We start from the raw sequence: 56,210 nt of genomic DNA on the forward strand, positions 1-56,210 counted from the left end.
GCGGATCGGCGCGTTCGGGCTGCTGATCCTCTACCATCTGGGCCTCTATTTCGGGCCGTGGGGCTGGCATATCGGCAGCCCGCATCCGGTGTCGTGGCTGATATTCCCCCTGCTCGCGCTCAATCCGTGGCGGATGACGTTGCTGTTCCTGGTGTCAGGCTATGCCGCGCGGGCCCTGCTGTCGCGCACCTCGCCCGCCGCATTCCTGCGGTCGCGCGCGACGCGCCTGCTGCTGCCGCTGATGTTCGGCGTGCTGGTGGTGATGGCGCCGCAGCCGTGGGTGGAGCGGTCGCTGGACGGCTCCTACCCGCATGGGCTGCTCCGCTATTGGCTCACCGACTATCTCAGCATGGGCGATCCCACCACGCCCGCGCTCAACAACCTATGGTTCGTGCTGTATATCTGGGCCTATTCGGTGGTTGTCGGCCTCGGCGCCTGGCTGTTGCCCGCATCTGTCCGGCAAAAGCTGCGCGCCGGGCCCGCGCGCCTGCTGGACGGCCCGCAACTCCTCGCCTTGCCGATCCTGTGGCTGCTGCTGATCCGGCTGGTCTGGTTTCCGACCATGCAGCCGACCAACCATGTGCTGCACGACCTCAACGGCCACTTGACCTACTTGCCGGCCTTTCTGTCGGGCATGATGCTAGCGGGCGCGCCGCATCTCCACGCGACCATGCACCGCTTTCGCTGGCCTGCCGCGATGCTGGCGCTGGCCGGCTTCGGGCTGATCCTGTCGCAGATCCTGCTGCTCGGCCACGAACCGCCGCTTGGCACGCCAGCCGCCGCGATCGGGCGGTGCGGCGCTGCGGTGATGAACTGGGGCATGATCGTGCTGCTGGTCGGCGCAGTCGAGCCGATCAGGAGCGGCACCTCCAGCCTGCGCGCGACCCTGAACGAGGCGGTGTTCCCCAGCTACATCGTCCATCAGACCGCGATAGTCCTGATCGCCTGGTGGATCCGCCCGCTGAACCTGTCCAACTTCGCGCAGTTCGGGCCGATGTTGGTCGGCACCTGCCTCGCTTGCTGGTTCTTCTACCGCCTCGGTCTGGCAAGCGGCCCCTTCCGGCCCCTGTTCGGCCTGGCACCAGCGCGACCAAAGCAAGCCGAACCCCGCTTGTCCCGGCTCTCGCGCTCGGGCTAAGCGGCCGGCACCTCACCACGGGAAAGAGCATCACGTGACCAGTTGGACACTCGTCATCCACGGCGGCTCGGGCAGCATGACTCGCGACATCCTTTCGTCTCAGGACGATGCGGCGGGCCGCGCCGGGCTGGCGGCGGCACTGGCGGCGGGCGCGGCAATCCTGCGCGAAGGCGGCAGCGCCACCGATGCGGTGCAGGCGGCGGTGGAGGTCCTGGAGGACGATCCCGCCTTCAACGCCGGCCGCGGCTCGGTCTTCACCGCCGAGGGGCATATCGAATGCGACGCCGCGATCATGGACGGCAAGACGATGGACGCGGGCGCCGTCGCGGGCCTGCGCACCACCCGCCACCCGGTCGCCCTCGCCCGTGCGGTGATGGCAGACAGCCCGCACGTCTTCCTCACCGGCGCGGGTGCGGAAGGTTTTGCCCGCGAACGGGGAATCGAGGCGGTGGCCCCCTCCTGGTTCGAGACCGCCGAGCGCCGCCGCCAGCTGGACGAAATCCTCGCCCGCCCCGACGCGCCGTTCGACAGCGGCATGAAATATGGCACGGTCGGCGCGGTGGCGGTCGACAATGACGGCCATGTCGCCGCGGCCACCTCCACCGGAGGGCTGACCGGCAAGAAGTGGGGTCGCGTGGGCGACTCGCCCCTGATCGGCGCCGGCACCTATGCCGACGATCGCGCCGCCGCCGTATCCTGTACCGGCGCGGGCGAATATTTCATTCGCCTGGGCGTGGCGCATGAAATCTGCGCGCGCGCACGGCTGGGCGAATGGAGCATCGAGGATGCGGCCGACACGCTGATCGACGAACTGGGCGACATGGGCGGCAAAGGCGGCGTGATCGTGGTCTCGCCCGACGGCTCGGGCGGCTGGGCCTTCAACACGCCCGGCATGTACCGCGCCATGCAAACGCATGATTCCGATCCGGAAATCGCCATCTACGGCGACGAGTGACCTTGCGCCGTCATGCGCTTGCGCTAACCGCCACCGTCATGCGCCTCCCCCGCTTCCTCCTTGCCGCGTCGGCCATACTGCTGATGCCCTCGCCCGCCTTCGCCTGGTGGGAATATGGGCATGAGACGGTGGCGGAAATCGCCATGTCTCAGGTCCAGCCGCGCACCCGCGCCTCGATCGCCTGGCTGCTGAAGCATCAGGCCGCATTGGAAACCCCGACCTGTCCCGCGCGCACGATCGAGGAGGCGTCGGTCTGGCCGGATTGCGTCAAGACGTTGGGCGATCGCTTCAGCTATCAATATAGCTGGCACTATCAGGATCCTGAGATCTGCCGCCCGTTCGACCTCACGCCGTTCTGCAAGGACGGCAATTGCGTCTCCAAGCAGATCGAACGTAATCAAAGGCTTGTGGCCGATCGTTCGCTCCCGGTGCGTGATCGCGTGATGGCGCTGGCCTACCTCGTCCATTTTGTCGGAGACCTCCACCAGCCGCTCCACGGCGGGGAGCATGACGGCGATCAGGGCGGCAACAAGCCCAAAGTCCGCTACGGCAATCTTCCGCCCCGTCCGCTCCACAGCATCTGGGACGGCCTGCTGGCGGAACGTGCCATCTCCACGCCGCAAGGGGGTGCCGCCGGCATCCTGTCCGAAGTCCCCGTCGCTGAGCGGCCCGTCCTCGCACGCGGCAGCGTCGAGGATTGGAGCCGCGAAAGCTGGCAGGCGGCCCGGGACCTCGTCTACGCGACCGCGCAGGCCGACCCGTGCGCGCCCGCCGATCCCAACGCCCACCTCGACGAGGCGACGATCGAGCGGCTGGTGCCGCAGGTCAGGCGTCAGGTGGCGAAGGGCGGCCTCCGCCTCGCCCGCTTGCTGGACGAGGCGCTCGACGGCAACCATCCCGAAGTGGCGCATCCGCCGAGGATACGCGGCTGATGCGCTACTTTCTCGACACCGAATTCAACGGCTTCGGCGGCTGCCTGATCAGCCTGGGCCTCGCGCCCGAAAGCGGCGACCAGGATTATTATGTGGTGATCCCGATGACGGAAGCGCCCACGCCGTGGGTCGAACGCCACGTCATGCCCTATCTCGAAAGCGTGCCGCGTACGCTCTACAACCGGCTGGACGCGGTCGCGGCGGCGCACGACATCGCCGCATATCTCAGCACCGATCCGGAGCCGGAGATCGTGGCCGACTGGCCGGAGGATATTGCCCTGTTCGCGCGCCTGATAGTAACGGGCAATGCGGAGATCGCCGACGTCAGCAACCTGCGCTTCCACTTCGTCCGCACACCGGGCTTCTCCACCTCGGCCAACAGCCAGGTGCCCCACAACGCCCTGCACGATGCCCGCGCACTCAGGGACTTCATCCTCTCGACCGAAGGCTAGCGTCCGCAGAGGGTAGCCGCTCCGAAGAGCCGAAGCGCGTGTCAGCTGCTCCCGCGAAGGCGGGAGCCCAGGCGGTGGACCGTGAACGTGTAGTGCTGTCCCGCACAAAACAATCCCGTCGTCCGGAATTTGCGGAAACCCGCGGGTCAAACTCGTGTCGCTTGCCTGCTGGGCTCCTGCCTTCGCAGGAGCACAGCAATGGCCCTGGGACGCGGCAAACACAGGAAGACCGGGCACGATGGCCCACGCCACCGCCCCCGGCTCCCATTGTCGCAGCTTATTCCGGCACGACCGTCACGGCGCGACGGTTCTGCGCCCAAGCGCTCTCGTCCGAACCCTGCGCGGCGGGGCGCTCCTTGCCATAGCTGATCACGCTGATGCGGCTCGCCGGCACGCCCGCATTGACCAGGAAGTTCTTGGCGGAGTTGGCGCGACGATCGCCCAGCGCCAGATTATACTCGCGGGTGCCGCGCTCGTCGCAATGACCTTCCACGGTGACGCGCACCTGCGGATACTTGCGCAGCCAGGCGGCCTGACGCGTCAGGATCGCCTGCGCCTCGGCATCGACGTCCGAGCTGTCGGTCACGAACAGGACCGTGTCGGTGCCGGCCTGCGCCAGCAGGTCCGCGCGCGAGCCCGGGACGACGGTGTTGCCGACATCGCCGGTCGACGACGACGGCGGCGCGGGCTGGCTCACATCGCTCGGCGGCGCGGGCGGCAGCTGTGCTGGCGGCTTCTTGGAACAGCCCGCAACCGCGATCAGCGCGGCGGTCGCCATCAATGTGGCGGTGGTCTTCTTCATCCCTTCGGCTCCTTTTCCATTACTCTAATTACGGCAGCAACGGCCCCCAGGCGGGATCCGAACCATCAAGCGGCGTAGGAATGCGACGTGCATTCACGCCCGTCAAATCCACCGACCACAGATCGGCCTTGCCCGATCCCCGCGCCGTGCGGAAGAACATCAGCACGCGGCCGTTGGGGGACCAGGTGGGGCCTTCGTCCTGCCAGCCATCGGTCAGGTCGCGCGCGCCCGATCCGTCCGGCCCCATGACCCCGATCGAGAAACCCCCGCCGGTATGCGTGTACGCGATCAGGTCGCCGCGCGGGCTCCACACCGGGGTGGCATAGCGCCCGCCGCCGAAACTGACCCGCTTCTGATTCGATCCGTCCGCGTTCATTACGTACAGCTGCTGGCCGCCCGAACGATCGCTTTCGAACACGATCCGCGACCCGTCGGGCGAATAGCTGCCGCCGGTGTCGATGCCGGGCGAGGTCGTCAGCCGCACCGGCTCGCCGCCGCTGGCCGGCACGCGATAGACGTCGCAATTGCCGTTCACGATCATCGAGAAGAGTATGTAACGCCCGTCCGGCGAGAAACGCGGTGCAAAGGTGGTATAAGGCTGGTTGACCACCAGCCGTTTCCGCCCCGACCCCACATCATACACATAGACGCGCGGCTGCCTGTTCTCGAACGACATGAACACCACCGTCTGGCGACTGGGCGCGAAGCGCGGCGTCAGCACCAGGCTCTGGCCGTTGGTGATGAAGCGGTGGCTGGCGCCGTCCTGGTCCATGATCGCCAGCCGCTTGGTGCGGTTCTTCTTGGGCCCGGTTTCGGACACGTAGATCACCTGGCTGTCGAAATAGGGCCCCTCGCCCGTCAGGCGCGAGTAAACGGTGTCGGCGCATTTGTGCGCGGCCCGGCGCCATTCGGCCGGGCGCACCACGAAGCCCTGCCGTGCCAGCTCCGTCTTGGCGAACACGTCGTAGAGGTAGCAGCCGACCGTCAGCGTGCCGTCGCCATTCGCCTGGACGAAGCCCTGCACCAGGGCCTGCGCCCCGGTCGACAGCCACGCCCCATAATCGGGCGCATTGGCCTGCGGAAAGCTGACCGGGCGTAACTGCCCCGCCGGGAGGGGCGAGAACAGGCCGCTGTTCCTGAGGTCGGCGGTGATCACGTCGGACACCTGCCGCCCCAGCGCATCTGTCGATCCCGCCGGGGTCGATGCGGCATTGGGGGTCGGCATCACCGGCACGGCGATCGGCATCGGCTGGGAGATGCCGCCGCTGATGTCCACCGTCAGCCGCTGACCCGGCTGCGGCCCCGCGCCGGGCGCCGGACCGGGCCCCTGCGCCGATCCTTGCGGCGCGGCATCCTGCGCGATCGTGGCGCCGGGCAGCAGTGCCAGCATCATCGCGCCCGCAAACCGGATCCGTCGCATCGTTCGTTCCATCGTCATTGCATCTGCCCCGGAGTGAAGCGGAAATTGAGGTCGTCCCAGCCGCCTTCATACAGTTCGGTGGGCAATTTGACAGGCGCGCAGCGGAGCACGGCCCGGCGCGCCACGTCCACGATCTGCTTGGCATAGGCGCTGTTGCCGGCATTGACGCCGGTCTGCTCCACCAGCTCCGGCGTACCGGTCACCGATCCGTCACGATTGTAGCGCAGGCGAAGCGTGGTCACGATCTGCATCGCCGGCGTGCCGCCCAGCCCGCCCAGTTCGTAGCAGGGCTGCACCTGACGCTTCAGCGCCGCGGCCAATCCGTTCATCGCCGCGCCGGACACCGCCGCACGCGCATTCGTACCCTTGCCGGTGGACTTGCCGATCACGCCCTTCAACAGGTCTCCGACGCGGGCAGCGGCCGCGCGGTCCGCCTTGGCCTGCGCATCGCTGCCGCCCCGCTCGCTCTTGGCGGTGGAGCGCACATCCTTGAGGATGTCGGACAATGCGCGCGACGGCTTGGCCGGGGCAGGCGCAGGCTTCGCCGCCGGGGCGGGTTTCGCCTTGGGCGGCGTGGGCGCGGGCTTGGGAGGAGCAGGCTCCGGCTTTGGCGGGGCGGGCCTGGGCTTCGGCGGCGCAGGCGCGGGTTTCGGCGGCGCCGGGGCCGGCGTCGGCTTTGGCGGAGCCGGGGTCGGGTTGGGGGGCGCGGGTGTGGGCGGAGCCGGGGTCGGCTTGGGGGGTGCCGGCGTCGGCGGAGGCGGCGTGGCCGGCGCGGACGGCGGCGCTTCCTGCGGCGTGCCGGCGTCCGGCGCCTGCATCTCCTGCGGCGCTTCGGTCGCGGGTTGAGGCGCGGCCGAGCGCAGGCCGACCGTATCGACCAGCTGCACGTCCAGCGCCTCGGGGGGCGGCGGGACCACGGCTGGCTTGCGCTTGGCGATGCTCAGCGACAAGGCCGCGAACAGAAGCAGGTGGCCGGCAACGGCAAAGCCCAGCCCCTTGCGGTCGGCGCGCTCCATCACGCCGCCCCGCCCGCATCGTCCGGTCGGGCCGCTGGGATCACTGGGCCTGCTGCTCGGCATTGGTGACCAGCGCCACCTTGGTCAGGCCGGCGCGGCTCAATTCGCCCATCACCTGCATCACCCGGCCATAATCCAGCGCCCGGTCGGCGCGCAGGAAGATCTGCGGCGCCTTGTCGCCCTTGGGGACGGCGGCCAGCCGGTCCGGCAGCGACGCGGGCGACACCTCGTCCTTGTCGACGAAGATCTTGCCGCTTTCATCCAGGCTGATCTCCACCGGCTGCTCCTGCTGGTCCAGCGGCGCGGCGCGGCTGTCGGGCAGGTTCACCGGCACGCCCGCCGTCATCAGCGGCGCGGTGACCATGAAGATGATCAGCAGCACCAGCATGACGTCGACCAGCGGCGTGACGTTGATTTCCGCCATCGGCGCACGGCGGCGTCCGTGATTCCGGCGCGGTGCTCCGCCCATTGCCATCGGATCAGCCCTCCGCGTCCAGTTCGCGGCTCAGGCTCATGTGAAAGCCATCGGCAAAGCGATTGAGCCGCGCCTCCACCCGGTCCAGCGAATGGCTCATCCGGTTGTAGCCGATCACGGCCGGAATGGCGGTGAACAGGCCCAAAGCGGTCGCGAACAAGGCCTCGGCAATGCCGGGGGCCACCGCGCCGAAGCTGGTATTCTGCGACGCGGCAATGTCGGCAAAGCTGCGCATGATGCCCCACACGGTGCCGAACAGGCCCACGAACGGCGTTACGCTGCCGATCGTGGCGAGCACGTTGAGTCCATTAGACAGGCGGTCGATCTCGCCCGCCGAAGCCGACGACATCGCCTGCGCCAGGCGATCGCGCGCCGCGTCGCGGTCCAGCTTGCGCCCGGAGGTGGATCGCCGCCACTCGCCGATCCCGGCCGCGAACACGCGCGCGGCCGGCAGGTCGGCCTTGCCGCGCTCGTCAAAGAAACGGTCGATATCCGGGGCCTTGGCAAAGTCGCGCTCGAACGCCTCATTCTCCCGCGATACGCGCCGCAGCAGCTGGCCGCGCCCGATGATGATCGTCCAGGTCAGCACGCTGGCCAGGATCAGCCCGATCATCACCAGTTTGACGATCAGGTCGGCATGCAGAAACAGCGCGATCGGCGACAGCGCGGCTTGAGTGTTGGTCGTAATGCTCGCGCCGTTCATGCGTCAGTCCTGCTCCCTTGAACGCCCTGGAAGGCGTGGATCCATTGTTTGGGCTGGCGGCGGGGGCGGCCATCGGGGCCCACCCACGCGACCGTCAAACGCCCTTCGGCAATAAGCTGGTCATCGCGCATGACTGTTTGCTGAATGACGCAGGCGGCGGTGCGCACCCGCTCCAGCCGGCTGACCACCATCAGCGCATCGCCCAGCCGTGCCGGCGCGCGATAGGCCATCTCCGCCGCCGCCACCACATAGCCGCCCTCGTCCGCGGTCAGCGCCGCCGCGATGTCCGCGCCGGCCAGCGCCAGCATGTCGCTGCGCGCGCGCTCGAAGAAGCGCAGGTAATTGGCGTGATAGACCACGCCGCCCGCATCCGTGTCCTCATAATAGACCCGCACGGCGAAGCGGTGCGCGCCGTCAACGAAGCGGCCGACATAAGGCCGGTCGAGAAGGTCCGCAGGCATGAACAGCCGGTTAGGGAAGCCCTTCCGATCAGGCAACCCTTGTCGACATCGGACAGGAGGAAGCCGGACCCGCGACGCGGAACCGGCTCCCCTGCTTCATCCGCGATCAGGCGACGTGCAGCGCCAGCTTGCCGTCGGCATCGTCCACCGTCACGCGCGATCCATCCGGCACCTCGCCGCGCAGGATCGCCTCCGCCAGCGGGTCCTGCAGATATTTCTGCACCGCACGCTTCAAAGGCCTTGCGCCATAAACCGGATCATAGCCGACACGGCCGAGCCATTCCCGCGCCGCGTCAGACAGTTGCAGCACGACCTTGCGATCGTTCAGCAACCGCTGGACGCGTCCGACCTGGATGTCGACGATCGGCCCCATGTGGCTCTGGCCTAGCCGGTGGAACAGGATGATCTCATCCAACCGGTTCAGGAGTTCGGGCCGGAAATGACCGCGCACCACCTCCATCACCGCCGGCTCCACGCTGTCGGTCGAGGTGTCGTCGGGCAGGTTGGCCAAGAATTGCGATCCCAGGTTGGACGTCAGGATGATCAGCGTGTTGGTGAAATCGACCGTCCGCCCCTGCCCGTCCGTCAGCCGCCCGTCGTCCAGCACCTGGAGCAGGATGTTGAACACATCGGAATGGGCCTTCTCAACCTCGTCGAACAGCACCACCTGATAGGGCCGGCGCCGCACCGCCTCGGTCAGCGTGCCGCCTTCCTCATAGCCGACATAGCCCGGGGGGGCACCGATCAGCCGCGCCACCGAATGCTTCTCCATGAACTCGCTCATGTCGAGGCGGACCATCGCGCTGTCGTCGTCGAACAGGAACCCGGCCAGCGCCTTGGTCAGCTCGGTCTTGCCCACACCGGTCGGGCCCAGGAACAGGAAGGAGCCGAGCGGCCGGTTGGGATCCTGCAACCCCGCCCGCGCGCGCCGCACCGCGCGGCTGACGGCGGCAACCGCCTGCTCCTGCCCGATCACGCGCGCACCGATCACCTGCTCCATCCGGATCAGCTTGTCGCGCTCGCCTTCCAGCATCCGCTCCACCGGCACACCCGTCCAGCGGCTGACGACGGAGGCGATATCCTCGCTCGTCACCTCCTCCCGCACCATCGCGGTGGCGGTGGCGCCCTGCGCCTCGGCCAGTTGCTTCTCCAGCGCAGGGATGATGCCGTAGCTCAGCTCGCCCGCTTTGGTGAAGTCGCCCCCGCGCTGCGCCTGGTCCAGCTGGACGCGGGCCTGGTCGAGCTGCTCCTTGACCTTGGTTTCGGCGTTCAGTTTCTCCTTCTCGGACTGCCAGCGCGCGGTCAGTTCCGCCGACTGCTGCTCCAATTCGCCCAAGTCGCGTTCCAGCGTCTCCAGTCGATCCTTGGAGGCCTGATCGGTTTCCTTGGCCAGAGCCTCGCGCTCGATCTTGAGGCGGACGATGCGGCGATCCAGCCCTTCAATCTCCTCGGGCTTGCTTTCCACCTCCATGCGCAGGCGGCTGGCGGCCTCGTCCATCAGGTCGATCGCCTTGTCGGGCAGGAAGCGGTCGGTGATGTAGCGGTTGGACAAGGTCGCCGCCGCCACGATCGCCCCGTCGGCGATGCGCACGCCATGGTGCAGTTCGTACTTCTCCTTCAGCCCGCGCAGGATCGAGATCGTGTCCTCGACCGTCGGCTCGCCCACGAACACCGGCTGGAACCGCCGCTGGAGCGCGGGATCCTTCTCCACATATTTGCGATATTCATCCAAAGTGGTCGCGCCGATGCAATGCAGCTCGCCCCGCGCCAGCGCAGGCTTCAGCAGGTTGCCGGCATCCATCGCGCCTTCGGATTTGCCCGCGCCGACCAGGGTGTGCATCTCGTCGATGAACAGGACGACGTCGCCCTCAGCAGCCTTGACCTCGTCGAGCACGCCCTTCAGCCGCTCCTCGAACTCGCCGCGATATTTCGCGCCCGCGATCAGGCTGCCCATGTCCAGCGCCATCAGGGTGCGCCCCTTCAAGCCGTCCGGCACGTCGCCATTGGCGATGCGCAGCGCCAGCCCCTCGGCAATGGCGGTCTTGCCCGTGCCCGGCTCACCGATCAGCACCGGATTGTTCTTGGTACGGCGCGCCAGGATCTGGATGGTGCGGCGTATCTCCTCGTCGCGGCCGATCACGGGGTCGAGCTTGCCCGCGCGCGCCGCCTCCGTCAGGTCGCGCGCGAACTTCTTCAGCGCGTCATAGCGGTCCTCGGCGGTGGCGGTGTCGGCGGTGCGGCCACCGCGCAATTCGTTGATCGCGCCGTTCAGCGCCTCGGCCCGCACGCCCGCCGTCTGCAACGCCTTGCCCGCCGCCGTGTTGGGCGACAAGGCCAGCGCCAGCAGCATGCGTTCCACCGTGACGAAGCTGTCGCCGGCCTTTTGCGCGACCTGCTCGGCTTGGTCGAGCACGCGCACCAGATCATTGTCGAGGCCGGGCGTCGCCTGCGCGCCCGAGCCCGAGACGGCGGGGATCTTGCCCAGCGCCAGATCGGTTTCGCCCTGCGCCCGGCGCGCATCGCCACCGGCGCGCGCGATCAGGCCGGACGCCATCCCCTGTTCGTCCTCCAGCAACGCCTTCAACAGATGCTCCGGCGCGATCCGCTGATGGCTGTTGCGGATGGCGACCGTCTGCGCCGCTTGCAGAAAGCCCTTGGCGCGTTCGGTGAATTTCTCCAGGTTCAAGTCCGTCTCCCTTCCCCACCCGATATGATGTTGCATTTCGGCCACACAAGAGGTCGCTTGATCTTTGCCAAGGCAGGCGCAAAGGCCTCTGCGAACAGGAGATTGTCATGGCCGACATTGACGGCAAGTGGAATTGCACGGTGGAAAGCCCGATGGGTCCGCAAAGCTTCGCGCTGACCGTGCGCGGCTATGGCGACACGTTCGCTGCCACCGCGGACGGCTCGTTCGGCAGCAAGACCATCCCGGAAGGGCGGATCGAGGGCGACCAACTGCTCTGGACGATGCACATTTCCAAGCCGATGCCGATGACCCTGGCCTGCCGGGCAACGGTCAACGGCGACGTAATGGAGGGCTCGGTCAAGGCCGGCTTCCTCGGTAGCTATCCAATCAAGGGCACGCGCGCCTGAGGCGCCTTCAGATAAGCTTCGCGGCGATTGCGTGGTCCTGCGCAAGCAGGAACCCAGGCCAGAAGCATGCGTCGGCGCGCAAGCATCGAATGCATCGACACCGCCCCACCGGAACGCGGCGGAGGCGGACAGCATGACAGCGAAAGCCTCTAGCGTTCAGAAGATGCGGGTGACGTGCCCCATCTTGCGACCCGGCTTCACACCGGTCTTTCCGTAAAGGTGCAGGTGCGCGGTGGGATCGGCCAATATGGTCGGCCATTCCTCCATCTCGCGCCCGATCAGGTTGCGCATCTCCGCGCCCGTGCCGACCAAAGCGGTCGAGCCGAGCGGCAGGCCGCATACCGCGCGAATGTGGTTCTCGAATTGCGAGGTCACCGCACCCTCGATCGTCCAATGACCTGAGTTATGAACGCGCGGCGCCATCTCGTTGAAAACAGGGCCATCCTTGCTGGCGAAGAACTCGCAGGCGAGCACCCCGACATAGCCAAGCGCCCCCGCAATTCGTTCGGCCAGCGCGCCCGCTTCCTCCGCCTGCTCCGCCACGATGCCCGAGGGCGGCACGGTCGACAGATCGAGGATGCCGTCCTTGTGCCGGTTGGTCGCCGCGTCATAGCGAACGATCCGCCCGTCCAGCCCGCGCGCCAGGATGATGGAGAATTCCGCCTCGAACGCGACCATCTTCTCCAGCACGGCCGGCTGCTCACCGATCGCAGCCCAGGCATCCCCGGCCTGTGCGGCGTCACGCACCCGCGCCTGCCCCTTGCCGTCATAACCGAAGCGACGCGTCTTCAGGATGGCGGGCATGCCGACCATCTCCAACGCCTGGGTCAGGTCCGTCAGGCTGTCGACCGGGCAGTAAGGCGCGGGTCTGCCGCCCACCGTTTCGGCGAACGCCTTTTCCGCCACCCGATCCTGCGCCACCTCCAGCGCACGCAGAGAGGGCCTCACGCCGTCCAGCCCCTTCAAGGGCGCAACGTCGACATTCTCGAACTCGTAGGTGACGACATCCACCTGCGACACCCAGGCGGCGATGGCGGCGGCATCGTCATAGTCGCCGCGCGTCCACCGTGCCGCGACCTCGCTCGCAGGCCCGCTCAGGCCCGGCGCGTAGATATGGGTGCGATAGCCGAGGTTAGCCGCCGCGATGGCCAGCATCCGGCCAAGCTGCCCTCCACCCAGGATGCCGATGGTGGAGCCGGGCCGCACGGTCACTCCGGCGCTTCGTCGACGGCGGCGGTCTGCGCTGTCCGCCAGTCTGTCACGCGCCGCGCCAGGTCCGCATCGCCCAAGCCCAGGATCTGCGCGGCGAGCAGCCCGGCATTGATCGCGCCCGCCTTGCCGATCGCCAGCGTGCCGACCGGCACCCCGCCCGGCATCTGCACGATCGACAGCAGGCTATCCAGCCCGGACAGCGCGGCCGACTGCACCGGCACGCCCAGCACCGGCAGCGCCGTCATCGACGCCGCCATGCCCGGCAGGTGCGCCGCGCCGCCCGCGCCGGCGATCAGCACCTTCAGCCCGCGATCCGCGGCGCCCTGCGCATAATCATACAGCCGCTGCGGGGTGCGATGCGCCGACACCACCTTGGCCTCATGCGCGACGCCCAATTTCTCCAGCGTCTCGGCGGCATGGCGCATCGTCTCCCAATCGGAGCGCGAGCCCATGATGATCCCGACCAGCGCCACGCCTCAACGCTCGCTCAGATAGTAACGCTCCAATGCGTTCAGATCGTCATCCAGCTGGTAGACGATCGGCTGCCCGGTCGGGATCTCCAGCCCGGTAATCTCGTCGTCCGAAATGCCCGACAGATGCTTCACCAGCGCGCGCAGCGAATTGCCGTGGGCGGAGATCAGCACCCGCTTGCCGGCCTTCAGTTCGGGCACGATCCGCTCCTCCCAATAGGGCAGCACGCGCGCGATCGTGTCCTTCAGGCTTTCCGTCTGCGGGATCGGAACGCCCTGGTAGCGTTCGTCCTTGGCCAGGTCCCACGGGCTGCCGTCTTCCGGCAACGGCGGCGGAATGTCAAAGCTGCGGCGCCAGATCTTGACCTGATCCTCGCCATGCTTGTCCGCCGTCTCTGCCTTGTTGAGGCCGGTGAGCCCGCCATAATGGCGCTCGTTCAGCTTCCAGCTCTTCTCGGTCGGCAGCCACAGCCGGCCCATCGCCTCCAGCGCGAGGTTCAGCGTCTTGATTGCGCGGCTCTGGAAGCTGGTGAAGGTCAGGTCGAAGTCGAGCCCCTTCTCCTTCATCAGTTCGCCCGCGGCCCAGGCTTCCTTCACGCCCAGTTCGGTGAGGTCCACGTCCCACCATCCGGTGAAGCGATTCTCCAGGTTCCAGGCGGATTGGCCATGGCGGATCAGGACGAGCGTCGGCATGCGGTCGGCGGCTTCCTTTATGTGTCTGGCTACCGGCCTTAGCCGCGCGAAAGCGGCGCGTCACCCCCAAGCAGCCACCCCGGCGATCCAAGCGGCTTGACCGGACGCGCCGAGTGGTGGAGGGGCATGGCCCATGAAGACGCGCATCTACGTCACGCTCAAGAACGGCGTGCTCGATCCCCAGGGCAAGGCGATCCACCATGCGCTGGAGGGCCTCGGCTTCTCCGGCGTGGAGGGGGTGCGGCAGGGCAAGCTGATCGAGCTCGACCATGCCCACGGCGTCAGCGACGCGGACCTCGACGCCATGTGCCGCAAGCTGCTCGCCAACACCGTGATCGAGAATTATCGGATCGAGCGGGGTTGAGCGCCATGAAGTCGGCAGTGATCGTCTTTCCCGGCTCCAATTGCGACCGCGACCTTGCCGTAGCGATCGAGGAGGTGACCGGCTCCGCGCCGGAGATGCTGTGGCACGGCGAGACGGCGCTGCCGGTGGGCATCGACCTGGTCGCGGTGCCCGGCGGCTTCTCCTATGGCGATTATCTCCGCTCCGGCGCCATGGCGGCGCGGTCGCCGGTGATGAAGGCGGTGGTCGAGGCGGCCGAGCGCGGCGTGCCGGTGCTGGGCGTGTGCAACGGGTTCCAGATCCTGACGGAGGCCGGGCTGCTGCCGGGCGCGCTGATGCGCAATGCCGGCCTGTCCTTCGTCTGCCGCCCGGTGGCTTTGACGGTGGAGAACAGCCGGTCGCTGTTCACCAGCCGCTATGACGCGGGCGAGCGGATCACCATCCCCGTCGCGCACCATGACGGCAATTACACCGCCGACGCCGACACGCTGGACCGGCTGGAAGGCGAAGGCCGCGTCGCCTTCCGCTATGCGGAGCGGGTCAACGGCTCGGCCCGCGATATCGCCGGGATCGTCAATGCCCAGGGCAACGTGCTCGGCATGATGCCGCACCCCGAACGGATGATCGGTCCGGAACATGGCGGGGCCGATGGTCGCCGCCTGTTCGAAGGCCTGGTGCAGGCGGTCGCCGCCTGACTTCTGACCGGATGCGTACGGCGGCCTGCCGGCAGGCCGCCTGACGTTCTTCACACGCCCGAGTGAAACGGTGAGAAGTCGGTGCGTTCGTCGAATACGTCCACCCCCTCGCGCCGCTTGAGGAAACCGACCACAAGGTAGGTCAGCGGCGTCAGGATCGTTTCCCATATTACCTTCAGCGCCCATTGGGTCAGCAACACCGTCAGTACCTGCCCGCCGGTCCAGCCAGCCGCGCCCCAGAAAGCCAGCGGGTAGAAGATCAGGCTATCGACCCCCTGCCCTGCCAGTGTCGAGCCGATCGTCCGGCTCCACAGCCAGCGCCCGCGCGTCAGCACCTTCATCCGCGCCAGCACGAAAGTGTTGGAGAGTTCGCCCGCCCAGAAGGCCAGCAGCGAAGCGCCCGCAATGCGCGGCGCCTGCCCGAACGCCTGATAGGCCGCCTGCCCCTCCCACCCGGCCTCGGGCGGCAGGGCCACGACTACCACGCTCATCACCACCATGAACAGCAAGGCCGCAAAGCCCGCCCACACGCAGCGCCGCGCGCGGGAATAGCCGTACACCTCGGTCAGCACGTCGCCGATGACATAGGACAGCGGAAAGAACAGGATGCCCGCTCCGAACGGCCACGCCCCCAGCACCGGCAGGTCGATCACCGACCTCTTGCCCGCGCCGATCAGGTTGGACAGCAGCAGGATGGTGACGAACGCCGCCATGACGAAGTCAAAATAGCGCAGCGGCCTGCCCGCCAGCGCCCCTGCCTCCACCGCAATCGGCCGCCCCTGTTCCATCCCGTCCATCACGGTGAGACTATCGCGGTTCCTCTCCGACGCAATCCGCGCTAACGCGGCGGCGGGCGCCCGTAGCTCAGTTGGATAGAGCACGTGCCTTCTAAGCTCGTGGTCGCTGGTTCGAATCCAGCCGGGCGCGCCATTGAAAACAATTGATTTTCTCCGTGGGAGAGTTGCGTCGTTTGGACACGCATTTGGGCGTTCATGGCCTCTTATGCGGCGTGTCCGAAGGGCGGTGACCAGTGCTCAAGCGAGCGGCCGACGCGTAATCACTCCGTTTCAAGCCACCGTCTTTGCGGGCGCGCCCGCAAGTTCGTACCCGGGACGCGGCTAGTTTTTCTTCTTTGGTGTCCCCTCACCAATTCCCTACTGATTAGGTAGGGAAAGGGGAAAAATGAACACTCTCAGCTTATCGCTGCTGGCGGCGCTTGCCGCCGGCGTATCAACGCCCGCACTGGCCCAAAGCGCGGCCCTCGCACCAACCATCTCTGCCGACCTGGGCGCGGAGCAGCCCGTTGCTGACGATATCGTCGTGACCGGATCGAACATTCGGCGGGCCGCATCGGAAAGCTTCAATCCCGTGCAGGTGATCGGGCGCGAGGAATTGGCCACGTCCGGACGGATCACCGTCGCCGATGCGCTGCGATCGATCTCGGCCAACACCGGCAATGCCGCAAACGAGACGAGCAACAGTGGCTGGGCGTCCGGATCCGCGGGAATCGGGCTCCGCGGCCTGTCGGCGAAGAACACGCTGGTGCTTCTTAATGGGCGGCGGCTGGCTAATTACGGCTTCCCGGCCAACGGCCTTTCGGACACGTTCGTCAATCTGAACGCGCTGCCGCTGGTGGCGGTGCAACGGATGGAGGTGCTGAAGGACGGCGCGTCGGCCGTTTACGGGTCGGATGCGGTGGCTGGAGTGGTCAACGTCATTACGCGCCAGAACTTCGACGGGCTCGAACTTGGCGGTAGTTTCGGTACCTCGGATCAGGGTGGTCTCGACACGTGGCGCGGGCAATTGGTCGGCGGCTATGGCGACATCGATAAGGACGGCTACAACCTGCTGTTCAGCTTAGAGGCCTACCTGCGTGATCGGCTAGACCAGGACCAGCGCAAGCTGACCCGATCCGGCATCTATGACGACCGGCCCGGCGGCCGCTGGAACGGGTGGACAGCTAAGGGTGCACGCTTCCTGATCGACGGTGCCTCGGTGCCGTTGCTTGACGCTCAGGGCAGTTGCCCGGATGGCATGGCGCTGGTCGCGAGCGGCCCCATCGACGGGCTGCGCGGCAATACCTGCGCGATCAACCTGGCGCCCTATACGACGCTGATCCCGGCAACCGACCGCTATCAGGGCTTCGCACGCGGCACCGTGCAACTGGGCGAGGATACCGAAGCGTTTGTCGAGGGGCTGTACAGCCACATCATGGGCACCTCGATCTTCGGGTCCAGTCCCTATTTTACGCTGGAAGCAGGCCGCTTCGCGCTCAATGCGCAGACCGGGCTGGCGGAACCGGTGTCCAATCTGCTGCCCACCAACAGCCCGTACAATCCGTACGGACGTCCGGTGCAGGTGGAATATACCTTTTTCGATCTCGGCCAGTCACTGAAGACCAATTACTCGGATGCGTTCCGGGTTTTGGCCGGCGCGCGCGGGAAGGTCGTCGGGCTGGATTGGGAGGTGGGCGCTTTCGCGTCCGGCAGTACGGAGCGGGAGGAAGTGGCGGGAGGCTTCGCCGACCGTTTCGGCCTGTTACCTGCGCTCGCCAACGGCGCGCTGAACCTGCGGGATCCCGCCTCCACCCCACAGCCGACCCTGGACTCAATCCGGCTCAGCACCACGCGGCGCGCCCGCTCGCGCCTCTACGGCACCGATGCCAAACTGTCGGGCGAGGTGGTGATGCTGCCGGCCGGCCCGCTCGAGTTCGCCGCCGGGGTGGAATGGCGGCGGGAGTCGTTGGTTTCGCGTAACCCGCGCGAGATCGATGACGGGCGGCAGATCCGCCCTGCCATTGCGGCGGTGGATGGCAAGCGCAACGTGATCGCCGGTTATGCCGAGCTCAACGTCCCGGTCATCAGGGGTCTGGACCTCCAGCTGGCGGCGCGCGGTGATCATTACAGCGACTTCGGCAATGCCTTTTCGCCCAAGGGCGGCTTCCGGTGGCGGGTGTTCGAGCCGCTGATGCTGCGCGGCTCGATCTCGCGCGGTTTCCGCGCCCCGTCATTGTCCGAGAACTCGGCTTCGACCAATATCTCCTACGGTACGGTGGTCGACCCGTTCGATCCGGACGTGCCTGGGTCGCGGCAGAGCCCGACCTTTTTCACCGTCGGCAATGCGGCGCTGAAGCCGGAGCGGACGCGCAGTTACAACCTTGGAGCGGTGTTCACGCCGCTGCGCACCACCACCCTCAGCGTTGACTATTACAAAATCAAGTTGAGCAACCTGATCGGCACGAACAACTCGACAACCATCGTGCAGCTCAACAATCCGCAGGACGTGGTCCGTGACGCGCGCGGCAAGATCCTCGCCGTCTACAACCGTTACCAGAACCTCAGCAAGCTGGAAACGAGCGGCGTCGACGTCGAATTTACGCAGCGTGTGCCGACCAGCGGCTTCGGCGAGTTCAGACTCTCCAGCGTCTACACCCATGTGTTCAACTACAAGAGACCGAACACGGCAGGCGCCGCGCCTGTCGACTATGCGGGATCGAATCTGGGCTTCACACTGCCGAGCGACAAGGCGACCACGCGGCTGGGCTGGTCGTTCGAGCCGGTAGAGGCGGCAGTCACCTGGTATCACACGGCCGGCTATCGTCAGGTCACCGCCGCGGCGATCCAGGACCGGGTCGATGCGTATGACCAGGTCGACCTGTATCTCGGGTGGAAGGTGCTCGAGAAGGTGACACTCTACACGAAGGTCGACAACGTCTTCAACGAGCGGCCGCCCTACGATGCCTCCTTTCCCGGCATCCGCGCGCCCTATGACTTCACGCAATACGATCTGCGCGGGCGCTATTTTCAGCTCGGCTTCGACGTCCGCTTCTGATCCTCGCCGCCGTCACCCTCGTAGGTGGCGGCGGTTTTTTTTCAAAGGATACGAAATGTCACTTCTGTCCGTTGCGCGGCAATCCGCCCGCACGCTCCTCCTGGCGTCGACGGTTACGCTCGCGCTCCTCCCCTCCACCCCGGCGCACGCTCAGACGAGCTATTACTTCCCCGATACGGCAGCCGACGATCTCGACCCGGCTATCCCATCGCCGGAGCAGTTCCTCGGCTACCCGATCGGCAGCCGCTACACCCGGCACGATCGTCTCGTGGAGTATATGCGCGAGCTGGCGCGCCTGTCCGATCGCGTCACGGTGAAAGAGATCGGCCGCACCTATGAAGACCGGCCGCTGATCACGCTGTTCGTCACCTCGCCGCGTAACCATGCCCGGCTCGAGGCGATCCGCCGCGAGCATGCGGTGTTGGCCGATCCGAACGGCGCGGCAGTCGATCCGCGACAGGTACCGGTGGTAGTCGGCCTCTATTACAGCGTCCACGGCAACGAAACGTCGAGCGGCGAGGCTGCCCTGCTCACCGCTTATTATCTCGCCGCAGCCCGTTCGGAGCGGGTGAGGCACTGGCTCGACGACGCGGTTATCCTGATCGATCCGGCCCAGAATCCCGACGGGCGCGACCGTGCCGCAAACTGGCACAATAGTTGGCGCTCCAACCCTCCCAGCGCCGACCCGCTCGACCGCGAACATGTCGAGGGGTTCCCGATGGGTCGCACCAACCATTATTACACTGACCTCAACCGCGACTGGCTGGCGATCACCCAAGCCGAGACCAGGACAAAGATCGACCTGTTTCACCAGTGGACACCCAACGTCCAGATCGACTTCCACGAGATGGGATCGGGCAGCACCTACTATTTCGAGCCTTCACCTCCGGAGATGGAAAGCCCGCTTCTGCCCAAGGCGTCCTATGCGTTCAACCGCACGATGGCGCGCTACTATGCCCGCGCGCTCGACCGGCTCGGCTCGCTTTATTACTCGGGTGAGAATTACGACAATTTTTCCCCGGTCTATGGCTCCACCTATCCCGACTTCCACGGCGGCGTGGGCGCCACGTTTGAACAGGCCAGCTCGCGCGGCCTGGTACAGGACACCGCCAACGGGCCGTTGGAGTTCCGCTTCACCATCCGCAACCATGTAGCGACCGGGCTCGGCACGATCGAAGGCGCCGTTGCCGAACATGCCGGCCTGTTCCAGTTGCAGCGGCAGTTTTTCCAGTCGGCGGTACAGCAGGGCGCCAAGGCCCGGCATGCCGCCTTCGTGTTCGGCGATCCCGCGGATCCTGGCCTGACGCGGCAGATGCTGGACCTGCTGCTTCAGCACCGGATCGAGGTCCATCCTCTCACCGCGCCGGTGACGATTGACGGGCAGCACTTCGATCCGGGGAGCGCCTATGTCGTACCCTCGCGCCAGCCGCAGTTCCGGCTGGTGCACTCCATCTTCGAGGAAACGCCGCCGGCGACCAAGACGGTCTATGGCAGCACATCCTATGCCATCGCACATGCTTATGGCCTGCGCGTCGGCCGGGCAGAACGCCTGCCGAAGATTGGCGCGGAAGTCACGGCGCTACCCGCAACAGCTGGCGGGGTTCGTGGCGCTGCGGGCGCTTATGCTTATGCCATCGACTGGCGCGATCTGAACGCACCGCGTGTCTTGTCCGCCCTGCTGCAACAGGGCATCCGCGTACGGGTCGCACAGTCGGGCTTCACGGCGGCGGCGCAGGACGGCAGCACGCCCTTTGGCATCGGCACGCTGATTGTACCAGCCGCCGGTCAGTCACTCCAGCCCGATGCGCTCCATGCCGCAGTCGATGCTGCTGCGCGGGACGCGGGCGTGCCGGCCTACGCCTTGCCCAGCGGTGATAGCGTGGAGGGCGTCGATCTCGGCAGCGATGCGATCAAGGCGATCGAAAAGCCGGTCATCGCGCTGGTGGTAGGCGAAGGCGTCAACGCCTCGGAGATCGGCTCGACCTGGTTCGCGCTGAGCGAGCGGCTGCACTATCCGGTGACGAAGCTCGACATCGCCCAGATCGCGCAGGCTCCGCTCGATCGATATACCAGCATCGTCCTGGCCGGCGGGTCTTATTCAAGCTGGAGTGACGCGACCGTTTCCCGCGTAAAGACCTGGATCGAAGCAGGCGGCTCACTGATCGCCTTCGGTACCGCCGCACGCTGGGCGGTCAGCAAGGGGCTGATCGGCAGCGAGGCGAAAGATGCGCAGGCCAAGGCTGGCACGGACGATTCCGCCGGCACCGTCCGGAGGGACTTTGCCGACCGGCGCGACGTGGAGGCGCAGGGCCGCACCTCAGGCAATCTCGTCTCGGCGGATGTCGATGTCACCCATCCGCTTGCCTTCGGTGTGCCGCGGCGTGCCTTTTTCGTGCAAAAGGACAGCGAGGTGGTGCTGGCTCCGATCGCCGATCCCTTCTCTACCGTGGTGGCGGTGGATCGCCAGCCGCTGGTCAACGGCTATATGTCGGACAGGCTGCACAAGCGGCTGGCAGGCTCGGTCTGGGCGCAGGTCGCGCGGGCTGGAAAAGGAAATGTCGTGCTGTTCGCAGACGATCCCGCACATCGCAAATACTGGCTCGGCACCGAACGGCTGCTGATCAACGGGCTGTTCTTTTCCAAAGAGCTCACCCCCACCGGCCGGTAGACGAAATGGGCCTGCGGGATGCCTGATCCCGCAGGCCCACGGGCTCATCCGGTTGCGGCGATCTGGTGGAGGAAGTCGACATAACCCATCACGGCATCGTCATACCCGAAGACCTTTGGGTTGCTGCTCTCGATCAGCAGGTATTCGTCGGGAGCGTGAGCGCCATTGCCATGGCCGAAGCCGAACTGTCCCGCCGGCAAGGACGCCGGAGCGGAGGTAAAAACATACCCGGGCCACGAACCGGCTGATCGCGGGTAGATGGTTGTCGATATGCCCGCGCGCGCCAGGCTGGCAAGCTCCGCCCTGATCAGGGTGGAATTCTCGTCCGTCTCGGTCGGATCGTAGCCACCCGACACATTCACCTCGACATCGCCATAACCACGCTTGGCGAGGTGCGCCTTCAACTTGGCTACGCAGTCGTCCTTGTTTTGGTTCGGCACGAGCCGCATGTCGATCTTCGCCACCGCTCGGGAGGACAGGATCGTCTTGCCGCCGACGCCGGTATAGCCGGCGACCAGCCCTTCGATGTTGACCGTGGGCATGGCGGCGAAGCCTTCCAGCGTCTGCTGCCAGGTCATGTCGCCGACGAACTTGGCGACACCCATCTGCGTCATCTCGCGTTGCTGGTTCAATCCCAGATGCCTCGGCCGCACCGGCAGCGGTGGCGGCAAGCACCGTTGTGCCCAGCACAGCCCCGCGAAGCACTTCACGGTGGACCGGCGACGCCGGTTGAAGATCGTCCATGTGATTGTCCTCCCTCTTGATTACTGAACGAGAATGAAGCGCACACGAGATCTCCGACAAAGCCGCAACACACGGCTCCGGACCATCGCAAGTGCAAGGCATCCCGGCAGGCCGGGCATGACTGAGAGCTTCAACAAGCGACCTTCATTTCCGGAGCTTGGTCCGGCTTCACCTGTCGGCTGCGCCGCCCATCGATCGCGACCGGCGGTTCGCCATGGATCGTCACCCGCCGGACGATCCGGCGCTGATCGCCATAATCATCGATCGCATAGTGCTGGGTTGCGCGATTGTCCCAAATTGCCACATCGCCAGCCCGCCAACTCCAGCGAACCGTGTTCTCCAGTCGCGTGATGTGTGTTTGAAAGATCTCGTACATGCGCCGGGACTCGCTTTCCCCGAGCCCGACGAACTTTTTGAAGAAGGCGCCAAGCACGAGGCTGCGCTCACCCGTTTCAGGATGAACCCGGACCAGCGGATGCTCGGCTTCGTACACCGTCTTGATGAATTCGGCCTGATACGCATCTGTGCCCGCGTCGCGCTCCGTCTGGTTCGCCGCATAGTCATAGTCGTTGCTGTGGATCGACCATAACTCATCTGCGAGCGCGCGCAGCGGAGCGGGCAGCCGCGCATAGGCCTCCGCCGCATTCGCCCATACCGTGTCGCCGCCAACGGCCGGGATCACGACCGCACGCAGGATAGACGCGGCGGGATAGCTGGTCACGAAGGTCAGGTCTGTATGCCAGACGTTCGACTTGCCGCCATGCTTCGAGTCCAGCTCAAGCAGGAAATCGCCGACCTGCGCCGGCGCGGTTGGATGCGTAGTCGGCGTACCGAGCCGCCGGCCGAACGCCTGATGCCCGGCATCGTCCAGGTGATGCTGGTCACGAAAGAACAGCACCTTGTGGCGGCAGAGCGCGCGCCACACTCGGCCAAGGGTCTCGTCGTCGAGGTCGGGCGCAAGCTTCACCCCCTGCACCACCCCGCCGATGCGGCCGGCGACAGGCGCGATGTCGAGGGCGTTGGTGGCATCGGCGGCGTTGGACATGCGTTGTGCAGACATGGTGACTCCGGTCATGCGGCTATCGTCGTTCTAGGCTGGGTTTGCAGAAGGCTTGCGACCGAGACCGCGTGCGGCCTTTGCCGCGCTTCGAGCAGCCAGGTTTTCAGCATGACTACCTCAGGCCGCTGAGGTCGGTCGCCATGCTCGACGACATGGTAGCCGCGCTTGCTGCGCAGCGGCGTGCGAGACAGCGGAACGAGGCCGCCGCCGGCGACCAGGTCGTCGATCAGCGGCGTCCAGCCGATGCAGACGCCCTGACCGAGCAGCGCCGCCTGCAGGACCAGCTGGAAATTGTCGAAGGCAGGTCCATCCTGGTCACCGCTAGCGGGAAGATCGTGCGCGGCCAGCCAGTCGGCCCAGGTAAACCAGCGATCCTTGCCGGGCGCGCGCAGGTGAAGGAGCCGCATGCCCTGGATCTCGGATATGGCGAGCGGCAGCGCCCGACCGGCCAGATAAGCAGGCGCACAGACCGGATAGACCTCTTCGGAGAAGATCGGCGTGGTGCGATAGCTGCCCCATCCGCCGCGGCCGAACATGATGCCAAGGTCGAAGTCCGCGCTGGTCGCGTCCACCTCGGCCTGCGTGGTGGCGACCCGCACCTCGATGCCAGGCAGCAGTCGCTCCAACTCCGTCAAGCGCGGCATCAGCCACCAGGCGGCAAAGCCATAGTCGGTCAGGATCTGGATCGACCGGCGGGTCGCCTGTCGCCGCACCCGATCCACGCCTTCTGCCAGCGTTTTCAGACCCTGTTCGACATTGGCGAACAACGCAGCGCCTGCAGGGGTCAATTCCACGCCGCGATGTCGTCGCAAGAACAGCTCGACGCCGAGCTCGCTCTCCAGCTCCGATATCTGCTGGCTGACCCGGGCCTGCGACATGGTCAGCTCATTTGCGGCGCCGGTGAACCGGCCGTGCCGGGCCGCAGCCTCGAACACGGCCATGCCCTTCAGCGGCAGTCGGTGAAAGCGCGGTGCGATTAGCTCCACTTATGCCACCCTTAAGAATCCGATGGGTTCAAGCCCTGTGGGTCCAAGCGTAGCTATATTCTATCTTGAGGGTAGAGAATTGCTGTTCACCTTGGCGAAGCTCAGCTTTCGCGGCGGCACAGTGAAGCGCCTCTCCCGAACTCGGAACGGAGGGGGAATGCACGTGAAGATCATCGTGTCAGCGATCAGCCGGGTGGCGATCGTCGCCGCTCTTGCTCGGGGTGGAGCAGCCTTTGCCGGCGAAACGGCGCCAGTTGATGGTGCGGTGCCGGCGGACGCGGGCGAGATCGTCGTCACTGCCACCAAACGCGCCGCCAGCGCGCAGGAAGTGCCGCTTTCGCTGACCGTCCTGGATCCGCGTACCATCACCGAGCAGCACCTGCGCGACACGGTGGCGCTCGCTCGCCAGACGCCGAACCTTGTCGCCGAGTCTGCGATGGGCGCCGCCATGCCGCGCTTTCGCCTGCGCGGCATCGGCACCAACGACTTCACGCCGACGACCGCATCGCCGGTCGGCGTCTATGAGGACGAGGTGTATATCAGCGCGGCCGCAGGCCTCAGCCGCCCGCTTTACGATCTCGAACGGGTGGAGGTACTGCGCGGCCCGCAGGGTACGCTATGGGGCAAGAACACCACCGCTGGCGCGATCCACTATGTCACCACCAAGCCGGGCGACGTGCAGTCGGGCCAGGTCCAGCTCTCCTATGGCACCGATGACACGCGCGAAGCCGAAGCCGGGATCGGCGGCCCCATCTCCGAAACGCTCAGCTATCGCCTCGCCGGCGTCTACAAGCATCGTGATGGCCAATTCTTCAACGACTACACCGGTAGCGAGGTCGGCAGCTACGACATCTGGGATCTGCGCGGGCAGCTGAAATGGGATCTCGCCCCCGGATCGACCCTGATCGTCAAGGGCCATGGCGGTCGCACCCGTCAAGGGCAGCCGCTCCAGCATGTCGGCATCCTCGCGGGCGGCGCCGACAGCGACGGTTATGTCGAGCGGGACAAGCGCGATGCACTCAGCAACAACGGCCCCGGCAACACCTGGGCGCGCCGTGCCGGAACGGATGCGCATCTCGACGTCGATCTCGGTGGCGCGACGCTGACCAACATTGCCGCCTATGAATGGGCGAGTTCGCTGATCTACTCGGACGACGATGCCAATCCAGTGTCCAGCTATCACGAACGTTATGGTGGCGGATCGCACACATTCACCGACGAACTTCGTATCGCTTCCCCGGCGGACGAGGCGTTCGGCTGGATCGTCGGCGGCTATTACTTGCACGACCGCACCAAGAGCTTCGGCCAGCTCGGCCTTTACAGCCCGACGAACTTCGGCGTGAACGGCATCGCCTACGATCTGCGGGTGGACACCGACAATCTCGCCGGCTTCGCCAACCTGTCCTACGCGGTGACGCCAAGCCTGAAGCTGTCCGCCGGCGCACGCTATACCTGGGAGCGCAAGTCCGTCTTCGGCATCGCGTTCGAATATGCGACCAACCCGGCCAATGTGTTCGACATCAGCGACCCGACCATCACCTATATCGACACCGCGGCCGGCATCTACCAGAATGGTCCCGGCCAGCCGATCGATCCGGTGCGCCCGCGCAAGGCGTGGAAGAAGCTGACTTGGGATGCCTCCGCCGACTACGAAGTGACGGACGGCGTGCGGCTGTTCGGCCGCGTGGCGCGCGGCTTCCGCTCCGGCAATTACAACGCCTATATCGCGACACCGTCGGACCTGTCGGTCTATGATCCCGAGACGCTCACTTCCTACGAGGCGGGGATCAAGACGAACTTGCTGGATCGCAGGCTGACCCTGAACATGACCGGCTTCCATTACGATTTCGACGACATGCAGGTCACCGTGTTGCGGGACGTCGGTACGCGGACGCAGAATGCCGCCAAGGCACGCGTCGACGGGCTCGAAGTGGAGGCAGTGGCACGGCCCGTCGCCGGGCTGACCCTCAACACCGGCTGGGGATTTCAGGACGGCAAGTATCGCGATTTCCGCAACGCGTCCGCGCCGTTCCCGATCAACCGGGGCGTGCCGCTGGACCTGTCCGGACAGCGGCTCGAACGGGCGCCGCGGCACACGCTGAACCTGGCGGGCACCTATGAGACTACGGTCGGCGCCGGCACGCTCCGGCTCAACACGGACTGGCGCTATGCCAGCCGCTACCGTTTCCACATCTGGTCCGACGTGACCGACAACACGCCGGCTCCGTTTCTCGATACGCCGGACCTGCGCGCACTGGTACGCAACACGTTCAGCCAGGACGGTTACTGGCTCGGCAACGCCACCATCACCTATCGCTTCGCCAGCGGGCTAGAGACCTCGCTGTGGGTGCGCAACATCACGGATCAGGCCTATAACACGAACGCCTTCGGCATGTTCTTCAACCGTTCGATCAGCACCTATCCGGGCGAGCGGCGGACCGGCGGCGTCTCGCTCGGCTACCGCTTTTGAGACTGGCCGTGACTTCCGCTGAAGCACAAGGTGCGTGGCGCACGATGCTCGGCATCGGAGCCGCGACCGCGGCGGCGCATATCGGCAACAATTTCGCCACCTATCTCATCGGCGGTCTGATCGATCGCTACGGCTTCACCCCTGTCGCGATGGGGGCGTGGAACATGGCGGAAACGCTCTCCTACGCCTGCGCCATGTTCCTGATCACGCCGTTTGTCTCCATGCTGAACCCGCGCCGGCTGGCAATCTTGGCCGGCCTGATCGTGATCGTCGCGCAGGCACTGGGCGCGCTTACCGGATCCTACCCGTTGCTGCTGCTTACCCGCATCGGCACCGGGATCGGCTTCGGCCTTGCCAACACCGCACTCAATCTTGCCGCCGCCGGTACGCGGCATCCGGCGCGCGCGATCTCGATCGGCATAACCTGCCAGACGATCCTCTATGCCGGGATCAACCTTGGTCTACCGCTGGTCGGAGAGGCGGCGGGCGTGACGGGCATGTTCGCCGCGCTGGCAGGCCTGTCCGCTTTGCTGACACTCGGCGCGACGTTACTGCCGAGCCACGGAGGCACACTTTCCGACCAACCGGTGCGACTTAGGACCGGCAGCCACGGCGCGCGGGTGCTGGTCGCCATGGCACTGTTCACGTTCGGCAGCCTGATGATTTGGCCGTTCATGGAGCGGGCCGCACATGCGATCGGACTGTCCGCTGTCGAGTTCGGACGCTTTCAAAGCGTCGCGACTTTGGCCAGCGCCTTCGGCAACGTGATCCTGGCGGCGACGGTGGGGCGGATCCGGCAGGACATCGCCGTCGGCGTGGCGTTGCTGCTATGCGGCGTAGCCTGTGCCGCGCTCACCACCGTTGCAAACCATGCCCTGTTCGCAACCGCGCTCGTCGCCTATAACGTCGCTTGGTTCGTCAGCTACCCGCTGCTGCTCGGCATCGCCTACCGCGTCAGTTCCGATGGCTCGCTGGCGATACTCTGTTCGGCGGTATGGCTGCTGATGATGTCGCTCGGTTCGCTCGCCACCGGCTTCATCGCGCAGACGCTCGGCGGCTACGGGGCAGTCGGTCCGCTCGGGCTCGGCTTCTGCATCCTCGCCGCGCTCTCCGCCGCGTCGCTCGCCCGCCCGGTCGCGGTAAACCCGCTCAAGGCCCCGCCGTCGTCAGCAGGTTGATGCGTTCTGGCCAGGATCAGCCCAGTACGCGTCACCGGGATTGAGCTACCGATTGCCAACTATCGAGATTACCACAATACCGATGTCTAACCAGATCCCGCACGGAACGTCGGCGTGGACCGAGGCGAACTTCTGTAAGGTCTTCACCTGCCTGAACCCGAGAGCGACCGCCTTGTCGCGGGTGGCGGTGACGTAGCTTTCCAGCACCTCGCCTTCATGGTCGACCGCACGCCAGAGATAGCGCATCTCGCCGCCGATCTTCACGTACATTTCGTCCAGGTGCCAACGCCAGTGGCGCAGGCCGCGCATCCGGCTCACCTGCGGGCGGCGGATATCGGCGGCAAATAGCGGACCGAACCGGCTCCACCAGAGCCTGACCGTCTCGTGGCAGATGTCGATCCCAAGCTCGAACAGCAGGTCTTCCGCGATCCGCAACGAGAGCGGGAACCGCACGTACATCACCAGCCGGATCACCTCCGGTGACGAGTTGAAATAGCGGAACGGGTTCTCGACCTTGCTTATGCCAGCAGGCTAGCAAGCCCCTGCCCCGCCCCGCCAATTGCTTTGACAACGCCCCCGCAATCGCGCTGCCTGGGCTCAACGCAGCTTCAGCGCGCGCTTGATATCCGCCCACGCGACCATCTTGAAGTTCTGCGCTCGCGGCTGGTTCTGTCCGTCCTGCGCCACGAACAGGCCATCGGGGAAGCGGCCGCCCACATCACCGACAGCGATGTCGATGCCGTCTGTTTCCTCCGTCGCGCCGAACGCGCCTGCGGCGATCCGGAAGCGGCCGACGAAAGCATCGTCGCGCAGCCGGTACACGGCATAGGCATTGTCGCCCTGGCTGGAAACGAGCAGGTAGCCGCCATCGCCGCGCCCCTCTGCGGCGATCGTCACGCCCTCCGTGTCGGCAACGATGCGAGATCCGTCCACATCCGCGACCTTGCGACCCGCCCACCCGCCGGATGCCGCCGTATCAAAACGCCAGACACCGACATCCTCTTCGGCAACGTAGAGACGGCCGGTGCGGTCGTCGGCAACGCACCCTTCCGACTGCGTCGCCAGCTTCATCGTTCGGACGGTCCGCCCCGTCGGCGCAGGCCCGGACAGGTCCAGCGCGACCTGATTGATCGTTCCGTCCTTCAGCACGTTGAAGGCGAACAAGGCGGCGTCCTTGCGATAAAGGCAGACGCCGTAGGCCTCACCCGTTCCCACCGGCACCTTGCCGAGCGGAACCAGCGTCGCGGCGAGTGGGTCGAGGCGGAACAGCGCCACCATCGCGGCCGCAGGATCGCTCCTGTCGCTCACCGCGACGATGATCCCGGCCTTGCCCATGTCGCGCAGGTCGACGTTGTTGACGCGCCCGGCAGCCACGAACGACCGGTCCTTGCCGTCGAGCGCGTAGACATGCAGCCCGGCGCGCTTGTCCGTCGCCACGATCAGGCTGGCGGACGGGTCCACCGGATTGCGCCAGATCGCGGGGTCGTCGGCGGCATCGGCGTTGCGCGTTTCAACGGCTTCGGTCTCCCCAAGCGCCTGGACGGTGGCCGTGGTCGCGGTGATCGCCGATGATGCGACCGGGCGATCGAACGCCGTGCACCCCGTCGCCATCGTCAGGACCATCAGTGCAGGAAATGTCCGCATCAGAAGTTCAACCGCACGCCGCCCGTGTAGCGCCGGCCGAACCGCTCCCACTCGATCGTATAGGCGGACTGGCGGACGTAACGGCGGCCCGGCTGATTGAGCAGGTTCGATGCATCGGCATAGATTTCGATGTTCGGAGTGATGGCGTAGCGCAGCGAGGCATCCATCTCGTCGTCGGCCGCCCAGAACTGGTTGCCGCCATCCGCCGCCGCGCCCAGCGAGTCCAACCACGCGGAACGGCGCTGGTAATTGAGCCGGAGCGACACGCCATACTTCTCGTAATATCCGCCGACATTGAAGACGAGTTCGGACGTTCCCGGCAGTGATACCTTGCTACCGTCCGGCGTCGTCGCCCGGCTCTTGTTGTAGGTGACGTTGGCGGTGATGCCAAACCCGCCAACCCAGTCTGGAAGCCCGAGTTCGGCCGTGAACGGCTCAAGCTGCTGCTGCACCGCCGCTTCCGCGCCGTAGATGTAGCCGCTACCGCCATTGGTGACGGTGCTGAAGATATATTGCGAGCGATCGATCCCGCCGCTGTTCAGGGCATCCGACTGGAAGGTCCGGCTGTCGTCGAACAGCACGTCCTCGATCTTCTTGTAGAACGCGCCGACCATCACATAGCCCTGCGGCTGGACGTACCATTCGAAATAGCCGTCCACCCCATAAGCCCGCTCCGGCTTGGCATCCGGGTTGCCGCCGGAAACAGTGAGGTTGGAGTCGCTGTAGGTGAAGTTCGGGCGAAGCTGGTCATAGTCCGGCCGCGCCGCGCCGGTGTTGAAGGACAGGCGCAGCTTCTTGTCCTGCGCCACGTCGAAGTTGAGGTGCAGGCTGGGATAGACCAAGGTCAGGTCGTTGTCGGCCTGGATCGGCAGCGCGGCATCGCCGTTGACGAAGGCGCGTCCGCGATTCGTGATGTGTTCGATCCGGGCGCCGCCCAGCACGCTGCCCCAGCCATACTTCACGTCCGCCATGGCATAAGCGGCGTAGACCTGCTCACGGACATTGTAGAAATTGGCCAGCAGCGGCAGGTAATCCGCCACCGCGTCCGCTTTCTCCACGTTGTCGCGCATCTTCGCCTTGTCGAAATAGCGAAACGTATAGCCGAGCGGGATCTTGCCCTTGAACGGCGTGTCCAGCGAGTCCGGCAGGAACGTGGTCGAGATTCCCGCGCCTTCCGCCTGCGCGCCGGTGATCGAAAGCTGCGCCTCGTTCGCTTCCTTGGTGCGCTGATCGAACCGACCGCCGATCGTGATCGTGCCCTGGCCGCCGAACAGGCCCATTTCGCGGCTGAGGTCGAACCGCGCGGTATAGGCCTTGGTGATGTCCACGAAGTCGCTGGACGCGAGCGACGTCAGGGGGCGGGAGAAATCGTCGATATTCGTCACCGGGTCACCGGCGCGGAACGTGCCTCCACTGCTCAGCGTGCGGTACAGCGTCACCTTGGCATGCTGCGGATCGCTGAGATCGTAGCCGACCGTCGGCCGCAGCGTGCGCGTCGACGGGCTGTCATAGCGCGCCTCTCCGACGATCGAGCGATCGTCCTTGGCGCGCGTATAATTCAGGCGCCAGCCGAGCTTCCAGCCGTCGCCAAACGCATGGTCGCCGCCGAGCGTGTTGGTGAAGATCGACTGTTCGTATGCGCGCAGTGTCGCCCGCTGGTTGATGTCGATGCCGTACACCGTCCCCTTGGTCGGCGTGTTGCCGATGCACACGTCGGCATAGCCGCTGTTGGCAGGGGTGGGATTTGGTGCAACCGCGCAGGCGGGGACGGCCGGGCGCGTCAGGTCCGATTGACGATCGTCCAGGTCGAAGATGTAATTGTCGCGCGCCTCATCATCGGTGAAGGCTGTGAAGATCGATTGGGCGAAGATGCGGTTGTCGGCGTCCGGCTTCCAATCGAGCCGGCCCGAATAGGAATAGTTCTTGCGGGTCAGGCGGTAGAGCTTGTTCTCCGTCTCCCGCGCCCAGATCCGATCGGCATTGCCGGGCTGACGATCCTGCGACACCTGCTCCCAATCGGTCTCAAAATTATCGGTGACCATGTCGCGCTGGTAATAGCTGCCGGCGGCCAGGATGCCGATCTCGCCGATTCCGGTTTCGAACCGGTCGGAGATGACGGCCTGCCCTTCATATTCCTGCCGCTTGCCGAGTTCGACATAGCCGCCGCCAAGCTTGCCCGAGACGTGCAGCCCCTTGTAGTCGAGCGCGGAACGGGTGCGGACGTCGACATTGCCGGCGACGGTTTCGCCGGTCATGTCGGGCGTCACCGCCTTGCGCACCACGATCTGCGATGCGATCGCCGAAGGGATGCTGTCATAGCGAGTGTCGCGCCCTTCGGGGCTCACCACGTTGATTCCGTCGATCGACAGGGTGGTCCAATTGATCGGCGCGCCACGCAGCGAGATGTACCGCGCCTGCCCCTGATCGCGCTGCACGGCCACGCCGGGCAGTCGGCTGGTGGCCTGCGCGATGTTCTGGTCGGGCAGGCGGCCGACGGCATCGGCGGCGGCGACAGCAACCAGCGAATCCGATGCGCGCTGCACCGCCAGCGCCGACTTTTCCGATTCCGCGATCGGCCGGCTTGCCGTCACGACGATCTCGTCGGCCGCTGCCAGGCGGGCCACCCCCTGCGCAGAAGCCTGGCCACTGGCCAGTGCGGCAAGGCCGGCGCCGCCGAGTGCGACGAGTTTGATCGTGAGCGGCGTGACCTGCCGTATGTTCGGATACATCGATTTCCCCTGAAACCGGCAGGAGCCGGCGGAATGCGGCTAGGCACGATGCATGACACTTATCGGGCAGACAGATGACAAAGCGGTGACACACGGCGATGTGGCGAAGGTGCAACGCCGCGCATGGTGCTGCCAGTCCAAGTCTAATTCGTGTCTGACAGGCACATCTCTGGCTGGTCGCCGGCCTGTTCGGCGTCCTCCGGTTCGGGATGATGGTGAAGCTCACCGAGGAGCACCCTGCGGTCACCGGCGGACTGATGTGCGCGGCGGCCCTGACCACCTTGTGACAAGGCGCGGTGCGGTGCGCGCTCGCCGGCGCCACGGCGGCCGATCGGAGTGTTTGCGCCGCGCCATCGGGAGGGAGCAAGATGCGAGCCCGGTGCTCGCGCCAACACCGCGCGGGTCCGGCACCGACGATCACGACAACTCAGTGGGACCCGCTATGTCCGACGCTTCGGTCCGCCCGGCCGGTGCCGCAGACCTTCCCGCAATCCGATCCATCGTCGAGAACGCGTACCAGGGTGCTGTCAAAGCAACCCGCCCGTATGAACCGAGGGCGCCCCTCTCCTATCCTTGCTCCCGGTGTGGGGCAAAGCAGGAGCATGTCAGGGTCTAGCCGGTGACGCGTGCAGCACTGACGGCAATACTCACCCTAAAGCATCCCGTTGTTTTGACGACCCCAGTCCGCCTTCCGTCCAAGTGCATGTCGAGATCGTAGTTTTGAATAACGATATTCTCGCGTGGCGCCTGTTGCCGATTTAGCATCTGGCGACGGTAATGGGTCTTTCTATTCTGACTGGAGCCGGTGACGGAGGGATGAATATTCCGGCGTACCGGGAGCGGAAGCATGACACTGAACGTATAACCAGTGTCAGCGACAAAGAAGGATAGGATATGAGCGGCACCAGCCTGACGCGGCGGCGATTCATCGAGTTAGGGCGGCATACCGCTGCTGTTACACTCGCCGCCGCTGCTGCCCCAGCGTCGGTGTTCGCGCAGGTGGGCCGCCAAGAAACCGCGCGCGGTCGTCCCATGCCCGACGATGTCAGTCTGCCCTCTACTCCACCGCGATCGAAGCGACCCGACAGCGTTGGCTACGCGATCGTCGGCTTGGGCAATTATGCGCTCAACCAGATGATGCCGCGCTTCTCGCAGTCCGCGCGGTCGCACATGGCAGCCCTGGTGTCCGGCAACCCCGAAAAACTGCGCCGCGTCGGCGACGCCTATGGGGTGCCGGCTGACGCCCGCTACTCCTACGAGCAATATGACCGCATCGGCACTGACCGGCGTATCGATGCAGTGTACATCGTCCTGCCGACCGGCCTCCACGCTGACTATACCGTGCGCGCCTTCGCGGCGGGCAAGCATGTGCTCTGCGAAAAGCCGATGGCCTTGAGCAGTGCGGACTGCGAACGGATGATCGCCGCCGGGCGACGCGCTAACCGGCGGCTGATGATCGCCTACCGCGTGCATTTCGAGCCTCACAACATCGAGGCGATGGCGCTGATGCGGCGCCGGGCGGCAGGCAACATTCGCTTCGTGCGGACCGAACAACTGTCACGCACCGATCCATCATCGACACCGGCCGAGAACTGGCGGCTCGACAAGGCGCTCGCCGGTGGCGGGCCGCTGGAGGACTATGGCATCTACGGCCTGCAAGCGGCCCTTTACCTCACCAACGAAATGCCCGAGAGCATTACCGCCGTGACTTTTCGCCCCGCGAACGACCCGCGGTTTGCGCAGGTTTTTGCCTCGGTCGCGTCGCAGCTGCGTTTCCCTTCGGGCGCGATCGGGCAGTTGATGACCTCATACGATTCGAGCGGTGCGAACCTAGTGCATGTCCGCGGTGACACCGGCGCGTTAATCATGGATCCAGCGACCGGCTACAAGGGCCACAATATGCGGCTGGAGGGGCGTGAGCGCCGCGACTTCTCGCTCGGCGACCCGACGGTGCAGTTCGCAGGGCAGCTCGACAACTTCTCAGATGCGATCCGCGACGGTTCGACAATCCGGACACCTGGCGAGATGGGCCTACGAGACATCCGGTTGATGGAGGCAATCTATGCCGCCGCCGAAACCGGACGCGCGGTACGTTTGAGCCCCGACGGGCGAATGCTCCGTTGAACTGTTGCAGCTTAATCCTGGCCAATAGCGGGAATAGTTCCGTCTTTGAATTCGAGCGTTCGTGCTTTCAACGACAGCCGGGCCGGCCAGCCCACCCGCGCAGTTGACCCGATACCGGACTTTCCGGCCGCGTTACTCGTCTCCGAAACCTGCCACTTACTCACCGTAAACGAAAGGTAACTATCAGCGCTGCTTCTTCGTGATCGATGCGGTAAAGTCCGGATCCTTCTTCGCCACCCAATCCACAAACTTGCGCACGTTTGGATGTTCCAGCAGGCCCGCCACCTCCATGCCATGACGCTGCAATTCGGAATTGGTGAAATTGGCGGTCAGGGTCTGCTGGCAGATCGGATGCATCGGTACGACATCGCGGCCACCGCGGCTCTTGGGCACGGGATGGTGCCAGACAATGGTCTTGCCCGTCGGTCGGCCGCAGAGCCAGCATGGCACCGGCGCGGCCGGGGCGTCGTCCTCCGGCGGAAGATGATCGTAGGGATCGTGTTTTGAACGTCTGGCCATAGCTCAATCTGAATGCGTTGATTGCCTCCGCCTGTAGCGCAGCGATCCGCTGCATCATATGGAAAGCTGCCAACAGGGTCCTATCGCTGCGGACCGATCGGGAAAGAACGATGACGGATCCGTTGAAACCTTGGGACGCGGCACTGGTCCGCAAATGGCTGGAGCGCCGTTACGAGGCATCGCGGCTGGATCAGGCGGCGGCGGACAGGCGCGGCTATGAAGCCCGGGACGATTTCGACAAGGCCGCTGCCGAGGAATGGGCGTGCCGCGCGCTGAAGAGCGCCGACTGCACGAACGACCAGGCTGCGCTCGCCGCCCGCCTCAAGGAGTTGATCGGCCAGGATGAATATCCTGCGACGGGCCTCCATGACGATATTCGGTTCGAACGGCATGTTCGTACCTATTTGCGGAAGCTCGTCAAAATGACGAAGGCGAATGAAGGCTTCGAGAACATCCTCCGCCATCAGCGCCGGTAGTGCGTCTCCACCACCTGGCGCACCTCCGGGACCACCCCGTCGGCATCCCCCTTGCCTTGATCGACGAAGGCCGCGACTTCCTCCACCTCTTCACATGCCCCGCGCGGCGCAGCTTGTCGAGGGCGACCGCCGTGGCGGATGACCACTCGCCTCCGCCATCGAAGTCGATCCGGAAGGCGGCGCAGGGGACGCCCGCGCGCTTTAGCTCGACCTCGCGCAGGAGGAACTCGTCGTGGGACGGCACGATCACCTCCAAGTTGGTCGGCGCGGTCGTGATGGTCGCGAGCTGGCCCTTGTACGTCTCGCCGAACATCTGGCAGTAGAGCGTCACCATGCCCTCGGCGTTGCCTTCGTCGCGGCCGCGGAGGCGCAGCCTCCAACGCAATAAGGACATGCCACGTCATCCACCGCCGAAGCCGTTCCGAATGGCCGCCGCCCACGCTCGCGACAGCCGCCCGGATCCTCGAACCGCCAGAGTGCCGCCATCCGTGATCCCGACCGACGAACAGCAGGCCATATTGGATCGCCCGCCGACCGGCACGGTCAAGGTGCTGGCGGGTGCCGGTTGCGGCAAGACTTCCACGCTTGTCGCCTATGGCAATCGCTGGCCGGGGCGCGGCCTCTATCTGGCGTTCAACACCGCCATCGCGCAGGAGGCGGCGCGCAAGTTTCCGCCGCATATCGAGGCGCGCACCGCCCATAGCTTCGCCTACCGCCAGCTCGGCCTCCACGCCCGCAAGGCGGAGCTGGTGAAGCGGTACACGACCGCGCACCTCGACGCGTTCGATGACGCGATCCGCGCCGTTCCGGGCCTCGGCCGCCAACAGGTCAGGAGCGCCATCCTGGCGACGATCGACCGCTTCCTGATCGACGAAGGCACCAAGATCCGGCGCGACCATTGCCAGGTCGAGAACCACGCCCAGAATCTGGCGGTCCGCAAGATTGCGGGCGAGATCACGCTCAAGCTGCTCCGCTTCGCCGACCATGATCTGCCGATCACCTTCGACACCTACCTCAAGCGGTTCGAGATGAAGCACCGCATCACGGGGTTCGACTATCTGCTGCTGGACGAGGCGCAGGACCTCAATCCCGTGCTGATCTCCATCGCCCGGAAGGCCGGTATCCCGACCATCGTCGTCGGCGACCCCTATCAGTCCATCTACCGCTTCCGGGGTGCGGTCGACGCGATGGATGCGTTCCCGGTCGAGGAATTGACGCTGACACAAAGTTGGCGTTTCGGGGATGCGGTCGCGCGCATCGCCAACGCGATCCTGCGCCACAGTGCCAAGCCCCCGCGCCACCGCCTGTCCGGCAATCCCGCCGTCGAGACGGTGGTGGCGCGCTATTCCGGCAAGGTCGCGACCCTGCCCGACACGGCCATCCTCGCCCGCACCAATGCGCGCCTGTTTGAAAGCCTGGCCACCATCGACCGGCCGTTCCACCTGGTCGGCGGCATCCGGGACCTCCACAAGCAGCTCAGGTCCGCGCACGCTCTGTCGCAAGGGCGGTTGCAGGGCGTCACGGAGGAGTCCATCGCCCGCTTCCCCAATTGGCGTGGTTTGCAGGAGTCGGCCGAGCGCGGCGATACGGAGATGCGGCGCGTGCGCGACATCATCGACAAGCATGGCGCGCAACTGCCGTCCTTGCTGGAACGCCTGACCCAGCTGCACCGCGACCGTGAGGAGGAGGCGCAGATCGTGGTTTCCACCGCCCACAAGGCCAAGGGGCGGGAGTGGGAGAATGTGGTCGTGCTGGACGATTTCGATACGCCCGCCGACCTTGCCGCCCGCCGGCGGAGCGACGCGAAGAAGGCGGTCGACGCCGACCAGCAGATCAACCTCCTCTACGTCGCCTGCACCCGCGCCCGGCGCTCGCTCCATCTCGCGCCGAAGCTGTACGACGCCCTGGTCTGACGTGCCAAATCGATCCGCTTGCCGCCTGTGCCGGGGACCGCGCCGGCCGGTCGCCACAAAAAAAGCTTACATACCGCACGACCCGAACATGCGCCTCGTGAGTTGGCCTCCTCGGAAGGAGAGCCAGCATGAGCGACCGGCGAAAACAGGCGCAGGAGGAGGCCGACCGGCTCCACGAGGAGGAAGAGCACGAAAAGGCAATCGCGGCGCAACTCCCACCCGGCAAGGAACAGGACGAGCATCGCATGCGCGGCGAACGCCTGTCCGACAAGGCTTGGTCGATCGAGGAAGCGGAAGACATCGATCCCCGGCCGAGCGGCTCCTGGCCCGAACCGACGACCAAGCCCTGAGGGAGTTGCAGCCCCCGCGCCTTTCTGCCCGCACATCCCGCCGGGCGCGGACACGCGCGCCGGTCGCGTCCCTTCGCCCATGGTCTATGGACCGAGACAGACGCCCCGCCCGACGGTAAAGACGCGGAATTAGCCCGTCACGACACACAGGACCTATCAGGGGTGAACGACCTCTCTCTGCCCATCTCCGTCGCCGCTTTGTACCAGTTCACGATGTTCGAGGATCCCGCTGCGATCCAGGGTCCGTTGGCGGAGCGGTGCTGCAATCTCGGCGTGCGCGGCACCTTGCTGATCGCGCGCGAGGGGATCAACGGCACCATTGCCGGCCCGGATGCAGCGATTGAGGCGGTGCTGGACCATGTCCGCGCCCTGCCCGGCTGCGCCGCGATCGAGGTCAAGTTTTCGCGCGCGCAAGCCTTGCCGTTCGACCGGATCAAGGTGCGGCTGAAGCGCGAGATCGTCACCATGGGCCAGCCCGGCATCGATCCGCTGGCCGATGTCGGCCACTATGTCGCCCCGGCCGACTGGAACGCGCTGATCGACGACCCTGATACGATCGTGATCGACACGCGCAACGATTACGAGGTCGCACTCGGCAGCTTCACAGGCGCCGTCAACCCGCACACGCGCACCTTTCGCGAGTTTCCCGCCTGGTTTCGCGACTTTCGCGCCGGCCGGGGCGACCGCCCGATGCCGCGCATCGCCATGTTCTGCACCGGGGGCATACGCTGTGAGAAGGCGACCGCCTTCGTCAAGGCGGAGGGGCTGGACGATGTCTACCACCTCAAAGGCGGCATCCTCGCTTATCTGGAGGCGGTGCCCCCGCAGGCGAGCCGCTGGCAGGGCGAATGCTTCGTGTTCGATCAGCGCGTGACGGTGACGGACGGCCTGCAACCCGGCGACAGGATGCTGTGCCCGCAATGCCAGCGCCCGCTCGACGGTTCCGCCTGCACCGCCTGCCAAAGCTGAACCGCCCGTCGCCGCGTCCGGTCGAACACCTCAGCAACGCCGCTTGTCCAGCCGCCGCGCATCCCGCCGGTCAAGCGCGTCCTCCGCGCGCTGTGCCAGCAGGCGCAGATGCGCCTCGGTTGCGCGGTCCCCCTCCGTCGCATCCGGGACCGCGTAGCACCGCCTCAGCCATTGCCCGATGTGAGCATTTTCCATCCAGGCTCAACGACTTGGACGCCTTTCGGGTCACGCCTTCCCACCGAAATGGTGTTTCCGTGGGCAGAATATCCGCGCCCGCGCGGCTGTCGCTCACCCCAAGGATGCGGCCGCCACGTCTTTCGGCCGGCGATGCCGCGCCGCCAGCCAGCGTGCCGCCCGCACCGTCCCCGCCACGGCGAGGAAGATCAGCAGCGCCGTGATGATGTAGCGATAGCGCGTGCGCGGCTGCGGCCCGATATAAGGGATCACCGCCGTCATGATGATCGCCAGCGGGTAGAGATACAGCCACCGCCTTCGCCACAGAAATGCGATCAGGGTCGCGGCGGCCAGCAGCACGAACAGGGCGGCATAGGCCGATCGGCCGACATCGGCATGGCCGGGATGGCCCGCCAGGCTCCACAGCCAGGGCGGCGGCATGTAGAATTGGCCGACATGGCGCAGCCACAGCTTGGCGGCCAGCATCGGGTGAGCGCGCGCCCAGGCCGTCGCCTCCTGCCCCATCACCTCGGCATAGGCGACCTCGCCGCCCACCGCCTGCATCCGCTCATAGGCTTCCTTGCTCTGGAACGGATGGACGCTCTGCAGGCGGTGGCGGAAGGTCAGCCCCGGATCGGCCGGCGACACGCCCTCGGCATAGGTGCCGACGCCCAGCTCCAACCCGGCATTGCCGCGCGACCACAGCCACTTGCCGGTAATGTCGTGATTGCGGATCGCCCACGGCAGCGAGAACAGCACCAGCAGACCGGCGGCGATCCCGACCATGCCCGGCCACCGGCGGAGCGGCATCCGCCGCAGCGCCAGCACCCCGCATACCGCATAGGCCGGCACCGCGACCGCGGGGCTCAGCAGGAACAGAAAGGCCGCCAGCGCGCCCAGGCCGATCACGTCGCGCCACCGTATCTCCCGCGCGCGATCCAGCGTCAGCGCGGCGAGCAGCACGCCCATCAGCACGAAACACGCCTCATTGCCCTCGCGGATGCGGAAGTCCTGCGTTTCCATATTGATGTTCACCGGCACCAACAGGAACAAGGCGATCGCCAGCCGCCGCATCAATTGCGTCTCGCCCAGCAGGGCAAAGCAGCGATCCAGCAGCAGCATCGTGCCGAACAGGATCGCCGTCGCCAGCCCGAACAGGATCATTTCGGATGGCAGGCTGTCGATGCCGAACAGCCGGTACACCGCCGCACCCAAAGCCGGCGCGACAAAGCCAACATGCGTGGTCGGTATGCCGTCCATATGATAGGCGTTGGCGATCACGCCGGTCCGGGCCAGCGTCGCCGTCACCTGATGGATCTCGCTCAGCAACGGGCCGGTCGTGCGGGCTTTGAACACCCACAGGATACGCATCAGCGCGCTTGCCGCAAAGATCAGCGGAATGGTCCAGGGCGATGTCGCGAACCAGCCGATCAGCCGCGTCGCGACCCCGTTGCGCTGTTCCATTCCGTTCTTCCCCCGCGATGCACCGTTGCGGCGCTATGCGACCTTGACGTTGCAGTTCAACATTTCTGTGCTTAAGCCGCCTTATGGATGCGGAACAAGATGGCCGGCCGGCAATGCGGGTGGCGGTGATCCTCCCTTGCTACAACGAGGAAGCGGCAATCGCCGCCACCGTGGCGGATTTCCGCGCGGCGCTGCCCGAGGCCACTATCTACGTTTACGACAACAATAGCCGCGATCGCACGGCCGAGGTCGCCGCCGCTGCCGGCGCGATCGTCCGGCGCGAGACGATGCAGGGCAAGGGCCATGTCGTGCGTCGCATGTTCGCCGATGTGGAGGCGGACGTCTATGTCATGGCGGATGGCGACGCCACCTATGACGCGGCCGCCGCACCCCGGCTGATCGCGCTCCTCCGCGACGAGCAACTCGACATGGTGGTCGGCGCGCGCGAGAGCGAGGTTCAGGCCGCCTATCGCCGCGGCCACCGCTTCGGCAATGCTTTGCTCACCAATCTGCTGGCGCGCCTGTTCGGCCGCACCTTCAGCGACATATTGTCCGGCTATCGCGTCTTTTCGCGCCGCTTCGTGAAGAGCTTTCCGGTGCTGACCACCGGGTTCGAGATCGAGACGGAGATCAGCGTCCACGCACTGGAACTGCGTGTTCCCGTGGGGGAGGTCGTAACCCGCTACGGCGCGCGTCCGGAAGGGTCGACATCCAAACTGTCGACCTACCGCGACGGCTTCCGCATCCTGTCCACCATCCTCACGCTTTATCGTATCGAGCGGCCGGTGCTGTTCTTCGGCGCGATCGGCGGGGTGCTGGCGCTGGTCAGCGTGCTGCTGTCGATCCCCTTGATCCTCACTTATGCCGAAACCGGTCTGGTGCCGCGTTTCCCCACCGCCATTCTCGCAATGGGGCTGATGCTGCTCGCTTTCCTCAACCTCTTCACCGGGCTGACGCTGGACACCGTCGTGCGTGGCCGGCGGGAGGTGCGCCGCCTCGCCTATCTCGGCCTGCCCGCGCCGGAACCGCGTTCCGCGGCCGAGGTCGATGCCGCGACGCGGGGCGAACGACCGACGCTGGTATAATGCCCGGCGGCCCGCCGCCGCCGGTCACGCTTCGACGAACAGCAAGGCTGGCGTTTCCACCAGCCGCTTGATCGCCTGCACGAAAGCGGCGGCATCATAACCGTCGACCACGCGATGGTCGCAGGACATGGACAGGTTCATCACCTTGCCCACCTCGATCCGGCCGTCGCGTACTACCGGCCGCTCGACCACCTTGTTGGGGCCCAGGATCGCCACCTCCGGCCGGTTGACGATCGGGGTGGCCGCGATCCCGCCCAGCGCGCCCAAGGACGACAGGGTCAGGGTCGATCCAGAAAGTTCCTCGCGCATCGCCTTGCCCGTCCGCGCCGCATCGGCAAGGCGCGCAATCTCCGCCGCCAATTGCCAGACGTTCCGCGCCTGCGCGTCGCGGATCACCGGCACCATCAGCCCCGCATCGGCCTGCGTCGCGATGCCAAGATGCACCGCGCCGTAGCGGGTCACGACGTTCGCCTGGTCGTCATAGCGCGCGTTGATCATCGGGAAGGCGGGCAGCGCCTTGCAGATGGCCAGGATCAGCGGCGGCAGGATGGTCAGCCGCTCCTTACCTCCGCGTGTCGCGTTCAGGTCGGTGCGCAACGCCTCCAGCTTGGTGACGTCCAGTTCCTCGACATAGGTGAAATGGGGGATGTGCCGCTTGGACGCGGCCATGTTCTCCGCGATCCGCCGGCGCAGGCCGACCACCTTGACCACTTCGTCGGGCCGGCCCACGCCGGACGGCCGATAGCCCTGGTTGTAGGTGATGAACGCATCCAGATCGGCATGGCGGATGCGGTCGCCCTCGCCCTTCACCGCCGCCAGATCGATCCCCAACGCCCGCGCCCGCGCCCGCACGGCCGGTGACGCGAGGACGCGCCTGGATTTCGCCGCCCTCTCCCCTGCCTGCTCCCTCTCCCCTGGGGGGAAAGGGCCGGGATGAGGGGGACGCCCGTCGAGGTCGTCTTCCGCGCCAGCGTCGTCCCCCCTCACCCAACCCTCTCCCCCCTGGGGAGAGGGCTCGACACGCCGGGCATCCGGCGCCGGATCCGCCTTGGCCACCTGCGCGGCCTCGTTCGGGGCCACCTCCACCGTGGCCTCCACCACGGCGGCACCGCCCTCGCTCTCGAACACCGCCAGCACCGATCCGATCGCGACCTGGTCACCGACCTGCCCGGCAACCTCCATCACCCTGCCGCCGACCGGGGCGGTCATCTCGATCGTGGCCTTGTCGGTCATCATGTCGCACAGCGGGTCGTCCTCCGCGATCCGGTCGCCGACCTTTACGTGCCAGGCGACGATCTCCGCCTCCGCAATTCCCTCGCCGATATCCGGCAGCTTGAACGGGACCCGCGCCATTCAGCCCTCCATCACCTTTTCGATCGCCTGGGTCAGCCGCACCGGACCCGGGAAATAGGCCCATTCCAGGCTGTGCGGATAGGGCGTGTCCCACCCCGTCACCCGCTCGATCGGCGCCTCCAGCGCGTAGAAGCAGCGTTCCTGCACCAGCGCCGCCAGCTCCGCCCCGAAGCCGCTGGTGCGCGTCGCCTCGTGCACGATCACGCAACGGCCGGTCTTGTTGACCGACTGTTCGATCGCGACGATGTCCAGCGGCACGAGCGTACGCAGGTCGATGACCTCCGCGTCCACCCCCATCGCCTCGACCACGCCCGTCGCGACATGCACCATCGTGCCGTAGCAGAGGATGGTCAGGTCCCCGCCCTCGCGCACCGTCGCCGCCTGTCCCAGCGGCACGCGGTAATAACCCTCCGGCACCGCGCTCGCCGGATGCTTGGCCCAGGGCGTGACCGGCCGATCATAATGGCCGTCGAACGGGCCGTTATAGATGCGCTTGGGCTCGAAGAAGATCACGGGATCATTGTCCTCGATCGCCGCGATCAGCAGCCCCTTGGCGTCATAGGGGCTGGACGGGATCACGGTCTTCAGCCCCGCGACATGGGTGAACATCGCCTCCGGGCTCTGGCTGTGCGTCTGCCCGCCGAAGATGCCGCCGCCGAAGGGTGACCGCACCGTCATCGACGCGACATACTCCCCCGCCGAGCGATACCGCAGCCGCGCCGCCTCGCTCACCAATTGATCGAGCGCGGGGTAGATATAGTCGGCGAACTGGATTTCCGGCACCGGGCGCAGGCCATAGGCGCACATCCCCACCGCCACGCCGATGATGCCCAGCTCGGTGATCGGCGTGTCGAACACGCGGGTCTTGCCATATTTGCCCTGCAGGCCTTCCGTCGCCTTGAACACCCCGCCGAAATAACCGACATCCTCCCCCATCACGACGATGTCGCCGTCGCGCTTCATCATCACGTCCAGCGCGGAGTTGATCGCCTGGATCATGTTCATGGTGCGGGTCGCGGGCTCGGTCATATTCCCGCCTTCTTGCGTTCGTCGGCCATCTGTTCGCTCTGTTCGCGCAGGTGCCATGGCATTTCCTCGAACACGTCCTCGAACATGGTGGCGAAGGGGTGCTGGTGGAGCCCGTCTGACAGGACACCGATCCCCTCCGCTTCCTTCTGCGCGGCGCGGACATCCTCCGCCACCGCCTGGTCCATCGCGGCGTGACGCGCCTCGTCCCATTCCCCGATCGCGATCAGGTGCTGTTTCAGCCGCGCGACCGGATCGCCCAGCGGCCATTTCGCATGTTCCTCGGCCGATCGATATTTGGTGGGGTCGTCGGAGGTGGAATGCCCCTCCGCGCGATAGGTAAAATGCTCGATCAGGGTCGGGCCGGCATTGGCCCGCGCCCGCTCCGCCGCCCACTCGGTCGCGGCATAGACCGCCAGCGCGTCATTCCCGTCCACCCGCAGGCTGGCCATGCCATAGCCGACACCGCGCGCCGCGAAGGTCGTCGCCTCCGCGCCCGCAAAGCCCGAAAAGCTGGAAATCGCCCATTGATTGTTGATCACGTTCAGGATCACCGGCGCGCGATACACGCTGGCAAAGGTGCAGGCGGAGTGGAAATCGCCCTCCGCCGTCGATCCTTCCCCGCACCAGGCGGCGGCGATGCGCGTGTCGCCCTTGGCTGCGCTCGCCATCGCAAAGCCCACCGCCTGCGGCAATTGCGTGGCGAGATTGCCGGAAATGGAGAAGAAGGCCGCCTCCCGGCTGGAATACATGATCGGCATCTGCCGGCCCTTCAGCCGGTCGGCCCGGTTGGAATAGACCTGGCACATCATGTCCACCAGGCTCCACCCCCGCGCGATCAGCACGCCCTGCTGGCGATAGGAGGGGAAGATCATGTCCTCCCGATCCAGCGCGTGGGCGGGCGCGACGGCGGTCGCCTCCTCGCCCGTGCATTTCATGTAGAAGCTGGTCTTGCCCTGCCGCTGCGCGCGATACAGCCGCTCGTCATAGGCGCGGGTCAGCGCCATGTCGCGCAGCATCCGCCGCAACCGTTCGGGGTCGAGTCGCGGGTCCCAGGGCCCAAGCGCCTGCCCCGCATCGTCCAGCACGCGGATCAGGCCATAGGCATGGTCGCGCATGGTCGCCGGATCGGCATCGATCGACGGCCGCGCGACCGCGCCCGCCTCGCCCCGGTTGAAACCGGCATGATCGACCGGGTCGCCCGGCCGGTATTGCGGCTCGGGCACGTGCAGCGATAGCGGCGGAAGATTACGGCCCGCGCCGCCGGCCTTGTCGGTCATCCTCATCCAACATCCCGTCCATGCAGGTGTTGATTATGGGGCCTACAATAATTTTGTTTCACGCCACCGCAAGATTGTTCAGCGCGGTTGATCGCGCTCCCGGCCCGGCTCCGCCAGGGGCGCCGTCGGGCGCGGCCAGCATGGTCCCTCCATCTGCACCTGCTGCGGCGTGCGCGGCAGGTCGGACAGGCGCAATCGCCCGCTCTGCCGCCCATCCAGCGCATCGAACCGCCGCGCCGCCGCCGCATTGAACTCGTCCGCCGTTACCACCCGATCGATGTCGGCATCCGCCGCCGACACCGGCTCGGGCACGTTCAGCCAGGCATAGCGCCCCGCGCCCGAAGGCCCGCCATAGCCGCTTTCGCCCGCCCTGCGCCTGCCCGGCCGCCGCGCGAACGCCAGCCGGTCGGAAGCGTAGATGGCGATCTCCGGCGCGACCTCATGCTCATAGGCGGTCACCTCGTCCGGGGTCAGCCGGGCGTCATGGTTCCTGTCCAGCGTCGCGAAGAAGCGCGCCGCATCCCGCACCATCTCGGCCTCACCGATCGCGCCGTCCCCGTCACGGTCGGCGGCGGCGAACCAGGCGGCGGCGGGATAAGGCTGTCCCGGCGCGGCGCGGAACGGCTCCCCCATCGGCGATACGAATGTCGGCCGCGTGCCGGTCGCCGCGCAATACGGCGCATCCTTGGGGATCTTGACCTTGGCCGCGCCCGCCACCGTGGGCAGCAGCAGCGGCAGCAATGCGGCGATCAAAGCGGCGGACCTGTTCAGAATGCACTCTCCAGTCGTTCCATCAGCGCGCGCGCCGGGCTGGCGGCGGCGGCGGGCGCGTCCGGCCCGTCCGCGATCCGCGCCACCCGCTCATACAGGTCGATTCCCGCCAGGATCAGCTGCCGCGCCGAGGAGGGAAGCCGGTCCAGCACCGCCATGTCGCTTGCCGCACTGTCGCCCAGCCGCCGCTCGGCCGAGCGGGGATCGCCCTCCGCCATTTCGCCCCGGGCGATCGCGCGCCGCATCGCCAGCCAGGCGATGACGTGCATCAGCCGCGTCGTCGCCTTCAACGCCTCGCACGCAAATTGCACACGCTGCGCCGGGGCCAGGCCTTCGCGCTCCTCGCGCCCGGCCGCGTCGTAATAGCCGTGCGTCTGGTCCGCGAGCGCCAGCGCCTCGCCGTACAGCGCCTCGGCTACCCGATCCGAAAAGGTCGGGCCGGCGGAAACAACGGACATTCGCTTCACCCTTTCGCGCGGCCGCTTGTTGAACGGTCCAGCTTGCTTCCGAATGCACGAACGGGGTTAGCGGTCCGCTTGAAAACACGCTAGCTTTTCCTACCTTTTCGATAGCTTCCGTGCCCATCAGGGGCGGGGGCGACACGGTCCGGCGGATGTCCGCGGGCATTATGTTCGATCGCTTGAAAGGATTGATCGCGTGCGTGCATTCGATTTCGCGCCCCTGCTGCGCACCTCCATCGGGTTCGAGAACCTCAACCGCCTGGTCGATTTCGCGACCCGTGGCGAAGGTGAGGCATATCCCCCCTACAACATCGAGAAGGTGAGCGACGACGCTTACCGGATTTCCATGGCCACCGCCGGCTTCCGCCGCGACGAGCTGGATATCACCGCGCAGGACAATGTCCTGATCGTCACCGGCCGCGCGCTGGACGCAGCCGAAGGCGAAGGCCGCGAGTTCCTGCACCGCGGCATCGCCAAGCGCGCGTTCGAGCGTCGTTTCCAGCTGGCCGACACCATCAAGGTGACGGGTGCCAGCTACAATGACGGGCTGCTCGACATCCAGCTGGTCCGGGAAGTGCCGGAGCACAAGAAGCCGCGCACCATCCAGATCGATGGCCAGATCAACGGCGGCATCCAGCCGCAGGCGATCGGCGCGGTGAGCGACCGTCAGGCCGCCTGACCCAAGGCCCACCGCAGGAGGACGCGCTGCCCCCAAGGGCTGGCGCGTCCGCCGATCCCGACCCCCTTCCGCGCCTGCGAAAGGGGGTCGTTGTCGTTCCGGGCACGTCGCTTGGCCGCCAGTGCCTGCCGCCGCTTGACTAACAGCCCCGATCGCCCTGTCGCCGCTCGCGATCTCGCCGGTCCGAAGTCGCAGGCACGATCCCGCTCGAACGTGGGCGGGATCGGATGCAAGTTGCCGGCATGATCCAACCTCCCACCGCCTTCCTGCTGCACGGCTTCCTTGGTGCGGGCAAAACCACGCTTGCCAAGCGGTTGGAGCGGGATCGCACCGCCATCCGCTTCACCCACGACGAGTGGATGAGCCGCCTGTACGGCAGCGACCCCATGGCTGCCGACTTCGCCGCCCATGCCCGTCGCGTGTCGCAGGTGATGGAGGCGATGTGGACGCGCTGCCTCATGTTGGGGGTAAACATCGTCCTTGATTGCGGCCCCTGGACCCGCGCCGAGCGGGACCGGACCCGCCGCCTGGTCGCGACGCTCGGTGGACAGGCTACGATGTACCGCCTGAACCGCCCGGCGGAGATTGCGTGGACCCGGATCGCGCGGCGTAATCAACAGCTGAACGGCGCCCTCACCATCACCCCGGAGACATTCGCATCGTTGCAGGCCCGGTTTGAACCGCTCGACCCCGATGAGGAACGGATCGAGGTCCATCCCTGATGGCCTGACGGGTTCGGCCATGCTGAACCAGCTTGCCTCACCACCCGCGCCCCCGCCTTCACAGGAGCCACCGCGAACGGCGCTACCGCCCCTGCCGCTCCTCCAGTTCCTCCTCGGCCGCATCGCCGGTCCGGCGCAGCGCCTCCAGCTCCTCGGTGGACTTGGACTCGATCCCCGCCACCGCATTGCGCGCGCCCTGCATGGCATAGACCAGTTCATCCATCTTCAGATGCAGCGCCTGTTCGCTCCGCCGTTGGCCGTTCAGCACCATCTGCGTCAGCGTGATCGATGCGACGGACAGGATCAGCGTCAGCAGATTCTCCCCGCCCTCGCCCGACTTCAGGAACCAGCCGGCGCAGAACATCGCCACCAGCACGATCGCCAGCGGCGCGCCCGCCAGGTCCGCCGTCCGCCCGGCAATGCGGCTGCCCAACTCGTTCAAACGCTTCAACATCATGTCCACCCCTCGACGCCCAAGCCTCAGTTAGGCGTTCACCGCCGCCTTCACCACCAGGCCGGATTGACAAACCGGAACATATCAGGTACATCGGCACCCGTTTCGCACATCCGGAGGTGTGGGACGAAGCCTGCTCTCCCGTGTCACGGCGGGGGAGAACGACCGGCGCGGGGTCTGCCTCATGCGAACAGCAGGAAGCGCTTCGCCAAAGATTCCGTCTCTTCCGCATGCTTCGCGCTGCGGTTCATGGACTGTCGACGTCGCGTGCTGGGGTGAGCGGGCGGCGTCACGATCTCCGGCTTCGTGCCGCGCGATCAAGACAGACAATTCCGCAAGCCCCCACCGATCGCCGGGCAGGCGACGGAACGCGCCGGTCGCAAAGCTTCCTTGTTGCAAGCCTCGCACACCCATATTTGCCGAACCTACACCGCCACCGCGCGGCATGGTGCCGGCGGCGACCGCCTCAGGCGATGATGTCGGGGATCAGTTGATCCTCCAGGGCGGCGATCTGGTCCTTCAGCATCAGCTTGCGCTTTTTCAGCCGCGCAACCTGCAACTGGTCGCTTGCCGACGCGAACGCCAGTGCGTCGATCGCCGCGTCCAGGTCACGATGCTCCTGCCGCAACGCGCCAATTTCCTGAATGATGTCCGCTTCGTCCATCTGCCCCGCCCGTTACCGCCGCGCTTCCTAAGGGTTCGTGAACCCACGCTCAAGGGCGACGGCGAAGCGGTGCGGATTTGCGGGAAATGGTGGAGATCGCCCTGGGACAAAGCGGCGTTTCAGTGGTTTACTATCCTTGTCCGAATGGAAAGAAGGAGCGAGTCGAATGACAAATTCCCATTCTACGATGCTGATGGCCAAACATGCCCGCCTCGACGAACGCCTGAGGGACGAACAGCACCGCGTGCGGCCTGACAGCACGCTGGTGGCGATGCTGAAGAAGCAGAAACTGAAGATCAAGGAAGCCCTGTCGCGCCTGTGACGGATGCCGCTTCGCGCCCGCGCCGTCCGGCGGCGGGCGCGCAGGAGCCTGAAGCCTCGCTTTGACGCTTCAGTCGGCCGCATTCGTCCGGCTGGCGGCTGGACAGCTCAGTTCTTGAGCTTCCAGCCGCTCCTGAGCACGGCGTAGCACAGGATGCCCAGCGCCAGGTTCACGCCGAACAACACTGCCGCGCCCACCAGCACATTGCTGTCGCTCACCCCCAGGAAACCGTAGCGGAAGCCGGAAATGACGTAGAAGAACGGGTTCAGATGGCTGAACGTGCGAAACGCGCCATGCAGCCCGTCGATCGAGTAGAAGGTGCCCGACAGCAGCGACAAGGGCTGCACCACGAAATTGGTGATGGTCGCATTGTGGTCGAACTTCTCGGCCCAGATCGACGTCAGCACGCCGATGAACGACAGCAAAGCCGCGCCCATCAGCCCGAAATAGATCGCCGCCAGCGGCACGCGCGGCAGCACCCCGCCCGGCCAGATGTTGATCACCAGCAGCAGGGCCAGCCCGACCAGAACCGCCCGCGTCACCGCCGCGCCGATCAGCGCCGACAGAAGCTCGCCCGCGGAGATAGGCGGCATCAGGTAATCGGTGATGTTGCCCTGGATCTTGCCGACCAGCAGCGAGAAGCTGGAATTCGCGAACGCATTCTGCATCATCGCCATCGCAATCAGGCCCGGTGCCGCGAAATGGGCGAAGGACACGCCCATCACCATGTTGCCGTTGCGCCCGAATGCGATGGAAAAAACGACCAGCAGCAGCAGCGCGGAAAAGGCCGGGCCCCAGATCGTCTGCAGTTGCACCTTGAAGAACCGGCGCACCTCCTTGATATAGAGGGCGCGCAATCCGTCCCAGTTGATCATCGCGATCACCGGTTCGCCGGGGGCGGGGCGTTTAGTTTCGATCGGGGTTTCACGCATGACGCACCGGGTAGTCCCCGCGTGACGCAGCGGCAAGCCTCGAAGCCATGGGAAGCCTATCAATGTCGTGGACCGACGAGCGGATCGATCAGCTCAAGCAGATGTGGCAGCAGGGCATGACCGCCAGCCAGATTGCGGAGCAATTGAGCGGGGTCAGCCGTAATGCCGTGATCGGCAAGGCGCATCGCTTGGGCCTGCAGTCGCGCCCCTCGCCGGTCAAGTCGAGCGAGGCGGCGGCTGCGTCAGCGGCGGCGCCGGCCCCATCGGCGGCTCCGGCGCCCGCCCCTGTGCCTGCGCCTGCGCCTGCCCCGGTGGTGGAGGCAGCCCCCGCGCCGAAGCCGATCGCCGCCGCACCGACTCCGCCGCCCGCACCTGCTCCCGAACCGAAGCCGGCACCGGTTGCGGCCGCCCCCGCATCCAGCCCGTCCGCCGCAGCCGGCCCGGCCGTGGCACCCGGTGCGACTCCGCCGCCGGCCGCCGACGCTCCGGTAGTCCGTTCGATCGGCCCGGGCGGGTTCCAGCGCCAGAACCCGCACGAACAGCAGTCGCCGATTCCGCCCGCCCCGCCGCGCCGCCTGGTTCCGGCCAAGCCGTCGACGGACGTTGCCGGCAAGACCAGCCTGCTCGATCTCAACGACCGTATCTGCAAGTGGCCGCTGGGCCATCCGGGCGAGCCGGATTTCCACTTCTGCGGTGATGCGGTGAACCCCGGCTTTCCATATTGCCTGCAACATTGCTCCGTCGCCTATCAGGCGCAGCTGCCGCGTCGCGACCGTCGCCCGCCGCCGCCGCTGCCTTATGGCGGCCCGCGCGTCCGCTGATCCCGATCGGGTGGGGGCGAATCGTCCCCATCCCCCTTCCCGCTTGCTCGTCCGGCGGGATCGATGAACCGAGTCGGCGCTTGCGCGTTCCAAGGCGGATGCGCGTCCTTCCCCTCCTGCTCGCCCTCCTGATCGCCGCACCCGCCGCCGCGACCAGCGATGACCTCCGCTCCGTGGCCGGGATGCGCTACCACAATCGCATCGTCCTCGCTTTCACGCCCACGCTGGGCGATCCCCGCCTGACCGCACAGCGCCAGGCCATGGCGCGGATCGGCCTTTCCGCCGCCGAGCGCGACCTGATTCTGGTTCAGGTGGATCGTACCCGCGTGATCGGGGCACACGATAAAGCCGCCAAGCTCCGCCAGCGTTTCCATGTCAGCGAGAGCGATTTCCGCGCCTTGCTGATCGGCAAGGACGGCAATGTCGCGCTCGCTTCGCCCGGCCCCATCCCGGCGCGCCGGCTGATCCAGGCAATCGACGCCATGCCGATGCGCAAGGCCGAGCGACGCCAAGCGGCGGCGCGTCCGTAACCCACGGTAACGCCCTGTAAACGCGGGTTCGCCATGGTGCCGCCATGGCTCCGTCCGATCCGATTCTGGCCCGCTTGCTGGCGGAACATACCCAATTGCGCGACCTTGCCGCCACGCTTGGGGGCATGCTCGCCGCTTCGGAGCCACCGTCCGACGGCACGCTCACCGACACGCGCTGGTCGATGGCGCGGCTGATGCTCCGCCACCTGCCGGTCGAGGACCGCCATGTGTTCCGCCGGCTGGAGGCGCATGACAATCCCGCCGTGCGCGCCCGCATGGCCGGCTTCCGCATCGACCTCAACGCTCTGTACGGAGCCTATCAGCACCATGGCGCGCGCTGGACGGAGGATACGGTGCGGGCCGACTGGTTCGGCTACCGCGCGGCCACCCGCCACCTGCTCGCCAGCCTCACCGGGATGATGGATCGGGAGGAGAGCGAGTTGTACCCGCTGCTGGACGACGCCCCGGCGGCCGAAGGCCGCGCCCCCGATGCGCGCAACTGGGCGGGCGATGCCTGGGCGATCCGCGCAAATCTCGGCCGCTAGCTGACAGACGGCCTCTCCGTCGCTAGATAAGCGGGCGATGGCCGACGACCTTTTCGCTTCTCCCACCGCATCCTCCGCGTCCCACAATTACGACGCCTCCGCGATCGAGGTGTTGGAAGGGCTGGAACCCGTTCGCCGCCGCCCGGGCATGTATATCGGCGGCGTCGACGAACGCGCCTTTCACCATCTCGCCGCCGAGGTGCTGGACAATGCGATGGACGAGGCGGTGGCCGGCCATGCCAGCCGGATCGAGGTGACGTTGCAGGCCGGCAACCGCCTGACCATCGTCGACAATGGCCGCGGCATCCCGGTCGATCCGCACCCCAAATATCCCGGCAAGTCGGCGCTGGAGGTGATCCTCACCACGCTCCATTCGGGCGGCAAGTTCAGCGACAAGGCCTATGCCACGTCGGGCGGCCTGCACGGCGTCGGCATCAGCGTGGTCAACGCGCTGTCGACCGACACGGTGGTGGAGGTGGCGCGCGACCGCACGCTCTATCGCCAGACCTTTGCCAAGGGGCACGCCAGCTCGCCCCTCACCACGGTCGGGCCGACCCCGAACCGGCGCGGCACCAGCGTCGCCTTCACGCCCGATGCGGAGATATTCGGCGACGGCGCGCGCTTCAAGCCGGCGCGGCTCTACCGCCTCGCCCGGTCCAAGGCCTATCTCTATGCCGGGGTCGAGATACGCTGGCGCTGCGACCCCGACCTGATCGGGGACGACACCCCGGCGGAGGCGAGCTTCCAGTTTCCCGGTGGTTTGGCGGACCACCTGCGCGAACAATTGGGCAAGCGCGAATGCGCCACCGCCGAGCCGTTCGCCGGTCGCCAGGACTTCGCCAACGGCCAGGGCTCGGTCGAATGGGCGGTCGCCTGGCCGCTCTATTCGGACGGCAGCTACAGCTATTATTGCAACACCATCCCGACGCCCGATGGCGGCACCCACGAACAGGGCCTCCGCGCCGCCCTGGTGCGCGGGATGCGCAGCTTCGGCGAGCTGGTCGGCAACCGCAAGGCCAAGGACCTCGCGCCCGAGGACGTGGTGACCGACGTGGAGCTGATGCTGTCCGTCTTCATCCGCGATCCGCAATTCCAGTCGCAGACCAAGGACCGCCTGACCTCGCCCGAGGCCGCCAAGCTGGTCGAAGGGGCGATGCGCGACCATTTCGACCATTTCCTGTCCGACAATATGGATCGCGGCCGGGCCTTGCTGGGCTTCTGCATCGACCGGATGGACGACAGGCTGAAGCGCAAGGCCGAACGCGACGTGAAGCGCAAGACCGCGACCAGCGCGCGCAAGCTGCGCCTGCCCGGCAAGCTCACCGATTGCGCCAATGACGATCCCGACGGCACCGAATTGTTCATCGTCGAGGGCGACAGCGCCGGCGGTTCCGCCAAGCAGGCGCGCGACCGCAAGACGCAGGCGATCCTGCCGATCCGCGGCAAGATCCTGAACGTCGCCTCCGCCAGCGCCGACAAGATCCGCGCCAATAGCGAGATTGCGGACCTGATCCTGGCGCTCGGCTGCGGCACGCGCGACCGCTGCGATGCCGCCGCCCTCCGCTACGAACGGATCGTCATCATGACGGACGCCGACGTCGACGGCGCGCACATCGCCACCCTGCTGATGACCTTCTTCTTTCAGGAAATGGCGCCGATCGTGCGCGAGGGCCGGGTCTTCCTCGCCCAGCCGCCGCTCTACCGCCTGACCGCCGGGGGCAAGAGCCTGTATGCCAAGGACGATGCCGACCGCGCCCGGATCGAGGCCAAGGCGTTCAAGGGCAAGAAAGTCGAAGTGTCGCGCTTCAAGGGGCTGGGTGAGATGAACCCGCAGCAATTGCGCGAAACCACCATGGCGCCCGCCACCCGCACCCTGATCCGCATCACCCTGCCGCAGGAATATGAGGAACGCCGGGGCACCAAGGATCTGGTCGACCGGCTGATGGGCAAGCACCCCGAACACCGCTTCGCCTTCATCCAGGCCAACGCCGCCGCGATCGAGGAAGACGCGATCGACGCCTGAGCAGCGCCGTCCGGAGGGGGCGGTGTCAGGCGGCGGGCGCGCCGCTGAACCCGCTCACCATGCCCGGCCCCCAATAATCGACGGTGAAGCTCCACGTCGCCACCATCACGAACATGGCCGCCAGCAGCAAGATGACCGCCGCCGCCCAGTTCGTGGCGGAATTCGACGTGCTTCGTTTTGCGCGGATGAAGAACTCGGCCACCGCCAGGTTCGGCAGATAGAAGAAGAAGGCCATCGCCGCATCGAACCAGCCGCTGAAATCCGGATCGTGGCCGATGCGTCCGACCGTCAGGAACCAGAAGCCATATTCCATCCGGTACAACCATGAGCCGACCGTGAGCGCGAACAGCCGGATCGCCCAGGCGCGATGCGCTTCGTACCGGCGATCGCGCGCGCCGGCATAGGTCAGCACCGCCAAGCCGACCATCAACGTGCCGTAAAGCCCGAAGCCCGCGCTCATCACCGCCCCGCCGATCGTGCCCTTGGCGCCGATGAAGGCGAGACCGCCCAAGCCCGCCAGCCCGGCGGACAGGACATAGAGCCGACCCATCCAGCGATGCAGCCTCGGCACGCGGCGGCGGACGGCCCCAATCAACTGGATCGGCCCGAGCAGCAGCAACGTCCCCCCGGTGATGAAGTGCGATCCGATGGCGATCGTCGCCAGCGGCGTCGCGGCATCGTGCAATTGCGGCAGCGACTCGTTCCACCGGTCCGCCGTCCCGCTCAGCGCAACGCCGCCGAAGAAAGCGAGAATGTAGGCGCCGAAGATCGCCCCGCTCGCCCAACTCGCCGCCACCAGCGTCATGGCGCACGCCTTCAGGACGCTCCGCCGAACCCCGCGCCCCGCCGGCAGATTCACCTCATCCAGTCGAGCAGCCGCCATACCCGCTCCGCTTCCCAAGCAGTATAGCCCAAGTCTCAAGCCCTGTCATGAAGCATGTGCCAGAGGTCTAGCCTGCACCCAGCGAAGATAGTGATCCGTCAACAACCATCCCGGCAATTACATCGCTCCTCCCCGGACCATCGCGGATCTATGTATCCAACCGGATTAGAACTTCGTAGGCATCGCATTGGACGCGATCGAGACCACTGTCGATGACGGTGACAACAGTTCTCAAGACAAGGATCCGCGTGTCGCCGCCGCGGCGAAGAAAGGTGTTGCGGCCAACGATCCCGGCGGTGCGCTGACCGGAGCGAACATTGGCGAGGGAGGCGGCATTTGCGGCGCGATCATCAGCGAGCCGATCGGCGGAATAGGCATGAGCCATCTTGCATCCAAGGATAACAAGAAAGACGGACAGAAAAGGCTTCGGATGTGCCGCACCCCGATCAGGGCAGGCGACGCCGACACCCCCGTCTTTGCGGCCCCAAAAAAAGCTGTGCCCCTATCCGCCCAGTGCCGCGACCAGCGCCTTGACCTTCTTCTGCCGCCATTGCGGGACCGGCGCGATCAGCCAATAGGCGCGGGAGCAGGGGCGTCGGGCCAGTTCGATCACCCGCCCGGATGCCAGGTCGCCATCCGCCAGCAAGGCGGGAACGGTGGCGTGGCCCAGGCCGGCGGCGGCGGCGTCGATCGCCAGGCCGGCGTCGGCCACGGTGATGGCGGGGTCACCTTCCTTCATCGGGCAGCCGGGCCAGCCGATCACCCGGTCGGGCCCGTCGGCGCGGCCGATGGTCACATGCTCGCGCGGGCCGATCATCACGCCCTCATGTTCGCCTTTCTCCTCCGCCAGGCAGATGGCGACGTCGAGATTGGCCTGGGTGAAGTCCAGGCTGTCGTCCGCCGCGACCATGGCGAAGCCCAGCTCCGGATCGCTGCGGCCATAATCGGCCAGGCGCCGCGCCAGCCATTTGGCGGTCAGGTCGCGCGGCGCGGCGATGGTCAGCCGCTTGGACGATTGCTGCGCCTGCATGGCGCGCACCGCCTCCTCGAACTCCAGGAAACCGCGCCGCAGCGGCTCCAGCCCGGCCGCCCCCTCGGGCGTCAGCTCCAGCCCCTTGGCGGTACGGCGGAACAGCACCACGCCCAGCACATCCTCCAGCGTCCTGATCTGCTGGCCGACGGCGGCGGGCGTCACCGCCAGCTCGTCGGCGGCGCGGGTGAAGGACAAATAGCGCGCCGCCGCGTCCAGCACGCGCAGGCCGTTGAGCGGCAGGTGCGTCCGCTTCATCGCGCCACCGCCGGGCCGATCAGCGAGAAACGCGGGATCGCGGCGTCGAAGCTGGTGCCATCGCCGCGCAGCATGCGGTAGCTGCCCTCCATCGTCCCGTTCGGCGTATCCAGCGGGCAGCCGGAGACATAATCGTACGAGCCGCCGGGCGCGATCACCGGCTGTTCGCCGACCACGCCCTCGCCCTCCACCAGGTGGCGCTCGCCGCGCCC

Annotated in this window: 54 protein-coding genes, 1 tRNA gene and 1 pseudogene (2 of these 56 cut by a window edge); 25 read left to right on the plus strand and 31 right to left on the minus strand. The window is 66.4% G+C overall.

Annotated elements, in window-relative coordinates; all coding sequences use genetic code 11:
• The 4 genes in view from Q0D93_RS02260 to Q0D93_RS02275 are tightly spaced (at most 34 nt apart) and all read left to right on the plus strand, a layout consistent with a single transcriptional unit that may run on beyond the window.
• A protein-coding gene (locus Q0D93_RS02260; RefSeq protein ID WP_294390777.1) for an acyltransferase crosses the window boundary here: on the plus strand, positions 1-1,138 show its 3' portion. 59 nt of this gene lie to the left of the window's left edge; 1,138 of the gene's 1,197 nt are visible here — the last part of the coding sequence; its start codon lies off the left edge, out of view; the stop codon is at positions 1,136-1,138.
• A gap of 34 nt (positions 1,139-1,172) precedes the next feature.
• Complete coding sequence (locus Q0D93_RS02265; protein WP_294390778.1) at positions 1,173-2,093, plus strand: isoaspartyl peptidase/L-asparaginase; 921 nt, start codon at positions 1,173-1,175, stop codon at positions 2,091-2,093.
• A complete protein-coding gene (locus Q0D93_RS02270) occupies positions 2,090-3,025 on the plus strand; it encodes a S1/P1 nuclease (RefSeq protein ID WP_366510235.1) in 936 nt (311 codons plus the stop codon). Before Q0D93_RS02265 ends, Q0D93_RS02270 begins: the two co-directional genes overlap by 4 nt.
• Positions 3,025-3,477, plus strand: coding sequence for a hypothetical protein (locus Q0D93_RS02275; RefSeq protein WP_294390779.1), 453 nt, complete (start codon positions 3,025-3,027; stop codon positions 3,475-3,477). The genes Q0D93_RS02270 and Q0D93_RS02275 overlap by 1 nt, the downstream gene beginning before the upstream one ends.
• A 277-nt stretch (positions 3,478-3,754) precedes the next feature.
• On the opposite strand, the gene pal is transcribed toward Q0D93_RS02275, so the two are convergent.
• From pal to clpB, 7 genes are all read right to left on the minus strand, one after another.
• Positions 3,755-4,279: a peptidoglycan-associated lipoprotein Pal gene (gene pal / locus Q0D93_RS02280; protein ID WP_294390780.1), complete on the minus strand. Its 525-nt coding sequence runs from the start codon at positions 4,277-4,279 to the stop codon at positions 3,755-3,757.
• Between the two features lie 28 nt (positions 4,280-4,307).
• Positions 4,308-5,672 (minus strand): Tol-Pal system beta propeller repeat protein TolB, encoded by a 1,365-nt coding sequence (gene tolB / locus Q0D93_RS02285; RefSeq protein ID WP_366510240.1) that lies wholly within the window; start codon positions 5,670-5,672, stop codon positions 4,308-4,310.
• Between the two features lie 41 nt (positions 5,673-5,713).
• Positions 5,714-6,715, minus strand: coding sequence for a hypothetical protein (locus Q0D93_RS02290; RefSeq protein WP_294391231.1), 1,002 nt, complete (start codon positions 6,713-6,715; stop codon positions 5,714-5,716).
• Between the two features lie 40 nt (positions 6,716-6,755).
• Complete coding sequence (gene tolR, locus Q0D93_RS02295) at positions 6,756-7,139, minus strand: protein TolR (RefSeq protein WP_294390784.1); 384 nt, start codon at positions 7,137-7,139, stop codon at positions 6,756-6,758.
• A 55-nt stretch (positions 7,140-7,194) separates the two neighbouring features.
• Positions 7,195-7,893: a protein TolQ gene (tolQ, locus tag Q0D93_RS02300; RefSeq protein WP_294390787.1), complete on the minus strand. Its 699-nt coding sequence runs from the start codon at positions 7,891-7,893 to the stop codon at positions 7,195-7,197.
• Complete coding sequence (locus Q0D93_RS02305; protein WP_294390791.1) at positions 7,890-8,354, minus strand: YbgC/FadM family acyl-CoA thioesterase; 465 nt, start codon at positions 8,352-8,354, stop codon at positions 7,890-7,892. Before Q0D93_RS02305 ends, tolQ begins: the two co-directional genes overlap by 4 nt.
• 106 nt (positions 8,355-8,460) lie before the next feature.
• Positions 8,461-11,040: an ATP-dependent chaperone ClpB gene (clpB, locus tag Q0D93_RS02310; protein ID WP_294390794.1), complete on the minus strand. Its 2,580-nt coding sequence runs from the start codon at positions 11,038-11,040 to the stop codon at positions 8,461-8,463.
• 107 nt (positions 11,041-11,147) lie between these two features.
• On the opposite strand from clpB, the gene Q0D93_RS02315 reads away from it, so the two are divergent.
• On the plus strand, positions 11,148-11,447 hold the full coding sequence (locus Q0D93_RS02315; protein ID WP_294390797.1) for a hypothetical protein: 300 nt from the start codon (positions 11,148-11,150) through the stop codon (positions 11,445-11,447).
• 156 nt (positions 11,448-11,603) lie between these two features.
• Here Q0D93_RS02315 and Q0D93_RS02320 read toward each other — a convergent pair whose 3' ends face one another.
• The 3 genes from Q0D93_RS02320 to gpmA are packed head-to-tail and all read right to left on the minus strand — an operon-like array spanning position 11,604 to position 13,822.
• On the minus strand, positions 11,604-12,659 hold the full coding sequence (locus Q0D93_RS02320) for a 5-(carboxyamino)imidazole ribonucleotide synthase (protein WP_294390800.1): 1,056 nt from the start codon (positions 12,657-12,659) through the stop codon (positions 11,604-11,606).
• A complete protein-coding gene (gene purE, locus Q0D93_RS02325; RefSeq protein ID WP_294391233.1) occupies positions 12,656-13,111 on the minus strand; it encodes a 5-(carboxyamino)imidazole ribonucleotide mutase in 456 nt (151 codons plus the stop codon). Before purE ends, Q0D93_RS02320 begins: the two co-directional genes overlap by 4 nt.
• Positions 13,112-13,135: 24 nt before the next feature.
• A complete protein-coding gene (gpmA, locus tag Q0D93_RS02330) occupies positions 13,136-13,822 on the minus strand; it encodes a 2,3-diphosphoglycerate-dependent phosphoglycerate mutase (protein WP_294390803.1) in 687 nt (228 codons plus the stop codon).
• Between the two features lie 133 nt (positions 13,823-13,955).
• Here gpmA and purS point away from each other — a divergent pair, with 133 nt between their 5' ends.
• Positions 13,956-14,186, plus strand: a complete 231-nt coding sequence (purS, locus tag Q0D93_RS02335) for a phosphoribosylformylglycinamidine synthase subunit PurS (RefSeq protein WP_294390806.1) — start codon at positions 13,956-13,958, stop codon at positions 14,184-14,186.
• A gap of 5 nt (positions 14,187-14,191) precedes the next feature.
• Positions 14,192-14,860, plus strand: a complete 669-nt coding sequence (gene purQ / locus Q0D93_RS02340; RefSeq protein WP_294390810.1) for a phosphoribosylformylglycinamidine synthase subunit PurQ — start codon at positions 14,192-14,194, stop codon at positions 14,858-14,860.
• 50 nt (positions 14,861-14,910) lie between these two features.
• On the opposite strand, the gene Q0D93_RS02345 is transcribed toward purQ, so the two are convergent.
• Positions 14,911-15,657 (minus strand): queuosine precursor transporter, encoded by a 747-nt coding sequence (locus Q0D93_RS02345; protein ID WP_294391236.1) that lies wholly within the window; start codon positions 15,655-15,657, stop codon positions 14,911-14,913.
• 56 nt (positions 15,658-15,713) lie between these two features.
• Between Q0D93_RS02345 and Q0D93_RS02350 the strand changes: the two genes are divergently transcribed.
• From Q0D93_RS02350 to Q0D93_RS02360, 3 genes are all read left to right on the plus strand, one after another.
• Positions 15,714-15,790, plus strand: a tRNA-Arg gene (locus Q0D93_RS02350).
• A 252-nt stretch (positions 15,791-16,042) separates the two neighbouring features.
• Positions 16,043-18,691, plus strand: coding sequence for a TonB-dependent receptor (locus Q0D93_RS02355; RefSeq protein WP_294390813.1), 2,649 nt, complete (start codon positions 16,043-16,045; stop codon positions 18,689-18,691).
• 55 nt (positions 18,692-18,746) lie between these two features.
• On the plus strand, positions 18,747-21,359 hold the full coding sequence (locus Q0D93_RS02360; protein ID WP_294390817.1) for a M14 family zinc carboxypeptidase: 2,613 nt from the start codon (positions 18,747-18,749) through the stop codon (positions 21,357-21,359).
• A 44-nt stretch (positions 21,360-21,403) separates the two neighbouring features.
• Here Q0D93_RS02360 and Q0D93_RS02365 read toward each other — a convergent pair whose 3' ends face one another.
• From Q0D93_RS02365 to Q0D93_RS02375, 3 genes are all read right to left on the minus strand, one after another.
• The gene (locus tag Q0D93_RS02365) at positions 21,404-21,991 is read right to left on the minus strand and encodes a peptidase dimerization domain-containing protein (protein WP_294390819.1); all 588 of its coding nucleotides are present in this window, start codon (positions 21,989-21,991) and stop codon (positions 21,404-21,406) included.
• 242 nt (positions 21,992-22,233) lie between these two features.
• Positions 22,234-23,163, minus strand: coding sequence for a TauD/TfdA family dioxygenase (locus Q0D93_RS02370; RefSeq protein WP_294390822.1), 930 nt, complete (start codon positions 23,161-23,163; stop codon positions 22,234-22,236).
• Between the two features lie 11 nt (positions 23,164-23,174).
• The gene (locus tag Q0D93_RS02375) at positions 23,175-24,149 is read right to left on the minus strand and encodes a LysR substrate-binding domain-containing protein (RefSeq protein ID WP_294390825.1); all 975 of its coding nucleotides are present in this window, start codon (positions 24,147-24,149) and stop codon (positions 23,175-23,177) included.
• Between the two features lie 157 nt (positions 24,150-24,306).
• Here Q0D93_RS02375 and Q0D93_RS02380 point away from each other — a divergent pair, with 157 nt between their 5' ends.
• Positions 24,307-26,619: a TonB-dependent receptor gene (locus tag Q0D93_RS02380; RefSeq protein WP_294390827.1), complete on the plus strand. Its 2,313-nt coding sequence runs from the start codon at positions 24,307-24,309 to the stop codon at positions 26,617-26,619.
• 8 nt (positions 26,620-26,627) lie between these two features.
• Positions 26,628-27,797, plus strand: a complete 1,170-nt coding sequence (locus Q0D93_RS02385) for an MFS transporter (RefSeq protein WP_294390830.1) — start codon at positions 26,628-26,630, stop codon at positions 27,795-27,797.
• 153 nt (positions 27,798-27,950) lie between these two features.
• Here Q0D93_RS02385 and Q0D93_RS02390 read toward each other — a convergent pair.
• The 3 genes and pseudogenes from Q0D93_RS02390 to Q0D93_RS02400 all read right to left on the minus strand — a co-directional run.
• A pseudogene (locus Q0D93_RS02390) lies at positions 27,951-28,319 on the minus strand (DDE-type integrase/transposase/recombinase); the annotation flags it as partial.
• A gap of 75 nt (positions 28,320-28,394) precedes the next feature.
• Positions 28,395-29,408, minus strand: a complete 1,014-nt coding sequence (locus Q0D93_RS02395) for a phytase (RefSeq protein ID WP_294391240.1) — start codon at positions 29,406-29,408, stop codon at positions 28,395-28,397.
• A 32-nt stretch (positions 29,409-29,440) separates the two neighbouring features.
• The gene (locus Q0D93_RS02400) at positions 29,441-32,170 is read right to left on the minus strand and encodes a TonB-dependent receptor (RefSeq protein WP_294390833.1); all 2,730 of its coding nucleotides are present in this window, start codon (positions 32,168-32,170) and stop codon (positions 29,441-29,443) included.
• 894 nt (positions 32,171-33,064) lie between these two features.
• On the opposite strand from Q0D93_RS02400, the gene Q0D93_RS02405 reads away from it, so the two are divergent.
• Complete coding sequence (locus Q0D93_RS02405; protein WP_294390836.1) at positions 33,065-34,294, plus strand: Gfo/Idh/MocA family oxidoreductase; 1,230 nt, start codon at positions 33,065-33,067, stop codon at positions 34,292-34,294.
• A gap of 183 nt (positions 34,295-34,477) precedes the next feature.
• On the opposite strand, the gene Q0D93_RS02410 is transcribed toward Q0D93_RS02405, so the two are convergent.
• Entirely contained in the window at positions 34,478-34,813 is a 336-nt protein-coding gene (locus tag Q0D93_RS02410) for a hypothetical protein (RefSeq protein ID WP_294390840.1), read from the minus strand.
• A gap of 17 nt (positions 34,814-34,830) precedes the next feature.
• Here Q0D93_RS02410 and Q0D93_RS02415 point away from each other — a divergent pair, with 17 nt between their 5' ends.
• The 4 genes from Q0D93_RS02415 to Q0D93_RS02430 all read left to right on the plus strand — a co-directional run bounded on the left by Q0D93_RS02415 (position 34,831) and on the right by Q0D93_RS02430 (position 38,521).
• Complete coding sequence (locus tag Q0D93_RS02415; RefSeq protein WP_366510236.1) at positions 34,831-35,289, plus strand: hypothetical protein; 459 nt, start codon at positions 34,831-34,833, stop codon at positions 35,287-35,289.
• Between the two features lie 488 nt (positions 35,290-35,777).
• Positions 35,778-37,202: a UvrD-helicase domain-containing protein gene (locus tag Q0D93_RS02420; protein WP_294390841.1), complete on the plus strand. Its 1,425-nt coding sequence runs from the start codon at positions 35,778-35,780 to the stop codon at positions 37,200-37,202.
• 128 nt (positions 37,203-37,330) lie between these two features.
• Complete coding sequence (locus tag Q0D93_RS02425; RefSeq protein ID WP_294390843.1) at positions 37,331-37,552, plus strand: hypothetical protein; 222 nt, start codon at positions 37,331-37,333, stop codon at positions 37,550-37,552.
• 162 nt (positions 37,553-37,714) lie between these two features.
• Positions 37,715-38,521 carry a rhodanese-related sulfurtransferase gene (locus Q0D93_RS02430; protein WP_294390846.1) on the plus strand — a complete coding sequence of 269 codons (807 nt, stop codon included), beginning with the start codon at positions 37,715-37,717 and terminating at the stop codon, positions 38,519-38,521.
• Between the two features lie 288 nt (positions 38,522-38,809).
• On the opposite strand, the gene Q0D93_RS02435 is transcribed toward Q0D93_RS02430, so the two are convergent.
• On the minus strand, positions 38,810-40,159 hold the full coding sequence (locus Q0D93_RS02435; RefSeq protein ID WP_294390848.1) for a hypothetical protein: 1,350 nt from the start codon (positions 40,157-40,159) through the stop codon (positions 38,810-38,812).
• Between the two features lie 83 nt (positions 40,160-40,242).
• Here Q0D93_RS02435 and Q0D93_RS02440 point away from each other — a divergent pair, with 83 nt between their 5' ends.
• Positions 40,243-41,244: a glycosyltransferase family 2 protein gene (locus Q0D93_RS02440; protein ID WP_294390850.1), complete on the plus strand. Its 1,002-nt coding sequence runs from the start codon at positions 40,243-40,245 to the stop codon at positions 41,242-41,244.
• 24 nt (positions 41,245-41,268) lie between these two features.
• On the opposite strand, the gene Q0D93_RS02445 is transcribed toward Q0D93_RS02440, so the two are convergent.
• The 5 genes from Q0D93_RS02445 to Q0D93_RS02465 form a co-directional block, all read right to left on the minus strand.
• Entirely contained in the window at positions 41,269-42,597 is a 1,329-nt protein-coding gene (locus Q0D93_RS02445) for a dihydrolipoamide acetyltransferase family protein (RefSeq protein WP_294390853.1), read from the minus strand.
• Positions 42,598-43,626, minus strand: coding sequence for an alpha-ketoacid dehydrogenase subunit beta (locus Q0D93_RS02450; RefSeq protein ID WP_294390856.1), 1,029 nt, complete (start codon positions 43,624-43,626; stop codon positions 42,598-42,600).
• Entirely contained in the window at positions 43,623-44,903 is a 1,281-nt protein-coding gene (locus Q0D93_RS02455; RefSeq protein ID WP_294390860.1) for a thiamine pyrophosphate-dependent enzyme, read from the minus strand. Before Q0D93_RS02455 ends, Q0D93_RS02450 begins: the two co-directional genes overlap by 4 nt.
• 78 nt (positions 44,904-44,981) lie before the next feature.
• Positions 44,982-45,656 carry an EF-hand domain-containing protein gene (locus Q0D93_RS02460; RefSeq protein ID WP_294390865.1) on the minus strand — a complete coding sequence of 225 codons (675 nt, stop codon included), beginning with the start codon at positions 45,654-45,656 and terminating at the stop codon, positions 44,982-44,984.
• Between the two features lie 14 nt (positions 45,657-45,670).
• Complete coding sequence (locus tag Q0D93_RS02465) at positions 45,671-46,132, minus strand: DUF1465 family protein (protein ID WP_294390868.1); 462 nt, start codon at positions 46,130-46,132, stop codon at positions 45,671-45,673.
• A 199-nt stretch (positions 46,133-46,331) separates the two neighbouring features.
• Here Q0D93_RS02465 and Q0D93_RS02470 point away from each other — a divergent pair, with 199 nt between their 5' ends.
• Positions 46,332-46,814, plus strand: coding sequence for an Hsp20 family protein (locus Q0D93_RS02470; protein ID WP_294390871.1), 483 nt, complete (start codon positions 46,332-46,334; stop codon positions 46,812-46,814).
• Positions 46,815-47,056: 242 nt separating this feature from the next.
• Complete coding sequence (locus tag Q0D93_RS02475) at positions 47,057-47,536, plus strand: AAA family ATPase (protein WP_294390873.1); 480 nt, start codon at positions 47,057-47,059, stop codon at positions 47,534-47,536.
• An 82-nt stretch (positions 47,537-47,618) separates the two neighbouring features.
• On the opposite strand, the gene Q0D93_RS02480 is transcribed toward Q0D93_RS02475, so the two are convergent.
• Positions 47,619-47,993 carry a low affinity iron permease family protein gene (locus Q0D93_RS02480; RefSeq protein WP_294390875.1) on the minus strand — a complete coding sequence of 125 codons (375 nt, stop codon included), beginning with the start codon at positions 47,991-47,993 and terminating at the stop codon, positions 47,619-47,621.
• A gap of 463 nt (positions 47,994-48,456) precedes the next feature.
• Positions 48,457-48,654 (minus strand): DUF465 domain-containing protein, encoded by a 198-nt coding sequence (locus Q0D93_RS02485; RefSeq protein WP_294390879.1) that lies wholly within the window; start codon positions 48,652-48,654, stop codon positions 48,457-48,459.
• Positions 48,655-48,820: 166 nt separating this feature from the next.
• On the opposite strand from Q0D93_RS02485, the gene Q0D93_RS02490 reads away from it, so the two are divergent.
• Complete coding sequence (locus Q0D93_RS02490; RefSeq protein WP_294390882.1) at positions 48,821-48,976, plus strand: YdcH family protein; 156 nt, start codon at positions 48,821-48,823, stop codon at positions 48,974-48,976.
• 107 nt (positions 48,977-49,083) lie between these two features.
• On the opposite strand, the gene Q0D93_RS02495 is transcribed toward Q0D93_RS02490, so the two are convergent.
• Positions 49,084-49,908, minus strand: coding sequence for an ABC transporter permease (locus Q0D93_RS02495; protein ID WP_294390887.1), 825 nt, complete (start codon positions 49,906-49,908; stop codon positions 49,084-49,086).
• A 62-nt stretch (positions 49,909-49,970) separates the two neighbouring features.
• On the opposite strand from Q0D93_RS02495, the gene Q0D93_RS02500 reads away from it, so the two are divergent.
• The 4 genes from Q0D93_RS02500 to parE all read left to right on the plus strand — a co-directional run bounded on the left by Q0D93_RS02500 (position 49,971) and on the right by parE (position 53,827).
• A complete protein-coding gene (locus Q0D93_RS02500; protein ID WP_294391245.1) occupies positions 49,971-50,729 on the plus strand; it encodes a GcrA family cell cycle regulator in 759 nt (252 codons plus the stop codon).
• A gap of 98 nt (positions 50,730-50,827) precedes the next feature.
• Complete coding sequence (locus Q0D93_RS02505) at positions 50,828-51,259, plus strand: DUF4174 domain-containing protein (RefSeq protein WP_294390890.1); 432 nt, start codon at positions 50,828-50,830, stop codon at positions 51,257-51,259.
• 44 nt (positions 51,260-51,303) lie between these two features.
• The gene (locus Q0D93_RS02510) at positions 51,304-51,804 is read left to right on the plus strand and encodes a hemerythrin domain-containing protein (protein ID WP_294390893.1); all 501 of its coding nucleotides are present in this window, start codon (positions 51,304-51,306) and stop codon (positions 51,802-51,804) included.
• A 37-nt stretch (positions 51,805-51,841) separates the two neighbouring features.
• The gene (gene parE, locus Q0D93_RS02515; RefSeq protein ID WP_294390896.1) at positions 51,842-53,827 is read left to right on the plus strand and encodes a DNA topoisomerase IV subunit B; all 1,986 of its coding nucleotides are present in this window, start codon (positions 51,842-51,844) and stop codon (positions 53,825-53,827) included.
• Positions 53,828-53,852: 25 nt separating this feature from the next.
• On the opposite strand, the gene Q0D93_RS02520 is transcribed toward parE, so the two are convergent.
• From Q0D93_RS02520 to apaG, 4 genes are all read right to left on the minus strand, one after another.
• Positions 53,853-54,710 (minus strand): DUF2306 domain-containing protein, encoded by an 858-nt coding sequence (locus Q0D93_RS02520; RefSeq protein WP_294390899.1) that lies wholly within the window; start codon positions 54,708-54,710, stop codon positions 53,853-53,855.
• Positions 54,711-54,858: 148 nt separating this feature from the next.
• A complete protein-coding gene (locus tag Q0D93_RS02525; protein WP_294390901.1) occupies positions 54,859-55,095 on the minus strand; it encodes a hypothetical protein in 237 nt (78 codons plus the stop codon).
• 117 nt (positions 55,096-55,212) lie between these two features.
• Complete coding sequence (locus Q0D93_RS02530) at positions 55,213-55,998, minus strand: LysR family transcriptional regulator (protein WP_294390903.1); 786 nt, start codon at positions 55,996-55,998, stop codon at positions 55,213-55,215.
• On the minus strand, positions 55,995-56,210 hold the 3' portion of the coding sequence (gene apaG / locus Q0D93_RS02535) for a Co2+/Mg2+ efflux protein ApaG (protein ID WP_294391246.1). 177 nt of this gene lie beyond the right edge of the window; the window shows 216 of its 393 coding nt (coding positions 178-393); its start codon lies off the right edge, out of view — the gene reads right to left on this strand; the stop codon is at positions 55,995-55,997. The genes Q0D93_RS02530 and apaG overlap by 4 nt, the downstream gene beginning before the upstream one ends.

Origin of the sequence: uncultured Sphingomonas sp., assembly GCF_934560975.1 — a bacterium.
Lineage (GTDB): Bacteria > Pseudomonadota > Alphaproteobacteria > Sphingomonadales > Sphingomonadaceae > Sphingomonas_I.

What these genes read in the sequence shown, in the direction of transcription:
- Q0D93_RS02275 (WP_294390779.1), top strand. Translation starts at nt 3,025, where the DNA reads ATGCGCTACTTTCTCGACACCGAATTCAACGGCTTCGGCGGCTGCCTG.
- pal (WP_294390780.1), bottom strand. Translation starts at nt 4,279, where the DNA reads ATGAAGAAGACCACCGCCACATTGATGGCGACCGCCGCGCTGATCGCG.
- tolB (WP_366510240.1), bottom strand. Translation starts at nt 5,672, where the DNA reads ATGATGCTGGCACTGCTGCCCGGCGCCACGATCGCGCAGGATGCCGCG.
- Q0D93_RS02290 (WP_294391231.1), bottom strand. Translation starts at nt 6,715, where the DNA reads ATGGAGCGCGCCGACCGCAAGGGGCTGGGCTTTGCCGTTGCCGGCCAC.
- tolR (WP_294390784.1), bottom strand. Translation starts at nt 7,139, where the DNA reads ATGGCGGAAATCAACGTCACGCCGCTGGTCGACGTCATGCTGGTGCTG.
- tolQ (WP_294390787.1), bottom strand. Translation starts at nt 7,893, where the DNA reads ATGAACGGCGCGAGCATTACGACCAACACTCAAGCCGCGCTGTCGCCG.
- Q0D93_RS02305 (WP_294390791.1), bottom strand. Translation starts at nt 8,354, where the DNA reads ATGCCTGCGGACCTTCTCGACCGGCCTTATGTCGGCCGCTTCGTTGAC.
- Q0D93_RS02315 (WP_294390797.1), top strand. Translation starts at nt 11,148, where the DNA reads ATGGCCGACATTGACGGCAAGTGGAATTGCACGGTGGAAAGCCCGATG.
- purE (WP_294391233.1), bottom strand. Translation starts at nt 13,111, where the DNA reads ATGGGCTCGCGCTCCGATTGGGAGACGATGCGCCATGCCGCCGAGACG.
- gpmA (WP_294390803.1), bottom strand. Translation starts at nt 13,822, where the DNA reads ATGCCGACGCTCGTCCTGATCCGCCATGGCCAATCCGCCTGGAACCTG.
- purS (WP_294390806.1), top strand. Translation starts at nt 13,956, where the DNA reads ATGAAGACGCGCATCTACGTCACGCTCAAGAACGGCGTGCTCGATCCC.
- purQ (WP_294390810.1), top strand. Translation starts at nt 14,192, where the DNA reads ATGAAGTCGGCAGTGATCGTCTTTCCCGGCTCCAATTGCGACCGCGAC.
- Q0D93_RS02345 (WP_294391236.1), bottom strand. Translation starts at nt 15,657, where the DNA reads ATGGACGGGATGGAACAGGGGCGGCCGATTGCGGTGGAGGCAGGGGCG.
- Q0D93_RS02355 (WP_294390813.1), top strand. Translation starts at nt 16,043, where the DNA reads ATGAACACTCTCAGCTTATCGCTGCTGGCGGCGCTTGCCGCCGGCGTA.
- Q0D93_RS02360 (WP_294390817.1), top strand. Translation starts at nt 18,747, where the DNA reads ATGTCACTTCTGTCCGTTGCGCGGCAATCCGCCCGCACGCTCCTCCTG.
- Q0D93_RS02370 (WP_294390822.1), bottom strand. Translation starts at nt 23,163, where the DNA reads ATGTCTGCACAACGCATGTCCAACGCCGCCGATGCCACCAACGCCCTC.
- Q0D93_RS02380 (WP_294390827.1), top strand. Translation starts at nt 24,307, where the DNA reads ATGCACGTGAAGATCATCGTGTCAGCGATCAGCCGGGTGGCGATCGTC.
- Q0D93_RS02395 (WP_294391240.1), bottom strand. Translation starts at nt 29,408, where the DNA reads ATGGCGACGGGGTGCACGGCGTTCGATCGCCCGGTCGCATCATCGGCG.
- Q0D93_RS02400 (WP_294390833.1), bottom strand. Translation starts at nt 32,170, where the DNA reads ATGTATCCGAACATACGGCAGGTCACGCCGCTCACGATCAAACTCGTC.
- Q0D93_RS02405 (WP_294390836.1), top strand. Translation starts at nt 33,065, where the DNA reads ATGAGCGGCACCAGCCTGACGCGGCGGCGATTCATCGAGTTAGGGCGG.
- Q0D93_RS02410 (WP_294390840.1), bottom strand. Translation starts at nt 34,813, where the DNA reads ATGGCCAGACGTTCAAAACACGATCCCTACGATCATCTTCCGCCGGAG.
- Q0D93_RS02425 (WP_294390843.1), top strand. Translation starts at nt 37,331, where the DNA reads ATGAGCGACCGGCGAAAACAGGCGCAGGAGGAGGCCGACCGGCTCCAC.
- Q0D93_RS02435 (WP_294390848.1), bottom strand. Translation starts at nt 40,159, where the DNA reads ATGGAACAGCGCAACGGGGTCGCGACGCGGCTGATCGGCTGGTTCGCG.
- Q0D93_RS02440 (WP_294390850.1), top strand. Translation starts at nt 40,243, where the DNA reads ATGGATGCGGAACAAGATGGCCGGCCGGCAATGCGGGTGGCGGTGATC.
- Q0D93_RS02445 (WP_294390853.1), bottom strand. Translation starts at nt 42,597, where the DNA reads ATGGCGCGGGTCCCGTTCAAGCTGCCGGATATCGGCGAGGGAATTGCG.
- Q0D93_RS02450 (WP_294390856.1), bottom strand. Translation starts at nt 43,626, where the DNA reads ATGACCGAGCCCGCGACCCGCACCATGAACATGATCCAGGCGATCAAC.
- Q0D93_RS02455 (WP_294390860.1), bottom strand. Translation starts at nt 44,903, where the DNA reads ATGACCGACAAGGCCGGCGGCGCGGGCCGTAATCTTCCGCCGCTATCG.
- Q0D93_RS02465 (WP_294390868.1), bottom strand. Translation starts at nt 46,132, where the DNA reads ATGTCCGTTGTTTCCGCCGGCCCGACCTTTTCGGATCGGGTAGCCGAG.
- Q0D93_RS02475 (WP_294390873.1), top strand. Translation starts at nt 47,057, where the DNA reads ATGATCCAACCTCCCACCGCCTTCCTGCTGCACGGCTTCCTTGGTGCG.
- Q0D93_RS02480 (WP_294390875.1), bottom strand. Translation starts at nt 47,993, where the DNA reads ATGATGTTGAAGCGTTTGAACGAGTTGGGCAGCCGCATTGCCGGGCGG.
- Q0D93_RS02485 (WP_294390879.1), bottom strand. Translation starts at nt 48,654, where the DNA reads ATGGACGAAGCGGACATCATTCAGGAAATTGGCGCGTTGCGGCAGGAG.
- Q0D93_RS02490 (WP_294390882.1), top strand. Translation starts at nt 48,821, where the DNA reads ATGACAAATTCCCATTCTACGATGCTGATGGCCAAACATGCCCGCCTC.
- Q0D93_RS02495 (WP_294390887.1), bottom strand. Translation starts at nt 49,908, where the DNA reads ATGCGTGAAACCCCGATCGAAACTAAACGCCCCGCCCCCGGCGAACCG.
- Q0D93_RS02500 (WP_294391245.1), top strand. Translation starts at nt 49,971, where the DNA reads ATGTCGTGGACCGACGAGCGGATCGATCAGCTCAAGCAGATGTGGCAG.
- Q0D93_RS02505 (WP_294390890.1), top strand. Translation starts at nt 50,828, where the DNA reads ATGCGCGTCCTTCCCCTCCTGCTCGCCCTCCTGATCGCCGCACCCGCC.
- Q0D93_RS02510 (WP_294390893.1), top strand. Translation starts at nt 51,304, where the DNA reads ATGGCTCCGTCCGATCCGATTCTGGCCCGCTTGCTGGCGGAACATACC.
- parE (WP_294390896.1), top strand. Translation starts at nt 51,842, where the DNA reads ATGGCCGACGACCTTTTCGCTTCTCCCACCGCATCCTCCGCGTCCCAC.
- Q0D93_RS02520 (WP_294390899.1), bottom strand. Translation starts at nt 54,710, where the DNA reads ATGGCGGCTGCTCGACTGGATGAGGTGAATCTGCCGGCGGGGCGCGGG.
- Q0D93_RS02525 (WP_294390901.1), bottom strand. Translation starts at nt 55,095, where the DNA reads ATGGCTCATGCCTATTCCGCCGATCGGCTCGCTGATGATCGCGCCGCA.
- Q0D93_RS02530 (WP_294390903.1), bottom strand. Translation starts at nt 55,998, where the DNA reads ATGAAGCGGACGCACCTGCCGCTCAACGGCCTGCGCGTGCTGGACGCG.